This window comes from Pseudomonas sp. ME-P-057 (assembly GCF_030208975.1).
Taxonomy (GTDB): Bacteria; Pseudomonadota; Gammaproteobacteria; order Pseudomonadales; family Pseudomonadaceae; genus Aquipseudomonas; species Aquipseudomonas lutea.
Window position 1 is genome coordinate 171367 of record NZ_JARVSX010000023.1, and the last position, 57221, is coordinate 228587.

The 57221-nt window shown below is 60.6% G+C and carries 52 protein-coding genes and 1 pseudogene (2 of these 53 only partly in view); 22 read left to right on the forward strand and 31 right to left on the reverse strand.

Annotation, left to right across the window (positions count from 1 at the left end; translation table 11 throughout):
• Nucleotides 1-13, reverse strand: partial view of a phosphatase PAP2 family protein gene (locus QRN48_RS13915; protein WP_285351175.1) — the 5' portion only. Its footprint begins 731 nt before the window's first position; only the first 13 of its 744 coding nucleotides appear in the window; the start codon lies at nt 11-13; its stop codon lies beyond the left edge, outside the window.
• A gap of 236 nt (nt 14-249) precedes the next feature.
• On the opposite strand from QRN48_RS13915, the gene colR reads away from it, so the two are divergent.
• The 5 genes from colR to QRN48_RS13940 all read left to right on the forward strand — a co-directional run bounded on the left by colR (nt 250) and on the right by QRN48_RS13940 (nt 4022).
• Nucleotides 250-933, forward strand: a complete 684-nt coding sequence (gene colR / locus QRN48_RS13920; RefSeq protein ID WP_037014624.1) for a two-component system response regulator ColR — start codon at nt 250-252, stop codon at nt 931-933.
• Complete coding sequence (locus tag QRN48_RS13925) at nt 923-2245, forward strand: sensor histidine kinase (RefSeq protein ID WP_191942973.1); 1323 nt, start codon at nt 923-925, stop codon at nt 2243-2245. The genes colR and QRN48_RS13925 overlap by 11 nt, the downstream gene beginning before the upstream one ends.
• A gap of 160 nt (nt 2246-2405) precedes the next feature.
• A complete protein-coding gene (locus tag QRN48_RS13930) occupies nt 2406-3074 on the forward strand; it encodes a class I SAM-dependent methyltransferase (protein WP_191942974.1) in 669 nt (222 codons plus the stop codon).
• A gap of 4 nt (nt 3075-3078) precedes the next feature.
• A complete protein-coding gene (locus QRN48_RS13935; protein WP_037014619.1) occupies nt 3079-3798 on the forward strand; it encodes a lipopolysaccharide kinase InaA family protein in 720 nt (239 codons plus the stop codon).
• Complete coding sequence (locus QRN48_RS13940; RefSeq protein WP_037014616.1) at nt 3795-4022, forward strand: hypothetical protein; 228 nt, start codon at nt 3795-3797, stop codon at nt 4020-4022. Before QRN48_RS13935 ends, QRN48_RS13940 begins: the two co-directional genes overlap by 4 nt.
• Nucleotides 4023-4973: 951 nt before the next feature.
• Here QRN48_RS13940 and QRN48_RS13945 read toward each other — a convergent pair.
• The 11 genes and pseudogenes from QRN48_RS13945 to QRN48_RS13995 all read right to left on the reverse strand — a co-directional run.
• Nucleotides 4974-8000, reverse strand: a pseudogene (locus tag QRN48_RS13945) (multidrug efflux RND transporter permease subunit); the annotation flags it as partial.
• 14 nt (nt 8001-8014) lie between these two features.
• Nucleotides 8015-9175, reverse strand: coding sequence for an efflux RND transporter periplasmic adaptor subunit (locus QRN48_RS13950; RefSeq protein WP_285351177.1), 1161 nt, complete (start codon nt 9173-9175; stop codon nt 8015-8017).
• Nucleotides 9176-9280: 105 nt separating this feature from the next.
• On the reverse strand, nt 9281-10378 hold the full coding sequence (locus tag QRN48_RS13955) for a DUF1513 domain-containing protein (RefSeq protein WP_285351178.1): 1098 nt from the start codon (nt 10376-10378) through the stop codon (nt 9281-9283).
• A gap of 1 nt (nt 10379) precedes the next feature.
• Entirely contained in the window at nt 10380-11444 is a 1065-nt protein-coding gene (locus tag QRN48_RS13960; RefSeq protein WP_285351180.1) for an imelysin family protein, read from the reverse strand.
• 26 nt (nt 11445-11470) lie between these two features.
• Nucleotides 11471-12898, reverse strand: a complete 1428-nt coding sequence (locus QRN48_RS13965; RefSeq protein ID WP_191942978.1) for a di-heme oxidoreductase family protein — start codon at nt 12896-12898, stop codon at nt 11471-11473.
• 148 nt (nt 12899-13046) lie between these two features.
• The gene (locus tag QRN48_RS13970; RefSeq protein WP_052075294.1) at nt 13047-13586 is read right to left on the reverse strand and encodes an AP2 domain-containing protein; all 540 of its coding nucleotides are present in this window, start codon (nt 13584-13586) and stop codon (nt 13047-13049) included.
• Between the two features lie 255 nt (nt 13587-13841).
• The gene (locus QRN48_RS13975) at nt 13842-15191 is read right to left on the reverse strand and encodes an imelysin family protein (protein WP_285351183.1); all 1350 of its coding nucleotides are present in this window, start codon (nt 15189-15191) and stop codon (nt 13842-13844) included.
• 209 nt (nt 15192-15400) lie between these two features.
• On the reverse strand, nt 15401-17452 hold the full coding sequence (locus QRN48_RS13980; RefSeq protein ID WP_037014598.1) for a putative bifunctional diguanylate cyclase/phosphodiesterase: 2052 nt from the start codon (nt 17450-17452) through the stop codon (nt 15401-15403).
• A gap of 305 nt (nt 17453-17757) precedes the next feature.
• Nucleotides 17758-18354, reverse strand: a complete 597-nt coding sequence (locus QRN48_RS13985) for a superoxide dismutase (RefSeq protein ID WP_037014595.1) — start codon at nt 18352-18354, stop codon at nt 17758-17760.
• A gap of 576 nt (nt 18355-18930) precedes the next feature.
• Nucleotides 18931-19533, reverse strand: coding sequence for a LysE/ArgO family amino acid transporter (locus QRN48_RS13990; protein ID WP_285351186.1), 603 nt, complete (start codon nt 19531-19533; stop codon nt 18931-18933).
• A 52-nt stretch (nt 19534-19585) separates the two neighbouring features.
• Entirely contained in the window at nt 19586-19984 is a 399-nt protein-coding gene (locus tag QRN48_RS13995; protein WP_191942980.1) for an ACT domain-containing protein, read from the reverse strand.
• A gap of 92 nt (nt 19985-20076) precedes the next feature.
• Between QRN48_RS13995 and QRN48_RS14000 the strand changes: the two genes are divergently transcribed.
• From QRN48_RS14000 to QRN48_RS14015, 4 genes are all read left to right on the forward strand, one after another.
• Nucleotides 20077-20976 carry a LysR family transcriptional regulator ArgP gene (locus tag QRN48_RS14000; RefSeq protein WP_191942981.1) on the forward strand — a complete coding sequence of 300 codons (900 nt, stop codon included), beginning with the start codon at nt 20077-20079 and terminating at the stop codon, nt 20974-20976.
• A gap of 83 nt (nt 20977-21059) precedes the next feature.
• Nucleotides 21060-22058: an NAD-dependent epimerase/dehydratase family protein gene (locus QRN48_RS14005; RefSeq protein WP_191942982.1), complete on the forward strand. Its 999-nt coding sequence runs from the start codon at nt 21060-21062 to the stop codon at nt 22056-22058.
• A 66-nt stretch (nt 22059-22124) separates the two neighbouring features.
• Entirely contained in the window at nt 22125-22976 is an 852-nt protein-coding gene (locus QRN48_RS14010) for an ATPase (RefSeq protein ID WP_191942983.1), read from the forward strand.
• A 285-nt stretch (nt 22977-23261) separates the two neighbouring features.
• A complete protein-coding gene (locus tag QRN48_RS14015; RefSeq protein ID WP_285351189.1) occupies nt 23262-23987 on the forward strand; it encodes a hypothetical protein in 726 nt (241 codons plus the stop codon).
• A gap of 85 nt (nt 23988-24072) precedes the next feature.
• On the opposite strand, the gene QRN48_RS14020 is transcribed toward QRN48_RS14015, so the two are convergent.
• The 3 genes from QRN48_RS14020 to QRN48_RS14030 all read right to left on the reverse strand — a co-directional run bounded on the left by QRN48_RS14020 (nt 24073) and on the right by QRN48_RS14030 (nt 26687).
• Entirely contained in the window at nt 24073-25122 is a 1050-nt protein-coding gene (locus QRN48_RS14020; RefSeq protein ID WP_191942985.1) for an alkene reductase, read from the reverse strand.
• A gap of 62 nt (nt 25123-25184) precedes the next feature.
• Nucleotides 25185-26351 (reverse strand): MFS transporter, encoded by a 1167-nt coding sequence (locus QRN48_RS14025; protein WP_285351192.1) that lies wholly within the window; start codon nt 26349-26351, stop codon nt 25185-25187.
• A 33-nt stretch (nt 26352-26384) separates the two neighbouring features.
• The gene (locus QRN48_RS14030; protein WP_037014573.1) at nt 26385-26687 is read right to left on the reverse strand and encodes an ArsR/SmtB family transcription factor; all 303 of its coding nucleotides are present in this window, start codon (nt 26685-26687) and stop codon (nt 26385-26387) included.
• Nucleotides 26688-26975: 288 nt separating this feature from the next.
• Here QRN48_RS14030 and QRN48_RS14035 point away from each other — a divergent pair, with 288 nt between their 5' ends.
• The gene (locus QRN48_RS14035) at nt 26976-27575 is read left to right on the forward strand and encodes an acyl carrier protein phosphodiesterase (protein ID WP_037014569.1); all 600 of its coding nucleotides are present in this window, start codon (nt 26976-26978) and stop codon (nt 27573-27575) included.
• Here QRN48_RS14035 and QRN48_RS14040 read toward each other — a convergent pair.
• Nucleotides 27533-28324: a lysophospholipid acyltransferase family protein gene (locus QRN48_RS14040; RefSeq protein WP_191942986.1), complete on the reverse strand. Its 792-nt coding sequence runs from the start codon at nt 28322-28324 to the stop codon at nt 27533-27535. The two genes, QRN48_RS14035 and QRN48_RS14040, sit on opposite strands and share 43 nt — an antisense overlap.
• On the reverse strand, nt 28324-29079 hold the full coding sequence (olsB, locus tag QRN48_RS14045; protein ID WP_191942987.1) for an L-ornithine N(alpha)-acyltransferase: 756 nt from the start codon (nt 29077-29079) through the stop codon (nt 28324-28326). Before olsB ends, QRN48_RS14040 begins: the two co-directional genes overlap by 1 nt.
• 217 nt (nt 29080-29296) lie before the next feature.
• On the opposite strand from olsB, the gene QRN48_RS14050 reads away from it, so the two are divergent.
• The 3 genes from QRN48_RS14050 (at nt 29297) to QRN48_RS14060 (ending at nt 32027) form a co-directional block, all read left to right on the forward strand.
• Nucleotides 29297-30385, forward strand: coding sequence for a serine hydrolase domain-containing protein (locus QRN48_RS14050; protein WP_191942988.1), 1089 nt, complete (start codon nt 29297-29299; stop codon nt 30383-30385).
• Complete coding sequence (locus QRN48_RS14055) at nt 30382-30720, forward strand: amidase (RefSeq protein ID WP_191942989.1); 339 nt, start codon at nt 30382-30384, stop codon at nt 30718-30720. The genes QRN48_RS14050 and QRN48_RS14055 overlap by 4 nt, the downstream gene beginning before the upstream one ends.
• 149 nt (nt 30721-30869) lie before the next feature.
• Nucleotides 30870-32027, forward strand: coding sequence for a phospholipase D-like domain-containing protein (locus QRN48_RS14060; protein WP_191942990.1), 1158 nt, complete (start codon nt 30870-30872; stop codon nt 32025-32027).
• A 73-nt stretch (nt 32028-32100) separates the two neighbouring features.
• Here the strand turns inward: QRN48_RS14060 and QRN48_RS14065 are convergent, their stop codons facing one another.
• Entirely contained in the window at nt 32101-33624 is a 1524-nt protein-coding gene (locus QRN48_RS14065) for a fumarate hydratase (RefSeq protein ID WP_037014551.1), read from the reverse strand.
• A 410-nt stretch (nt 33625-34034) separates the two neighbouring features.
• On the opposite strand from QRN48_RS14065, the gene QRN48_RS14070 reads away from it, so the two are divergent.
• Both QRN48_RS14070 and QRN48_RS14075 read left to right on the forward strand, forming a co-directional pair.
• A complete protein-coding gene (locus tag QRN48_RS14070) occupies nt 34035-35141 on the forward strand; it encodes a GGDEF domain-containing protein (RefSeq protein ID WP_037014547.1) in 1107 nt (368 codons plus the stop codon).
• The gene (locus tag QRN48_RS14075) at nt 35134-36072 is read left to right on the forward strand and encodes an iron-sulfur-binding ferredoxin reductase (protein WP_285351196.1); all 939 of its coding nucleotides are present in this window, start codon (nt 35134-35136) and stop codon (nt 36070-36072) included. Before QRN48_RS14070 ends, QRN48_RS14075 begins: the two co-directional genes overlap by 8 nt.
• 68 nt (nt 36073-36140) lie before the next feature.
• Here the strand turns inward: QRN48_RS14075 and pyk are convergent, their stop codons facing one another.
• The gene (gene pyk, locus QRN48_RS14080; RefSeq protein ID WP_037014538.1) at nt 36141-37592 is read right to left on the reverse strand and encodes a pyruvate kinase; all 1452 of its coding nucleotides are present in this window, start codon (nt 37590-37592) and stop codon (nt 36141-36143) included.
• Between the two features lie 179 nt (nt 37593-37771).
• On the opposite strand from pyk, the gene QRN48_RS14085 reads away from it, so the two are divergent.
• Complete coding sequence (locus tag QRN48_RS14085; protein ID WP_037014535.1) at nt 37772-38146, forward strand: tetratricopeptide repeat protein; 375 nt, start codon at nt 37772-37774, stop codon at nt 38144-38146.
• 314 nt (nt 38147-38460) lie between these two features.
• Complete coding sequence (locus QRN48_RS14090; RefSeq protein ID WP_037014532.1) at nt 38461-38820, forward strand: PilZ domain-containing protein; 360 nt, start codon at nt 38461-38463, stop codon at nt 38818-38820.
• Nucleotides 38821-38831: 11 nt separating this feature from the next.
• Here QRN48_RS14090 and QRN48_RS14095 read toward each other — a convergent pair whose 3' ends face one another.
• Genes QRN48_RS14095 through QRN48_RS14120 form a run of 6 tightly spaced genes read right to left on the reverse strand, consistent with a single transcriptional unit; the run spans nt 38832 to nt 45796 of the window.
• Nucleotides 38832-40187 (reverse strand): DUF58 domain-containing protein, encoded by a 1356-nt coding sequence (locus QRN48_RS14095; protein ID WP_285351199.1) that lies wholly within the window; start codon nt 40185-40187, stop codon nt 38832-38834.
• Nucleotides 40184-41257: an AAA family ATPase gene (locus QRN48_RS14100; protein WP_285351200.1), complete on the reverse strand. Its 1074-nt coding sequence runs from the start codon at nt 41255-41257 to the stop codon at nt 40184-40186. Before QRN48_RS14100 ends, QRN48_RS14095 begins: the two co-directional genes overlap by 4 nt.
• Nucleotides 41254-42474: a DUF4350 domain-containing protein gene (locus tag QRN48_RS14105; RefSeq protein WP_285351202.1), complete on the reverse strand. Its 1221-nt coding sequence runs from the start codon at nt 42472-42474 to the stop codon at nt 41254-41256. The genes QRN48_RS14100 and QRN48_RS14105 overlap by 4 nt, the downstream gene beginning before the upstream one ends.
• A complete protein-coding gene (locus QRN48_RS14110; protein ID WP_285351203.1) occupies nt 42471-44078 on the reverse strand; it encodes a DUF4129 domain-containing protein in 1608 nt (535 codons plus the stop codon). The genes QRN48_RS14105 and QRN48_RS14110 overlap by 4 nt, the downstream gene beginning before the upstream one ends.
• Nucleotides 44065-45045, reverse strand: a complete 981-nt coding sequence (locus tag QRN48_RS14115) for a stage II sporulation protein M (protein ID WP_191942998.1) — start codon at nt 45043-45045, stop codon at nt 44065-44067. The genes QRN48_RS14110 and QRN48_RS14115 overlap by 14 nt, the downstream gene beginning before the upstream one ends.
• A gap of 13 nt (nt 45046-45058) precedes the next feature.
• Nucleotides 45059-45796: an RDD family protein gene (locus QRN48_RS14120; protein ID WP_502944600.1), complete on the reverse strand. Its 738-nt coding sequence runs from the start codon at nt 45794-45796 to the stop codon at nt 45059-45061.
• A 234-nt stretch (nt 45797-46030) separates the two neighbouring features.
• On the opposite strand from QRN48_RS14120, the gene sbcB reads away from it, so the two are divergent.
• On the forward strand, nt 46031-47461 hold the full coding sequence (gene sbcB, locus QRN48_RS14125; RefSeq protein ID WP_285351207.1) for an exodeoxyribonuclease I: 1431 nt from the start codon (nt 46031-46033) through the stop codon (nt 47459-47461).
• A 108-nt stretch (nt 47462-47569) separates the two neighbouring features.
• Here sbcB and mvaT read toward each other — a convergent pair whose 3' ends face one another.
• Nucleotides 47570-47947 carry a histone-like nucleoid-structuring protein MvaT gene (gene mvaT, locus QRN48_RS14130; RefSeq protein WP_037014513.1) on the reverse strand — a complete coding sequence of 126 codons (378 nt, stop codon included), beginning with the start codon at nt 47945-47947 and terminating at the stop codon, nt 47570-47572.
• Nucleotides 47948-48298: 351 nt separating this feature from the next.
• On the opposite strand from mvaT, the gene purU reads away from it, so the two are divergent.
• A complete protein-coding gene (purU, locus tag QRN48_RS14135; protein ID WP_191943002.1) occupies nt 48299-49150 on the forward strand; it encodes a formyltetrahydrofolate deformylase in 852 nt (283 codons plus the stop codon).
• Between the two features lie 84 nt (nt 49151-49234).
• A complete protein-coding gene (locus QRN48_RS14140; RefSeq protein ID WP_191943003.1) occupies nt 49235-49423 on the forward strand; it encodes a hypothetical protein in 189 nt (62 codons plus the stop codon).
• On the opposite strand, the gene gpgF is transcribed toward QRN48_RS14140, so the two are convergent.
• Genes gpgF through gpgS form a run of 3 tightly spaced genes read right to left on the reverse strand, consistent with a single transcriptional unit; the run spans nt 49400 to nt 52276 of the window.
• A complete protein-coding gene (gpgF, locus tag QRN48_RS14145; protein WP_191943004.1) occupies nt 49400-50395 on the reverse strand; it encodes a glucosaminyl phosphatidylglycerol flippase in 996 nt (331 codons plus the stop codon). The two genes, QRN48_RS14140 and gpgF, sit on opposite strands and share 24 nt — an antisense overlap.
• On the reverse strand, nt 50392-51171 hold the full coding sequence (gpgD, locus tag QRN48_RS14150) for an N-acetylglucosaminyl phosphatidylglycerol deacetylase (RefSeq protein ID WP_285351210.1): 780 nt from the start codon (nt 51169-51171) through the stop codon (nt 50392-50394). The genes gpgF and gpgD overlap by 4 nt, the downstream gene beginning before the upstream one ends.
• Entirely contained in the window at nt 51164-52276 is a 1113-nt protein-coding gene (gene gpgS / locus QRN48_RS14155) for an N-acetylglucosaminyl phosphatidylglycerol synthase (RefSeq protein ID WP_502944601.1), read from the reverse strand. The genes gpgD and gpgS overlap by 8 nt, the downstream gene beginning before the upstream one ends.
• 208 nt (nt 52277-52484) lie before the next feature.
• Here gpgS and QRN48_RS14160 point away from each other — a divergent pair, with 208 nt between their 5' ends.
• Nucleotides 52485-53975, forward strand: coding sequence for a helicase HerA-like domain-containing protein (locus QRN48_RS14160; protein ID WP_285351217.1), 1491 nt, complete (start codon nt 52485-52487; stop codon nt 53973-53975).
• A gap of 75 nt (nt 53976-54050) precedes the next feature.
• Here QRN48_RS14160 and QRN48_RS14165 read toward each other — a convergent pair whose 3' ends face one another.
• Both QRN48_RS14165 and QRN48_RS14170 read right to left on the reverse strand, forming a co-directional pair.
• Nucleotides 54051-55523 carry an inorganic phosphate transporter gene (locus tag QRN48_RS14165; protein ID WP_037014502.1) on the reverse strand — a complete coding sequence of 491 codons (1473 nt, stop codon included), beginning with the start codon at nt 55521-55523 and terminating at the stop codon, nt 54051-54053.
• Nucleotides 55524-55760: 237 nt separating this feature from the next.
• Nucleotides 55761-55958 carry a hypothetical protein gene (locus QRN48_RS14170; protein ID WP_037014498.1) on the reverse strand — a complete coding sequence of 66 codons (198 nt, stop codon included), beginning with the start codon at nt 55956-55958 and terminating at the stop codon, nt 55761-55763.
• A gap of 825 nt (nt 55959-56783) precedes the next feature.
• Between QRN48_RS14170 and pcaR the strand changes: the two genes are divergently transcribed.
• On the forward strand, nt 56784-57221 hold the 5' portion of the coding sequence (gene pcaR, locus QRN48_RS14175; RefSeq protein WP_037017325.1) for a pca regulon transcriptional regulator PcaR. It continues 405 nt past the right edge of the window; 438 of the gene's 843 nt are visible here — the first part of the coding sequence; it begins with the start codon at nt 56784-56786; the stop codon falls past the right edge of the window.

A 57221-nucleotide genomic window follows, 5' to 3' on the forward strand; every position in this document is an offset into this window, starting at 1 on the left:
GTGCGGATGACATGGCGAATCCCGTGTGTTGGGCGAGGGGAGAGGCTCGGGTGCATTGACCCGCAGCGGTGCGAAGTCTGAGCAGCGTGCTGTCGCGGCGTCGTGAACCCGCGGTGAAAAAAACGTTATGCACGGCGGTGCTGGCCCTTGAGCGCACATCGCCGTAAGCTGCCGCCAACTCCGACCTCGTTGAGCGGCGCCTCAAGCCGCATCCCGGGTCTCGCCACACCGCACAGGGAGACATGCGCCATGAGAATTCTGCTGGTTGAAGACAACCGCGACATCCTGGCAAACCTCGCCGATTACCTCGGCTTGAAGGGCTACACGGTTGATTGCGCGCAAGACGGTCTCTCTGGCCTGCACCTGGCGGCGACCGAGCATTACGATCTGATCGTGCTCGACATCATGCTGCCAGGCATTGACGGCTACACCCTCTGCAAACGCCTGCGTGAAGACGCACGTCGCGACACGCCGGTGATCATGCTTACCGCCCGCGATCAGCTGGATGACCGCCTCCAGGGCTTCCGGTCCGGCGCCGACGACTACCTGCTCAAACCCTTCGCGCTGTCGGAACTCGCCGCTCGGATCGAGGCGGTATTGCGCCGTGCGCAGGGCGGAGGCCGGCGTACCTTGCAGGTCGCCGACCTGATTTACGACCTCGATACGCTGGAAGTGACCCGCGAAGGCCGGCTGCTTAAACTCAACCCGGTCGGGCTGAAGTTGCTGGCGGTGCTGATGCAGAAGAGCCCGCATGTCTTGCGTCGCGAGGTCCTCGAAGAAGCCCTGTGGGGCGATGACTGCCCCGACAGCGACAGCTTGCGCAGCCATGTCCACCAGCTGCGACAGGTCATCGACAAACCATTCGCCAAACCGCTGCTGCAGACCGTTCATGGTGTCGGCTACCGCCTCGCCGAGGGGCGTGATGGAGTTTAAGCAAAGCCTTGCCCAACGGATCATCATCGCCTTCGCGTTGATGAGCGCGCTGGTTGCCGGGTGCTTCGCGATGGGCATCGTCGCAACCGTGCACCTGGTCGAAGAGAAGTTGATTTCAGCCGGGCTGGGCGGCGATCTGACGCGTTTGCTGTTGATGGACAGCGTCAATGACTGGAGCCACCGGCCCGAGCCTGATCAGCTGTTTTACTTCAGCGGCGGGCCGGGGGACTTCGAGCTGCCGAAGGATCTGCGACATCTGGAGCCAGGCTTTCACGAGGTGTTTCGCGGCCCGCTTTCGTACCACGCCATGGTCGAAATCGTGGATGGTCGCCATTATGTCTTGCTGCAGGACCAGAGCGACTTTGAAGAGCGGGAGCGCGTACTGTTCGCGGTCGTGCTGGTGGGCTTCGTGTTGGCGCTGGCACTGGCGGTGTTCCTCGGCTGGATATTGGCGCGTCGGGTGATGGCCCCCGTCGTGCGCTTGGCGCGACAGGTCCGGCATCGCGATCAACTGCTCGGTCTTGCGCCACCGCTGGCCCCGGATTACGCGGCTGACGAGGTGGGGGAGCTGGCCGTGGCATTCGACGCCACATTGGGCCGTCTGCGCGACGCCTTGACCCGCGAGCGAATGTTCACCAGCGACGTCAGCCACGAACTGCGCACACCGTTGATGGTGCTGGCGAGTTCCTGCGAGCTGTTGCTGGAGAACCCGGCGCTGGACCAGCGCGCCCGGGCTCAGGTCGAGCGCGTGGCGCGGGCGTGCGAAGAAATGCGCGACCTGGTGCAAACCTTCCTGATGCTCGCCCGTACTCAGCGCGATGATCTTGCCCTGCATCCGCAACTGACATTGCAAGGGGCTGCTCAACAATTGATCAGCCTCTGGCGCGAACCTATCGAGCGCAAAGGGCTGTTGCTGGAATATCTACCCGGCAACCCCTCGGACACTGCCTACAACGCGACCTTCCTGTACGCAGTGATGGGCAACCTGCTGCGCAACGCTCTGCACTACACCGACACCGGCTTCATCCGGCTGACGCTGCGGGAGGGCGGATTCATGGTTGAAGATTCCGGTGTAGGCATCCCCGAAGAAAAACGCGCTGCGATGTTCCAGCCGTTCGTGCGCGGCACCGAACAGCGCGGGGAAGGGCTCGGTCTCGGGTTGTCACTGGTCCAGCGGATCTGCGAAAACCAGGGCTGGACGGTTAGCCTGGACACGATGGAGCCCAATGGCTGCAGGTTCAGCGTGGACATGGGCAAACGCCCCGGCAAAGACCCGGCGCGGTTGTCACCGACAAATGTATCGTCTGTGTAAATCTGGTGAAAATCATCCGTATATGGCCGTATGCTAGCCCTAAGTCCTTGAAAAATCTCGTAACATAACTTCACTTTTTCGGACGTTTTTTTCACATTTGACTGACCTGAGAATCACGCCCCGCTGCTTAGCGTGGCGTGTCATTTCAGGAGATGCAGTCATGAGCAAGCGGATCGAGCTGGATTTTTCACGCAAGTACGACGACGAGCACGCGCAAAAATACCTGCGCAAACACAAGGACGGTCTGGCGAGACGCTTGTCTGATCGCCGGGACAAACAGCTGGCACGTCGCGCATTGGCGCTGGCGGGCGAACCGGGCCTGGTGCTGGACCTGCCATGCGGCGCGGGACGTTTCTGGCCTGTACTGGCTGAAAAGGCCAACCGGGTGATTATCGGGGCGGACAATTCGGCGGCGATGGTCAAGGTGGCGTGCGAGTCGCAGCCTGCGGAGATCGTCAAGCTGGTTCAGCCCTTACAGACCTCCGCATTTGCCATCGAGATGCCGGACAACGCAGTGGACAGCATTTTTTGCATGCGGTTGATGCACCACATCGGCAAGGCTGAAGACCGCGCCGTACTGCTGAAAGAGTTTCACCGCGTGACGCGGGACAGTGTGATCGTGTCGCTGTGGGTAGATGGCAATTTCAAAGCCTGGAAGCGCAAGCGCGCCGAGGGTTCGCGGCCTAAGCATGATTATCAGAATCGCTTTGTGCTGCCGGTGGCCACCGTTGAGGCCGAATTTGAACAGGCAGGGTTTCGGATTCAGGAGCGCCTGGATTTCCTGCCGATGTACGCCATGTGGCGTGTGTATCTATTACGTAAGAGGTAACAGAATGGCCGTGGATTTCGCAACAGAGTTAACCGTCCCCGCCAAGGACCGCTTCGCCTACTTCTGGAACACGCGCGGTGAGTGGGTCGAAGAGCCCAACGTGCGCCGCGGTGGAGAAAGTGGCGTGCAGCGTGTCGTCTCGGAGAACGGTCGACTGTTGTATGTGAAGCGCCAGACAGGCCATATCTACCGCAGTTGGCTGCACCCGTTCGGCCGCCCGACCGTGCTGCGTGAGCGCGATGCGCTGGAGGGCCTGCGTCAGCTTGATGTGAACGTGCCGCGCATGGTGTTCTGTGGTGCCGAGCGCGACGAGAACAACGAATGGCGTGCATTGCTGGTCACGGCGTCGCTCGACGGTTTCGACGAATTCGAGAACTGGCTGCGTGCCGGCGGACGCGAGCAGTACGGCGAAGCGGTCTACGAGCAGATGCTCAAAGAGCTGGCCAATAACCTTGCCCGCATGCACAAAGGCCGATGGCAGCACAGCTGCATCTACATCAAGCATGTATTCGTCCGGGTCGTGGGCGAAGGCTCCAACGCCAGGGCCGAGGTTGCGTTGCTGGACCTGGAGAAGTGCCGGCAGCGGCTGACGGCCTATGCCGCGGCACAGCACGACATGAAACAACTGCGTCGCCACTCGTCGTTTCAGCCTGCGGACTGGACCAAGCTGGTCTACTTTTACGAGACCGCGTTTGGCAGACCCATCAAAGGTTTACAGCGATGAAGTTAGAAATGGCACGAGGTTTGTTTTTGGTCGGGGCACTGGGCGTGACGTCCATTGCGATGGCTGCCTGGGAGCAACCCGGGCCACGGATTTTGAGTGCGGTGCATGGCGAAGGCCATTGCCCATTGCCTCGCGTGGCCAAGGTCAGTGATGCCGCCAGGCCTGACCATGATCTGCTGTTGTTGATGTTCGGGCTGGCCCAGGGAAGCGGCCCGCAAAGCTGACCTTGCTTGCTGCACTGACGAAAAGGCTCCGAGGATCGGGGCCTTTTTTGTTGCAGCAGGTGGTTTCGGTGTACAGAGCGCCCAATGCAGAAACCGCACCGGGCTGGAGGCGATCTGTAGGAACCGGCTTGCTGGCGAACGCGCTTGATCAAACACATCGTGGGTGCCTGACCTGACCGGTTCGCCAGCAAGCCGGCTCCTACAGGTTTTAGGGTCAGCTTCCGTCATTTGCGTTCGTATTGCCATCGCCGCTCCCACTGCCGCTGCCACCGCTATCGCCGCGGTCGCCATCGCCGCTGCCGTCGCAGCTATCGGCCACCACCGAGGTTGCCACAGGCCTGATACGGCGGTGCATCGGGCGGCTGATCACCGCAGACTCATCACATTGTCCTGACGCTGCGGTTATCTGTAGGAGCCGGCTTGCTGGCGAACGCGGTAAATCAAACACATCGTGGGTGTCTGACCTGACCGGTTCGCCAGCAAGCCGGCTCCTACAGGTTCGGGGCAACGTCCGGCATTCGCGTTTGGGTTGCCATTGCCATTGGCCCGTCGTTGCCATCGCCATCGCCGCTGCCGCGGTCGCCATCGCCATCGCCACTACCGTCGCTGGTATCGGCCACAACTGCGGTTGCCACAGGCCTGATACGGCGGTGCCTCGGGCGGCTGATCGCCGCAAATTCATCACATTGTCCTGAGGCTGCGGTTATCTGTAGGAGCCGGCTTGCTGGCGAACGCGGTTAATCAAACACATCGTGAGTGCCTGACCTGACCGGTTCGCCAGCAAGCCGGCTCCTACAGGTTTTGGGGTCCGCTTCCGGCATTTGCGTTCGTATTGCCATCGCCGCTCCCACTGCCACTGCCACTGCCACTGCCGCCGCCATCGCCGCTGCGACTTTGGTCGCGGCTGCCGCCGTCGTTGCCATCGCGGCGGTGGTTGCCATTGGCCTCAGGGGGCGGAGCATCGGGTCGCGCCAGTAGCGTGTAGAAGCATGGCAGCACGAACAGGGTGAACAACGTGCCCACCGACATGCCCGTGGCGATCACCAGCCCGATATCGAAGCGGCTGACGGCGCCCGCACCGGTGGCGAGAATCAGCGGCACCATGCCGAAGACCATTGCAGCCGTGGTCATGAGCACCGGACGCAGACGAATCGCGGCCGCTTCCTCGACCGCCTCGCGCGCTGTCAGGCCTTTCTCACGACGCAGTTGGTTGGCGAATTCGACGATCAAAATCCCATGCTTGCTGATCAAGCCGATCAGCGTGACCAGCCCCACCTGCGTGTAGATGTTGAGCGAAGAAATACCCAGGAACAGAGGGATCAGTGCGCCGCAGATCGAAAGCGGCACGGTCACCAGGATCACCAGCGGATCGCGGAAGCTTTCGAACTGCGCCGCCAACACCAAAAAGATAATGGCCAGCGCCAGCCCGAACGTGACCCACAACGCATTGCCTTCCTGCACATACTGGCGCGACGCACCGGCATAGTCGTAGGCGAAGCCCGGCGGCGCTTCCTCAATCGTGATCTGTCTCACCAGCTCGATTGCCTCCGCCTGACTCACGAGAGGAAAGCCCGAGATGATCGCCGAGTTGAGCTGCTGAAACTGATTGAGCTGCCGAGGGCGCGCCCTGTCGCTGACGGTAATCAGCGTCGACAGCGGGAGCATCTTGCCCTCGGTGTTCTTCACGTAATAGTTCGCCAGCCATGCCGGGTTGTCGCGGTAGGCCCGCTCGACCTGAGCGATGACTTTGTAGCTGCGCCCGTCGATGGTGAACCGATTGATTTCCGCCTCGCCGAGCAAGGTTGCCAGGGTGCTGCCGAGATCCTGCATCGACACGCCCATCTGCGCGGCTTTGGCGCGGTCGATGTCGACCACCACTTCCGGCTTGTCGAACGCCAGGTCAACGTCCAGAAACGCGAACTTGCCCGAATCGGCAGCGCGCTTCTTGATGCGATCAGTCACCTCCAGCAACGCCGCATAGTCGCCGGGGGTGTTGATGACGAACTGAAACGGCAACCCTTCGCCAGTGCCCGGCAGCGACGGCAGGTTGAAACCGAAAATCTGCAAGCCGGTGATCCCGTTGAGTTTAGCCTGCACTTCGGGCAGCAGCTCCATTTGCGTGCGGCTGCGCTCATCCCAGGGTTTCAGCAAAAAGCCGCCCACCCCGGTTTGTACCCCGTTGAAACCGTTGATCTGGAACGAGGAGTAATACTCCGGGAACGCTTTGAAGATGCTGATGAACTGGTCGGTATAGCGGTTCATGTAGTCGAGGTTGGTCGGCTGCGGCGATGTCGCCATCATGAAGATGATGCCCTGGTCCTCATCGGGCGCCAGCTGCGACTGGCTGAGCTTGATGAATACCGGGATCAGACACAGCACCAGCACCGCAAACACGATGACCACCGGCCGGGTGTTCAGCGTGCCATGCAAAACCCGCTGATAGCGCACCTTCAAGCGCTCGAACGCGTGGTCGAGTTTGTGCGCGAGACCGCTGGGGTTCTCGTCCCGGCGCAGGAGCAGGGCGCACATCATCGGCGAAAGCGTCAAGGCGACGATTCCGGAAATGACCACGGCGCCAGCCAGGGTCAGCGCAAACTCCTTGAACAGCGCCCCGGTCAGGCCCTCCAGGAATCCGATGGGCGCATAGACTGCCGCCAGCGTGATGGTCATGGAGACCACCGGCATGGCGATTTCGCGGGCGCCCTCGATGGCCGCATTAAACGGCGTTTTGCCTTCTTCGATGTGGCGATGGATGTTCTCCACCACCACGATGGCGTCGTCGACCACCAGACCGATGGCCAGCACCATCGCCAGCAGGGTCAGCAAATTGATCGAGTACCCCATCAGCTGCATGAAAAACAGTACGCCGATCATCGACAACGGGATGGTGATCACGGGGATCAGCACAGAGCGCAGGGCGCCCAGGAACAGGAACACCACGACGATGACAATGAGCACCGCTTCAATCAGCGTCTTGACCACTTCATTGATCGACGCCTGAATGAACAGCGTGGCGTCGTAGGCGATGGAGGCTTTCAGGCTTGGCGGCAGTTGGGCTTCCAGTTCCGGCAAAATCCGTCGCACTTCCTTGATCACGTCCAGCGGGTTGGAGCTGGGTGTGCCCTTGATGCCGATGTACACCGATGGCGTGCCGTCGAACGAGCTGACCGTGTCGTAGTTCTCGGCGCCCATCTCCACACGCGCGACATCGCCCAACAGCACACGGCTGTCGCCCACTGCCTTCAGCGGGATGGCCGCGAATGTCTCGGGCGACTTCAGGTCAGTGCTGGCATTCACGCTGGTGACGACGTATTCGCCTTTGACCTCGCCCGCCGCCGACAGAAAGTTGTACTTGCGCACGGCATCGGTCACGTCGTTGGCGGTCAGGCCGAAGCCTGCGAGCTTCACCGGATCAAGCCACAGGCGCATGGCAAACACTTGATTGCCGAGAATCTCTGCCTCGGCCATGCCTGGCAGCGTCGCCAGCTTGGGCTGAATGACCCGTGATAAATAGTCGGTGATCTGTGGATTGCTGAGTTCCGCGCTGTAAAAGCTGATGTACATCAGTGCCGAGGCGTCTGCGGCTTCCTTGCTCAGAACCGGGTCTTCAGCGTCTTGCGGCAGCTTGTTCTTGACCTCATTGGCCTTGGCCAGCAGCTCGGTGTAGAGCCGGTCGCTGTTGGAGCCGATGCGCGCATAGATGGAAATGACCGAGAAATTCTGCCGACTCACCGACGTCATGTAGTCGATGCCTTCGGCGCTGGCCAGACTTTGTTGCAACGGCTGCGTGATGTAACCCTGAATGGTTTCGGCGTTGGCGCCGGGGTAAGCCGTGGTCACAGTGATCAGCGCGTTTTCCATCTGCGGGTACTGGCGGATGGTCAGCTTGCTGAACGCCTGAAAGCCCAGCAGCACGATCAGCAGACTGATCACACTGGCGAGTACAGGACGACGGATGAACGGGTCGGTAAAGGCCATGAACGATTCCTTGATCAGTCAGCGCGCGGCTGACTGCTCTGTGCTGGCATTACGTGTGCTGGCGCCTGATCAGCCAAGATGGCAACGGCAGTACCGTTATCCAGTTTGAGCTGGCCTCCGGTGACCACTTGCTCGCCAGCCTTTACTCCCTTGCCGATAATCACCAGCCCGCCGCGCCGCTCGCCGGTTTCGACGAAGCGCCGTTCGACCTGCAGCAGGGGCTCGCCTTTGCTGTTCTGTTCGGGCTGGCCGTCGGCGTTCTTTTTCGGTACGACGACGTACACCGAGTTGCCGTAAAGCGTGTAGGTGATAGCGCTTTCCGGCAGCACCAACTGCGCGGTGTCCTGGCCGAGCAGTACCTGCAGGCTGGTGAACATGCCGGGCAGAAGTTTGCTGTCAGGGTTGGGCAGGGTCGCACGGATCAACACGTTGCGCGTGGCATCTTCCACCTTGGGGTTGATTGCGCTGATACGGGCGGTGAACTCGCTGCCCGGGTAAGCCGCAACGCTCACTTGCACCTGTTGCCCGAGCGCGAGTTTGGGCAGCATCTGTTCGGGTACGAAGAAGTCGGCATACAGGCTGGTCAAGTCCTGAAGCGTGGCGATGACCGTGCCACTGGCCAAGTAATCGCCGACGTCGACCTGACGGATGCCGATGGTGCCGCTGAAGGGTGCGAGGATGCGTTTTTTGGCCAGCGAAGCGTTGAGTTGCGCGACGGTGGCGGCGGCTTTTTTCTGAGTGGCAGCAAGCTTGTCGAAATCGCCCCGGGAGATGGCCGACTCGCCCACCAGTTTGCTGCCGCGTCCGTACTCGACCTGTGCAAGCCCAAGGTCGGCTTCGGCGGTGCCGAGCAAGGCCTTTTCGACATCGCTGTCGAGCTGCACCAGCGGCTGCCCGACCTTGACCTTCTGCCCTGACTCGAACTGCACGGCTTTGACCGTACCGGCGATTTCCAGCGACAGGTCCACACCCTGCAACGCCTTGAGCGTACCGATGGCCGGCAGACGGTTCTGCCAAGGCCGTTCAGCGACAACGGCCACCGCGACATTGACCGGCGGCTTCGGCGCCGTGAACTGCTGAATCTGCTGATAGACCGAGAACGCCTTGTACCCGCCCAAAGCCAGCACCACGATCAGCACCACACCCAACATGATCAACAGGCGGCGACGCAACATATTCCACTTCCTTGGAAAAGCGATGAATCAGGCGAGCACGGTAATCTTGTCGCGGTTTAGTTGCCAGTGGCATTGAAGGCTTTCGGAGTCGCCAAGTTTGCCGAATCACACCAGATGCAAATGGTTGTCCCACAACCCCGCCGGGAGCTCCAGCGGCTTGGCGACCAGCGCGGTCTCGCGGCAATCGTAGAAACGGCAGCGCCCCTGGCCCGAGGTCACCACAAAGCCGTCCGCCACCGCGCCCACGCCAGCGCAGTCCGGCAGCGGCGCATCCAGTTTCAGCGCGCCGCTGTCCAGATCCCAGATAAAAAAGCGGTTGCCTCTTGGCGCGGTCAGTGCCACCAGCCGCAGGTCGTTGTGAATGGCAACGCTGGCGGTGTAATGCGCCATGGCCTGTAACTGGGCTTCAGCCACAGGGAACGCCTGGAACGGTTGTCCCGGCCGCTTGATGGCGAGCAGTTCGGCGGATTCGTGGGAAGGCCCCATGAATTGCTGGCCCGCCACAATAGTCCCATCGCTGGCAATCGCCATGTGGCGCACGCTGTTCATGGGCTGCGACAGCGTCTCCTTGCTCAGCAGCGTGCCGTCGCGCTGCATCAATACCAGGCTCGGTTCCATGGCATCGAGGTTCATCTCGACACGGCTTTCAGCCTCGGTGCGGATGCCGCCGTTGGCGATCGCCAGCGTCTCACCGTCCGGCATCCATGAGACCTGATGCGGGCCTACGCCGTGGGTGGTTATCTCCCCGGTGCGTTGCAAGCGCTCGTTGACGAATCGGTATACGCCCAACAGGCCGCGCCCCGGGTCAGTCGTGTCGTTTTCAGTGGCGTACAGCCACTCGCCTTCCTTGTGAATAACCGCATGGCCGTAGAAATGTCGGTGCGCGGGCGACGTGATTGTCTGCAGCAAGCTGCCGTTGCGCAGGTCGATCAGATAGCTTTCAGTCCCGGGTCTGCGCGCGACAAACAAAGCGATAGGCAGGTGAGGGTGGTTGATGATGTCGTGACAGCGATGGGCAACCGCAGTGGCGAACACTTGCGTGCCGTCGACGCGATAGCCCACGGCGAAGTGCTGACCATTGCCGTCATCCCGGGCGGACAGCAACAGCGGGCTTTCACCTTTTTTCGAGAACAGCGTCCAGCCGCCAAACGTGACGGCGCTGAGCAGAAGGCTGCCGAGACCCAGAGCCTGACGTCGCAACATATCAGTCACCATCGTTGGCGTTGAAGCCCAGTTGAATGCCCAACGCCTTGGCCAGTTCGCCTTCGTGCAGGCGGTGGACCACGTTAAGGCTGTCGTAGAAAGCATTGAGCTGCTGGCGGCCTTCTTCCGTCGCCAGCAGGTCGCCCAGTGGCGGTTTCAGCGCGGCCAGCTGCCGATTGCTTTCGGCGTAGGCGGCGTCGATTTTGTCGGCCAATGGTTTTTGTTCCTTTGGCAGCAGACCGCGTAACCCTTTGTTGTTGACGCCGGCCCAGACCGTCTGCGCACTCGCCAGGCTTGCCTGCAGGCTGCCAAGGGAGGCCTTGCTGCGCCAGGCTTCGGCCTGAAACGGCTGCGGCACGCCCTTGGTGTTACGGCCCAGCGGCGTGCCGAGTTTTTTCTTCAGGGAGTCTAGCGCCGTCACTTGCACCCGCAGCAACTCGGCAATGGCTTCATGGGAATCGGCGTAGCGCTGATTGGGGAATTTGCTTAACTGGGCCAGCATGCCGTCGTTGCTGTTCCAGCTGCTCAGGATGTTTTCGGCCAGCGCCTTCTGATGCTCGCCGATGGCCACCAGCAACGGGCAATAGCGCGCCTTCTGTTCAGCGCTGGCCATGTCGATGCCGGCGTCGAACAGGATGTACTCGTACGCTGACAGGCCTTGCACCACCACACTCGATTTAGCCAGGGCGTCGGTGCAGATCTGCGGCTGTGCGGTCAGCAGTTGCTCGACCTGACGACCGACGAGGTTCTTCTTGTCGGGCCAGAACTGAATCTGCCAGGCGCGATTGCCTTCGGCCAGCGGACCGATCAGCAACGGCTGCAGCTCAGCCCAGGCTTTTTGCGCGTGGAGGAAGTCGGCGCGTGCGGTTTCCAGCCCGGCGTTGCCCTGGCAGTAGGCCAGCGCGCTGACCGCCAACTGGCGGTCGGCATCAACCCAGCGGCTGTAGGTCGGCAGGATGACCTGACTGGCGATGGCGGCCGACGTTACCGCTTGCGGGTCCGAGGGCGCACACGCGCCCAACGCCAGGGCGGCGAGACTGGTGAGCAACAGCTTGGGGCGGAACATGCCCGACTCCTTATCTTCAAAAAACGTTAGAGAGAATTCAAAAACGCCAGCAGCGCCGCGCGTTGATCTGCGTCGAACGCGAGCACCTGACGCTGCGCCGGCAGCGCTTCGCCGCCATGCCACAACACGGCTTCCATCAGGTTGCGGGCGCGGCCGTCGTGGAGGAACTGCGTGTGCCCGCTGACGGTTTGCGTCAAGCCAATCCCCCATAAGGGCGGAGTACGCCACTGCTGACCGCTGGCCTGAAACTCGCTCAGGTTGTCGGCCAGTCCTTCGCCCATGTCGTGCAGCAGCAGGTCGGTATAGGGACGGATAACCTGGTTCGCCAGCTCTGGCTCGGCGGCATCGGCGGAGGTGGTGAATTGCGGTGTATGGCATTGCTGGCAACCCGCCTTGAAGAACAGGTTCTTTCCCGACAACACCTGCGGATCGCCGACATCACGGCGCGCCGGAACACCGAGATTGCGGGTGTAGAAGGTGATCAGTCTCAGGATGTTGTCGCTGACCTCCGGCTCCCCGTTGGGGCCGTTGCCATTGGGCGCGGCGAGGCATGCACTCTGCGACGGCGTACAGTCGTCGACGGGCATCAGGCTGGAGGTGAGGCCCATGTCCCCGGCCAGCGCGTGGGCATTTTGTTGCTTTATGCCAGGCTGTGAGGCTTTCCAGCCAAAGCGCCCAAGGACAGTTTTCTGTTGAGCGTCGTCCCAGACCCAATTGGGTTTGCCGGTGATCCCGGTGCCCTGTTTATCGTTGGGGTTGGCGTTGGCCAGAATCGCCGCTTGAGGGATGGCTTCTAGAAGCCCCAGGCCGATCATCGGCGGGGCGATGCGCGCCGAAGCGCGGGTCTGGGGGTGCATGGCGCCGTAGCCGTTCTGGGTGATTTGCAGGGTAGGGCGACGCAAATGCACAGGGGTGCCATCGCGAAAGTGTACGGTCATCGAGTCGTAATCGACCCGCACTTTGCCCTCGGGCGTCACCCCGGGAATCGCCATGTCCTGGAGCTGCTTGCCATACACGGGCTCCGGCGTCAGGCCCAGTCGTTTGATGTGTTCTGCAAACGCCGGCTCGTCGGGGATGGACAGACGCACCAGCATCGACACGGCATTGTCGGCCCCAGCTTCAGGCGGGTGGCCGCGGCCGTCCTTGATGTGGCAATTCTGGCAGGCATTGGTGTTGAAAAGCGGCCCCAGGCCGTCCCGGGCAGTGGTGGTGGACGGGGCAATCACCCAGGGATTACGAAAAAAGCTGTTGCCGACGCTGAAGTCCAGCCGGCGTGCTGGCGACAGGTTGGCCGAGGGCAGGGAGAACGCGTTGCGATCGCTCTTGATGACCGTGGCGGCGCCACCCGAGCGGGACTCGCCCGGCTCGGCGGCGGTGAAACGCGGGGCGTCATCGCACCCGCTCATGGCGAGTGCCATCGGCAGGAGTAACGATGGACGGAACCGCGCAGTCATACAGATCCTGCAAAGGGCTGGAAATCGGGGCGAGCAAGCTTAACAGTCCCGAGTTTTATGAATAAGAGGGATTAGCATTTGTACGCCCTCTCGTAACGTGTTGTTACCAATTCATCCGCCAGCCCTGACGTGCCCCTGACGTGTCGAACTAGGCGCCTGCGATCTCCAGCGCCGGGTTTTCCACAAGCAGCTGCATCAAGCGCCGCTCGCCCTGCACAACCTTGAACGAGCGGTAATCGCCGATGCCGTCGAGCTGGCGCTCGCGTTCGCGTATGGCCAGTTCCTTGGCCCGGTCGTAGCCGTAGTGCTCCACCCTGAACGATTTGGTGACGCTGCTGCCGTTGCGCAACGTGGTTCGCGCAACCCAGTAGGCGATGCCGGTGTAGCAACGGTAATGAACACCGGGATAGCCGCTGGTGTTGGTGGCGATGATGCGTTGGCGAATATCGCGGCTGAGCTTGGGCAGATGTGCCAGCAGCAACTGATCGCGGCACGCGTCCGCGGCTTGTCGCGCCGGGTCGCGGCCACCGTAGCGGGAGAACGAAAACAGCCTGTTGAAGGTTTTGCCGTCGCGGTAGATCGTCACCTTCCAGGCACGGGGGCCCTTGACGCCAACCAGCAGATGAATACCGTAATCGTTGGCTTTGAGCTTACTGACGCGGCGCCTGTTGTTGTTTCTCTTGGGCACTTTCTGTCTCCTCCTGGATAGGGTGGGGTCAAGGAAGTGCGCATGATCGGCGGCAGGTCAGGCGTGTTCAATCCGACACGGAGCGAACAGGAAATGCCCTACAAATCTTACAGACCGGTCCTCGGACGCGGTTGGTAGAGCGAAGAATTCAGCCTTCGATTGACGAAAAAATGCCGACCCGTGGACGGGTCGGCATAGGGGTGGAAAACGGCCGGAGCGCCGCCGGAGACACGCGCCCCGACGGTCGCCAGCGAATCAGAACGCGTGGTCGGCGTTGTCCGGGTTCAAGTCGGTGATCCCGAGCTTGCCGGCGGCTTGCTCGATTGCACCGGTTTGCTTGACCAGCGCTGCAATGGCGTCACGCACCACCTGGTTGCCCGCCGTGTTACCGGCCGCGATGAGTTGATCGAAGTGTTCGCCCTTGTTGGCGTGGTCAACGATAACCTGCAGTTTGGCCTGGGTTGCATCGAGGTCGGCGCGTACGGTCTGGTCGGTTGCAGCGTCTGCCTTGGCCACCAGCGAGGACAGGCTTGGACCGGTCACTTTGCTGCCGTCGACGCGTGTGTATTCGCCCAGATAAACGTTGCGGATACCCAGCCCGTTGTAGAAGTGCGAGTTGTGGGTGTTATCGCTGAAGCAATCGTGTTCGTCCTCGCTGGAGTTGGCCTCCAGTGCCACCTTCATGCGCTCACCGGCCAGCTCGCCGAGTGACAGGCTGCCCATGCCGAACAGCATCTTGCGCAGGCCGCTTTCGGCGGGCTCTGCTTCCAGCGTGGCGCGGTAGTTATCGGCCACGCCCGGCTTCCAGTTGTTGACCATTTCATCCAGGTCGCTGACCAGCAGGTCGGTGGCGGCCTTCAAATACGCGCGGCGGCGGTCGTTGTGGCCACCGGTGCCACCCGGGCCTTCAACGTAGTCGCTGGCGGGCCGTTCACCGGCGCCCGGACCGGTACCGTGCACATCCTGGCCCCACAGAAGGAACTCAATGGCGTGATAACCGGTGGCCACGTTCGCTTCCGCACCGCCGAGCTCATTCAGGCTGGCGAGTTTTTCCGGAGTGATTTCAGTGACGTCGACTTTGTCTTCACCTACCTGCACCGACGTATTGGCGATGATGTTGGCAGTTGCCCCCGGGTTACCCAACGCATGCTGATAATCCTTGGCGACGTAGTCGATCAGGCCTTCGTCCAGGGGCCAGGCGTTAACCTGGCCTTCCCAGTCATCGATGATGGTATTGCCGAAACGAAACACTTCGCTCTGCATGTAAGGCACGCGCGCCGCCACCCAGGCCGCGCGCGCTGCCTTCAGGGTTTGGTCGTTGGGGGTGGCGAGAAATGCATCGACTGCCGAGCTGAGGTTTTTGGCAGTGGACTGGGCGTCGCTGAAGACGGCGAACACGATATTGGCGTAATTGGCGACCACCGCTTTGGTCGCGGCTTCGTTGGTCTGGGCTGGCGCTGCAGCGGATGCAGGTGCTGCCGGTGCGGTGGCGGCGGGAGCCGGGGCAGGCGCTGTGGCGGCTGGCTTGTCCTTGCCTTGATCACAACCGGCCAAAGCGATAGCGACAGCCAGCAGACTTGCGGTTGCCAGGGGCATACGAATCATGAAGGAATCCTGCGTCTAGAAGGGTGTGAGCGGTGGCGAACGCCGAAAAAAAGCTGCGCCATAATGCGAAGGATTTGCATTCTGTGTAAAGGCCGTTTGCCCGGAGAAGGCAGGGGAGATATTTCAAGCTGTTTCAGGAATGTGAGGGAATGCCGCGGGGCGGGCAGGACCTGCAATGGCCGGTCCTGGCACTGATTGGCAGAAACTCGTTACAACGCTTCGCTGTGCGTACGTTCGGCTTGCTTGAGGTAAACCAGTAGCTCCCGCGCCGGCAGGGGCTTGCTATAGAAGTAACCCTGACCTTCGTGGCAGCCCTCGGAAATGATGTAAGCCTCTTGCTCGGCCGTTTCCACACCTTCGGCGATGACCTGCATGCCAAGGCTTTTGCCGAGCTGGATGATGGCGCGCACAATCGTCGCGTCGTCATCGTCGTCGAGCAAATCCTGTACGAAGCTTTTGTCGATCTTGATTTTGTCCAGCGGCAGGCTTTTGAGGTAGCTCAAGGATGAGTAACCGGTACCGAAGTCATCGATGGCGATCAGCGCCCCGGAGCGACGCAGGCTCAGCAGGTGCTGGGCGGCGGTCGTGATGTCTTCCATCAGGCCGGTTTCGGTGACTTCAAGCTCAAGGCTGCGAGAGGGCAGGCGGTAGATCTGCAGAAGGTTATTCACCACCCGCGGCAGCTCGGCATGGTGCAGTTGCACGGTAGACAGATTGACCGCCATGCGCAGGTCGCTGAAACCCTGATCGTGCCATTCCCGCAGTTGCTTGCATGCCTGGTCCAGCACCCACTCGCCGATGGCGATGATGCTGCCGTTCTGCTCTGCCAGCGGAATGAACTGGTCGGGTGGCACGAAGCCGTGTTCCGGATGAATCCAGCGAATCAACGCCTCCACGCCCACCACCCGGTGATCGCGATAGCTGATCTGCGGCTGATAGACCAGATGAAACTGGTCGCGGGCCAATGCTTCACGCAGGTCTTTTTCCAGTTCACGCCGGCGCCGCATTTCGCTGTCAACGCTGGCGATGTAGAACTGGTAGCGATTGCGCGAGCGGGTCTTGGCCAGCGTCATGGTTTGTTCGGCTTTCTGCAGCAGCTTCTCGGTGCTGTCGCCGTCTTCCGGGAACAGCGTGATGCCGATGGTGGCGCGCAGGCGGATCTCTTGTTGGTCGAGGGCGAAAGGCGCTTCGAGATCGTCAAGAATGTTCTGCGCCAACTCCGCTGCTTCGTACGGCTGCTCGATGTCGGCCTGGACCAGCGCGAACTGATCACCGCCCAGGCGCGCCAGCGCACCCAACCGGCCGCTGTGGCTGCGCAGCCGATCGGCCAGTGCCAGCAGGAGCTGATCGCCGGCCTGATAACTGAACTGCTCGTTGATGCCTTTGAAATCGTCCAGACCGACACACAGCACCGCGACCCGATGCTGCACTTTGCCGGCATCGACGAGAATTTTGTCCAGTTGCTTTTGCAGTTGCAGCCGGTTGGGCAAACCGGTGAGGAAGTCGTATTGAGCCATCCGCAGCAAGCTCGATTCGGCCTCGTGTCGCAGGGTGGTGTTGCGCTGGATGGACGCCAATAGCTGGTTGGCGGTGTTTACCCAGACCCCCAGCTCGTTCTTCTCATGCCCCTTGAGCAAGGGCAATTGATGTTCGCTGGGACGGTCGGGGTTGATGCGCGTCAGGTGCTCGATGATGTTGGACAGCGGTTTGGTCAGCAGCCAGTGATAAACCAGATACAACACCAGCCCCAGCGTCAGCGCGCGCAAGACGCCGGAGATGAAAATGATCATGGAGTTGGTGAGAAAGCCTTCACCATAAGTGGCCGTATCCAGTGTGATGCGCAGGTCACCGTAATACTCGCTGTAGGGGCTGCGACCGACCAGCTGCGTGGTGAAACTGCGTTCCTGGCCCAGGATCAGATCGGTCAGCCAGCGGGTAGGGGTAACTTCAAGGTCGCGGGATTTTTCAGCGAGCAAGGTCTCGTTCGGATGACCGATGGACGCCATGCGCACGGCCTTGTCCTGAAACAGGCCTTCGATCACCTGCATGCCCATCTCGCGGTCCAGGCTATAGACGGCCTGGGTCGAGGGGTCGCGGAACATGTCCAGAATACGTGCCGCGTCCGTGGCAACGGCCTGGCGCGTTTTGTAGGCGTCGTAGACGATCTGCGCGCAACTGAGCACGACCCCCACGATCAGCGCCGAAAGCAGCACAACGCGAAGCAGCTTCACCGACAAGCTGTGTTTGAGTTCCAGCTTCAAATGGCCATCCTTTATCCATGCTGACAGCGGGCTGACTGCGTGCAATCAATGGCAATGCAGACATTCGGGTTGAGCGCGCGGGTTGCACAAAACCCCATCAATCGGGAAAGCGGTGACAGGTCGGCCATTAAGGCTATCCGTACTGTGTCGGTCGCGTGCGGGTAAAACTTGAGCCCGGAAGGTCCAATCAGCTCGCAACTGATATTAGTCCGCTATCGCTTCCCGACAATACATAAACGACAAACAGAAGGCGAAAAAAAACCCGGACGCGCCGGGCTTTTTTTATTCGAGCATTCAAGCATTCATCAGGCAGTGAAGCTTTTGCCTTCGAATTGCTCGGCGACGAACTTCCAGTTCACCAGGTTCCAGAACGCCTCGACGTACTTGGGACGCAGGTTACGGTAGTCGATGTAGTAAGCGTGCTCCCAGACATCGCAGGTCAGCAGCGGGGTGTCGCCGCTGGTGATCGGGTTGCCTGCGCCGATGGTGCTGGCCAGCGCCAGGGAGCCATCAGCTTTCTTGACCAGCCAGCCCCAGCCGGAGCCGAAGGTGCCGATGGAAGTCTTGCTGAACTCTTCCTTGAACTTGTCGAAGGAACCGAACGCAGCGTTGATGGCGTCAGCCAGCGCGCCGGTCGGTTGGCCGCCGGCGTTTGGCGCCAGGCAGTTCCAGTAGAAGGTGTGGTTCCAGACCTGAGCGGCGTTGTTGAAGATACCGCCTGAGGAAGTTTTGACGATCTCTTCCAGCGTCTTGCCTTCGAACTCGGTGCCAGGCACCAGGTTGTTCAGGTTCACGACATAGGTGTTGTGGTGCTTGTCGTGGTGGTATTCCAGAGTTTCCTTGGAGATGTGCGGTGCCAGGGCATCATGCGGATACGGCAGCGGAGGCAATTCGAAAGCCATGGTAATTCTCCTAATCAGGTCAGTTGCGGTTTGCGCAAGGCCGATCACGGGCGGCCAGACAGAACTCACGCCGGCGAGTTTGTACTCTTTGCGGCGCAGGGGCTGGATCATAGCACCGGCCCCGAACCTTAACCACGCAACAACTGTAGGGGATAGAGGTTCCAGAGCATTGCGCGGACAGGCCAGGATATCCATAGCTGATCTGCCCAGATATCCAGAATGACGCAAAATGTAGGCGCGCTTGCCCGCGATTGGGGTGTGTCAGCTAAATTTACGGCGACTGTCAGAACGCGTTCGCCAGCAAGCCGGCTCCTACAGATTGGAGTATGCCCAGTTGACGGGAGTGTTGAGGCCGACGCGAAATGTCGGCGCGCTTGCCCGCGATTGGGGTGTGTCAGCAACGTTTACATCGGCTGTGACACACCATTCGCCAGCAAGCCGGCTCCTGCAGATTGGAGTAGATGCCGAAATCTCCAGAATGACGACCATCTGTAGGAGCCGGCTTGCTGGCGAACGCGTGTGGAGATGCTACAGAGCAGGTAGCGCGTCCCGTACAGAGGCGGCACGCATGAGTTTTCACGCTGTTCTGATCAACTGCACTGCCACGCCGAACATCATCACCGCCACCATCAGGTCCAGCAGGCGCCATGTCGTCGGACGCGCGAGCCAGGGTGCCAGCCAGGCCGCTCCGATCGCCAGCGTCGAGAACCACAATACCGAAGCGCTGGCCGCACCGGCGACATAGGCGCCGGGCACCGTTTGCTGCGCGCCGAGCGAGCCGACCAGCAACACGGTATCGAGGTAGACGTGCGGGTTCAGCAGGGTCACCGCCAGCGCCGTCAGCAAGACGGCGCGACGTGAGCGCTGGCCGTCGGCGTCCCCTTGCGCAAGGCTCTGCGGCGACACTGCACGGCGCAGCGCCTTGGCGCCGTACCACAGCAGAAAGATCACTCCGCCCCAGCGCGCGATAGCCAGCAGGGTAGGGCTATGGGCAAGCACATTGGCCAGCCCGAACACGCCCGCCGCGACCAGCACCACATCGCAGACGATGCACAGCAGGGCTACGGATAAATGGTGTTCCCGACGCAGGCTCTGCGCGAGCACATAAGCGTTTTGTGTTCCGATGGCCATGATCAGGCCCAGGGAAATCAACAGGCCGTTGAGGTAGCTCTGCCACATGATAAGGGACTCCGGTCGGTGCTCAGGTAAGAGGCTCGTTCAGCGATGGTGGTCATGCGCCGGCGGCCAGGGCTTTCAAGGTAGCCATGGCTTTCAGCGCATCGTCTTTTCCGACAAAAAGGTGATCGTGATAGAAGCCAGCCACCACATTGCAGCTGATACCTGCTTCACCCAGGGCGCGGGCGAACGCGGCGGTCAGCCCCACGGCCGCTAACGAGGAATGAACCGTCAAGGTGATCCAGGCCATGATGTATTCGGCGTCCAGGCCTGAGGCCTGCGCCTGACTGCGCTCCAGAATCACGGTCAGCCCTTCGCGTTCGCGGATGCTGCCCAGCACCTCAGCCCCGGCCACCCTGCTGATATCCGGGACGGTGCAGAACACGTATTCGCCGTCGTTCAGCTCCGGTGCCATGCTGCGCAGCAATGCGCCAAGTGATGTCTCGCCAGTCATTAACGTTCGCCTTGAGATTCAGTGCTGGTGATTGTCAGTCCCGAACAGGTATAAGAAAAACCAATAAAGCTCATTACCCATTAGAGAAACTGATGTTCGACTACAAGTTGCTGTCAGCGTTGGCAGCGGTGATCGAGCAAGCCGGCTTTGAGCGTGCAGCCCAAGTGCTCGGTCTTTCGCAATCCGCCGTGTCGCAGCGCATCAAGCTGCTGGAAGCGCGGGTCGGTCAGCCGGTGCTGATCCGCGCAACGCCGCCCAGCCCGACGGAAATCGGTCGGCGCCTGCTCAATCATGTCCAGCAGGTGCGCCTGCTGGAGCGCGACTTGCAAGCCGCGGTTCCGGCGCTGGACGAGGGCGGCATGCCGGAGCGGTTGCGCATCGCTTTGAATGCCGACAGCCTCGCCACCTGGTGGGCGCTTGCCGTCGGGGACTTTTGTGCCCGGCATCGCTTGCTCACCGATCTGGTGGTTGAGGATCAGGACGTCGGGCTCAAACGGATGCGTGCCGGCGAAGTGGCCGCGTGTCTGTGCGGCAGTGAGCGGCCAGTGGCCGGGGCGCGGAGTTTACCGCTCGGCGCCATGCGCTACCGTGCGCTGGCCAGCCCGGAATTTATCGAGCGGCATTTTGCGGCCGGCGTCACAGCACAGGCAGTGGCGCATTCGCCGGCGCTGGTGTTCGGCCCGGATGACTTCCTGCAGCATCGCTATCTGGCGTCGCTGGGTGTCGACGGCGGTTTTGAGCACCATCTGTGCCCGTCCTCCGAAGGTTTTACGCGCATGGTTGAAGCCGGCATGGGCTGGGGGCTGGTGCCTGAATTGCAAGTTGGCGCCCAGCTGGCCAGTGGCCGATTGGTCGAATTGCTGACCGATCACTGCATCGACGTGCCCTTGTACTGGCATCATTGGCGCAATGGCGGGCAACTGCTCACCGAGCTGACTGACCATCTGGCGAAGACTGCAGGCCAATGGCTGGTGCCGTTGGACGGCCAGTGAGCGTCAGTAGGCGATGCGCCTTCGGGCACATTCGCACGATTTGAATCGCAACTTTATGCAAAAGACATCAAACGGAGCACGCAATGAAAATTCTGATCACCGGCGCAGGCGGCTTCATCGGCGGACGCTTCGCGCGTTTTGCCCTGGAGCAGGGCTTGAGCGTCCGGGTCAGCGGCCGCCGTGCAGAGGGTGTCGAGCACCTGGTCAGGCTCGGCGCCGAGTTCATACAGGGTGATCTTTCCGATCCGGAGCTGGTTCAGGCGCTGTGCGACGACGTCGAGGCCGTGGTGCATTGCGCCGGTGCGGTAGGCACATGGGGACGGCGTCAGGATTTTCATCAGGGCAATGTTCAGGTCACCGAGAACGTCGTCGAAGCGTGCCTGAAACAGCGGGTTCGGCGGCTTGTGCATTTGTCGTCGCCGTCGATCTATTTCGATGGCCAGTCGCACCTCGGTATCCGTGAGGAACAGGTGCCCAAGCGCTTCGGCAATCACTACGCCGCGACCAAATACCTGGCCGAGCAGAAAGTGTTTGGCGCCGAAGAATTTGGCCTGGAGGTGATCGCGCTGCGTCCGCGCTTCGTCACAGGCGCCGGCGATACCAGCATCTTCCCGAGGCTGCTGGAGATGCAGCGCAAAAAACGCCTGTCGATCATCGGCAACGGCCTGAACAAGGTCGATTTCACCAGCATCCAGAACCTCAATGAAGCATTGCTCAGCAGCCTGCTGGCGGCGGGTTCGGCGTTGGGGAAAGCCTACAACATCAGCAACGGCGCACCGGTGCCGCTCTGGGACGTGGTCAATTACGCCATGCGCCAACTGCAGCTGCCGCCGGTCACGCGCTATCGGTCCTACGGACTGGCCTACAGCGCAGCCGCCATGAATGAGGCGGCATGTTTCGCCTGGCCGGGACAACCTGAACCCACGCTGTCGCGTTTAGGCGTGCAGGTGATGAACCGGGATTTCACGCTTGATATCAGCCGCGCCAGGCATTATCTGGATTACCAGCCTGAAGTCAGCGTGTGGACAGCCCTCGACGAGTTCTGCGGCTGGTGGAAAGCCCGGCACGGCGGGCCGGTGTAAAAGCCGTCAACATCCGTGGTTATACTGCGAGCCATCCAGATTCAGCGGTTTTTCAAAGGTAAACGCATGCGCAAAGATCCGTATGACGACGTCGATAACGTCCCCAGCCTCAGCGCCAAAGATGACGACGATGACTTCCTGCCACCGCCGGGCGCGCGCGAGCGCACCACGGTTTATTCGCGTGATACGCCGGTGGTCAAAGTAAAAGCGCCGGGGACCGGTGCGCTGTGGGCGCTGATCGCGGTGCTGTTTATCGCGTTCTGCGGCCTGGGCTGGTGGAGCTTCCAGCAGGTTTCATTGATGGAGCAGCAACTGGTGGCGACGCAGGAAAGTTTCGCGCGGATCAGTGAGGAAGCCGCGGGGCGCTTGCAGGATATCTCCGGCAAGGTGGTGGCGACCGAATCCATGGCCAGCAGCAGTGAAGCGCTCAAGGCGCAGATCAAGGATTTGCAGGATCAGTTGGCCGATCAGAGCAAGCAGCAGCAAGGTGTTGCGGGTCTGCAGGGCGGGCTGGACAAGCGGCTTGAGCAGATCAGCAGCCAGAGTGCTCAGCAACAAGCGATCAATCAGCAACTGCAGGATCAGTTGAAGGCCCTGACGACCGAGTTGGCCGCGCTGAAAGCTGCGGTGCCGGATGGCAAGTCTGCGCAAGCGGAGCAGGAGCGTCTGGATGCTCAGGTGAAATCGTTGAGCGCGGACGTGGCGACCCTCAAAAAAGCCAACGGGAGTGCGGCGATCGAGCAGCTCGAGCAGGATGTGGTGGTGTTGAAAAGCCAGCTGGATAACCGTCCGGCAGCAGCGAGTTCCGGTGCGAGTCTTGCTGAGTTCGACGCGTTTCGTGGGCAGATGACGCGGACGATCAATACGTTGCAGAGTCAGATTCAGACGTTGTCGCAGCAGATTAATGCCCGACCGTGAAGCCGCCCCTGATGACGGCGCTGTAGGGGTGTCGTCGGGGTATGTGACGCCGAGTAAAGTTCAGTGGTGAACTTTGACGTTGCGCTGTAGGCTATTTCCGATTTTGATAGTTCGTCAGCTTCATGAATTGCGTTTATTTGGTTTTGAGTTAGTGTTCTAACCAGTGGCTGGCAATTGTATTTAATTTGCCACTCACTCGCTGAGGAGCATTAATGTCGAAGCTCCTTACAACAACTATACAACTTCCGATGATTTAATTCGTTACACCAGTCAAGGATGACTAATATGAAAACTTTCGACACTAAACACGGCCAAAGCTCTTCGATTACTAAAAGCATCGTCAGCGGTGCGGGCCTGGCCCGAAATGCTGCCAAGCTGCCCAAGATCAGAGCCGGCACCAAACCTCCGGTGAAGAAGAAGCCGCCGGTCGAAAAGCCGCCCGTTAAAAAGCCACCAGTCGACAAGCCACCCATTAAAAAGCCTCCGGTTACCAAGCCACCGGTGAAGAAGCCGCCGGTAATCCGACTGCCCGATGTAAAACCCGTAAAACCAGTGCAGTCATCTGTTAGACAGCGTCCTACCAAGCCCGTGATCAAGGGGCCGGTCAAACCACCCGCGTCGTTTGTGCTCCCGCCCAAGCCGTTGATCCCACCTCGTCTGGCTGAAGTGCTGTCGGTGGTTGATACGATTACCGGTGTTGTCTCCTTGCTGTATCCGGTGGGGACGTATCTGCTGGCGAGCGGAGACAAACAACTGCCGGACGGCCGCATAGCGGATGCCGGCGGCGAGTACGTGACGGATGCCGATGGCAACGTCCAGTATCTGGACGGCACCATTATTTATGGAGACGGGACGGTCAAGTTTCCGGACGGCACCTATCAATATACTGACGGAAGCGTAATGTACCCCGACGGCATGGTTGGTTATCCGGACGGGACCTGGAGGTTTCCGGATGGCACCGTTACGGATTCGGAAGGCAATATACTGGCGACTGATTATCCAGAGCAGTAAGTTGGAAAGCGTGTTTTAAAACAGCCCCGGCTCTTTCGAGTCGGGGCTTTTTATTGTCGCTTTACTACGTAAAGCGCGATGCAGCCTACAGCGTCGGGTAATCCAGATAGCCTTCAGCGCCCTTGCCGTAGAAGGTTTCAGGATGAGGTTCGTTGAGCGGTGCGTCTTTGGCCAGGCGCGCAGGCAAGTCTGGGTTGGCAATGAAAGGCACGCCGAATGCAACGGCGTCGGCCTTGCCGCTGGCGAGCCATTCGTTGGCGCTGGCTTTGGTGAATTTCTCATTGGCGATGAACACGCCGCCGAAGGCTTCTTTCAAGCGTGGACCAAGGCTGTCGTCGAGTTCACGTTCGCGAGCGCAGATGAAGGCGATGCCGCGCTTGCCCAGTTCACTGGCCACGTAAGTGAAGGTTTCGGCCAGGTTGTCGTCGCCCATGTCGTGGGAATCGGCACGCGGTGCCAGGTGCACGCCAACGCGGCCGGCGCCCCAGACCTCAATCGCAGCGTCGGTCACTTCCAGCAGCAGACGAGCGCGGTTTTCCAACGAACCGCCATAGGCGTCCGTACGGGTATTGGTGCTGCTTTGCAGGAACTGGTCGAGCAGATAGCCGTTGGCGCCATGGATCTCTACGCCGTCAAAACCGGCGGCTTTGGCGTTCTCGGCACCGATGCGATAAGCGTCGACGACTTCCTCGATCTCGGCCAACTCCAGTGCACGCGGCGTCACGTAGTCAGACAGCGGACGCACCAGGCTCACATGGCCTTTTGGCTGAATGGCGCTCGGGGCCACTGGCGTTTCGCCGTTCAAGTAGCTCGGATGAGAAACACGGCCGACGTGCCACAGTTGCAGGACGATTTTGCCACCGGCAGCGTGTACCGCTTTGGTGACGTTCGACCAGCCGCGCACTTGATCATTGGACCAGATGCCCGGGGTGTCAGGGTAGCCAACGCCCATCGGCGTCACCGAAGTGGCTTCGCTGATGATCAGGCCTGCCGAGGCGCGCTGGACGTAATACTCGGCCATCATCGCGTTGGGCACTCGGCCTTCGTCGGCGCGGCAGCGGGTCAGCGGCGCCATGATGATGCGGTTGGGCAATTCCAGGTCGCCCATTTTGATGGGGTCAAAAATCGTGGTCATCGGAATAAAGTCCTCAGTGGAATCGGTAATGGGTGGATCCGCAGTTGTAAATATCGGGTGCATCAGCTCGTCGCAGGCGCCAACTCGGCATCGCTGCGCTGACGAAAATTGATCAGGGTCACCAGCAGCGCCAGCACGGCCAACGCACCGGCGGCCAGCGGGACAGTGGTAAGGCCGAAGCCGTGGGCAATGACGCTGCCGCCGACCCATGCGCCGAGCGCGTTGCCCACGTTGAAGGCGCCGATGTTCAGGGTCGACACCAGATTGGGCGCAGCCTTGCCGAAGGTCACGACGTTGATCTGTAAGGCAGGGACAGCGGCGAACGCAGCGGTCGCCCAAAGGAAGAGGGTGACTTCGGCAGGGATCAGCGCCGTGCTGGTCCAGCTCAGCACCGTCGAAATCACGGCCATGGCAATGAACACGCCGATGAGCGTCGCGGCAAGCCGGCGGTCAGCGAGTTTGCCGCCGATAATGTTACCCAGCGTCAGGCCGAGACCGATCAGCATCAGCGTCCAGGTCACCCCCAGAGGCGAGACCCCGGTGACCTCACCCAGCAGTGGCGCAACGTAGGTGAAGAGGGCGAACACCGACGCCGCGAACAGCGCCGTCATGCTCAGCGACAGCCAGATTCCCACGCCTTTGAGTGCTGCGAGTTCGGCGCGCATGTCGAGCTTCTCTTCGTCCCGCTTGCTTGGCAGAAAGCGGATCAGGCCGATGAAGGCAATGACGCCGATCACTGTTACCGCGAAGAACGTCGAGCGCCAGCCGGCTTGCTGGCCCAGCGCGGTGCCCAGTGGCACGCCCAGCACGTTGGCCAGGGTCAGGCCGGTGAACATCAATGCAACCGCTGAAGCACGACGGTTGGCCGGCACCAGACCCGCCGCCACCACCGAGCCGATGCCGAAGAATGCCCCGTGGCATAGCGCTGTGACCACGCGGGCGAACATCAGGATGTTGTAGTCCCCGGACAATGCGCAGAGCAGGTTGCCGATGATGAAGATTCCCATCAGCGTCACCAGTGCGGCCTTACGCGGCAGTCTTGAAGTGGCCATGGCCATGAAGGGGGCGCCAATGGCGACGCCCAGAGCGTAGCCGGTGACCAGCCAGCCGGCACCGGGAATGCTCACGCCCAGGTCGCGGGCGACGTCCGGGAGCAGACCCATGATGACGAACTCGGTCGTCCCGATGGCAAAGGCGCTCAAGGCCAGAATTAGAAGTGAAAGGGGCACGTGCGTCTCCTGAATCGGTAGGTGGCGATGGGCTCAGAGCCGCTCGGCCAGTTGCTGCAAGAAGGCCTGAATGACGGCGTCGTTGCGTTTGAAGAAATGCCACTGGCCATGCTTCTGGCTGGTGATCAGCCCGGCGCGCTGCAGGGTCGCCAGGTGCGCTGAAATCGTTGATTGCGACAGTCCGGCGCGCTGGTCGATCTGCCCGGCACAGACGCCGCCGTCGACCGTGTGATGCTGGTCGGGGAAGGTCGCCGCGGGATCTTTCAACCAGTCCAGGATTTGACGCCGCACCGGGTGCGCGAGGGCTTTGATGATTTCGTCGATGTCGATTGGCATGTCGTTCTCAGGGCAGTAGCGCTGTATCGCGAAAGAGCGAACTTTATATCTATAAATCGCGATATACAAATATGAAGTCGTGCTTAGCCGCTCGCAGATGGTTATATCGGGCTAATGAATGGGAGGTTGATCGCTCCGAAAGGTGACCGCGCGGGCGGTCGGGTGTGCGCAAAGTCACTTTACAGCCGCGCTGAATATGGCGAATGTACGGAGGCTTCACGAACCACTTCGCTCCACGAATTCAAGGCCGGCGGTGTTTCCCGCCAGACGGCAATAAGGCAAGGCCCCATGAATTACCTCGCACACCTGCACCTCGGCGGCCCGGCGCCAGCGCAATTGCTGGGCAGCTTGTACGGCGACTTCGTCAAGGGGCTGCTGCCCGGTCGTTTTCCCATCGATATCGAACAGGGGATCCGGCTGCACCGGCGTATCGATGCGTTCACCGATTCGCATCCGCTGATCAAGCAGGCGCTGGGAAGATTTCCCGAAGCGCGCCGACGCTATGCCGGCATTGCACTGGACGTATTTTTCGATCACTGCCTGGCGCGGGATTGGCATCGGTACTCCGATGAGCCGCTGGATGACTTCACGGCCAGGGTTTACCGCGTGCTGGCTGACGAACCTGTACTGCCGGAGCGGCTGGCGTTGGTTGCACCGCGCATGGCTGCCCAGGACTGGCTCGGTTCGTACCGTGATTTTTCGGTGGTGGGCGCGGCCCTCGCGGGGATATCGCGACGCCTTTCACGCCCCGAAGGCCTGGCCGGCGTCTACGAAGAGCTGCAAGCGTTGTATCAACCGCTAAGCGATGACTTCAGCGCGTTTTATCCTGAAGTCCGCGCGTTTGCTCAAGCCGCTTTGGCGGCAGAGCGCAGCGGCATGGCAGGCTGAGCCGCTTCACCAAACAGCGCGACCTTCACTGCGTCCTGCGCTTCAAACGCCAGCGCTGCACGTTCCTTGCCGCGAGACGCGATGGGCGATAGCAGGTGAATGTGGACCTCACTCACGTCATTGGCGAACAGCCGCCGCAAGTGCGACAGCAGATCGTCGTCGCCGATGAAGGGCGCAATGGGGTCCGGGCGGCCGTCGCGCAGGTACTGGATGGCCACGGGTTGCAGCGCCACACCGGTTTCAATCGCGCTCGAGAGTAACCGGCCATGAAAGGTGCGCAGGCTGCGGCCATCAGTGGTCGTGCCTTCCGGGAAGATCACCAGCGAATGCCTGGCGACGAGATGCTGACCCATTTGCTTCTGAATCAGCTTGCTGTCGCCCGAACCCCTGCGAATGAACAGGGTGCCGGCCTTCAGGGCCAGCCAGCCAGCCACCGGCCAGGTGCGCACTTCGGCTTTGGACAGGAACGACAGCGGTGCCAGCATCCCCAGCAGTGGAATGTCCGTCCAGGACACATGATTGCTCACCCACAGCATGGGCTCGCGCGGCAGGGTGCCGCTCACCTTCACCCGGAACGGCAGAGCCGCACTCAGGCGCTTCATGAACCAGGCAGTCCAGCGCTGGCGACGCACCATTGAGTTGCCGATGCGCGAGCGCTCCATCAACGTAAACGTGCCGGCGATGGCCAGACCCAGGCCGATCACCCAGAGCACCCGGGCCACACGCGCATGGCTGCGCAACCTGCTCATTAAACCGCTGCCTTGAAATGGCGGGCGTAGCGCGGGCACAACTCGTCGCGCTTGAGCAGAATGAACACGTCGGCAACCTGAAAGTCTTCGTCCCAGCACGGTTCGCCGCAGATCTTCGCGCCCAGGCGCATGTAGGCCTTGAGCAGGGGCGGCATTTCACAGATCACGTTGTTGGGCAGGTCCATCTTCGGCAGCGGATTCTTTGGCTCGGCGCGCAGGTGTTCAGTGCACAGATAGCGTTCGCGCAGGCGTTGCATGATCGCGTGAGCCTGCACGCCGCCATCCTGCATCGGGATGCTCGCGCAGCCCATCAGGTAGCTGTAGCCGCCTTCGTTGAGGATTTCCGCCAGCTCGCTCCACAACACGGCGATGGTGCCGCCGTTGCGGTAGGCCGGGTCGACGCAGGTCCGGCCGAGTTCGAGGATCGGGCCCTGCAAATGGCCGAGGCCATGCAGGCTGAATTCTTCTTCGCTGTAGAAGCGGCCCAGCCTATTGGCCGCCTTGTGGTCCAGCAAGCGGGTGGTGGCGACCAGGCGGCCGCTGCTCAGGTCACGCACGCCGATGTGCATGCAGTGGACGTCGTAATCATCCATGTCCAGGCCCAGTTCGGCACCCTTGAGCCTGGCGTTGAACTCGCCGCTGAACACACTGAAGCGCAACGCCTGTGCTTCCTGCAGGGCCTTCCCACCGATCAGGCGTTCAGCCTGCAGGCGACGTTCGGTTCGGGTGTCTCGAATGCTGGCGATCTGAGTCATGCGGCGTCTCCGTAATCCAGCCTTCGTCCAGGCTGGTCGACTGATTGTTCGAGCATTGCTGTACGGATTCAGGCTAGGGAGGGGCCGTGTCACCCCCATTAAACTTTGGTGATGGTTGCGTGACAAAGGGTTGCGTTCAGTGGGCGTTCAGCTTTCGTTCAAGGCGCTGTCATTATTCCCTGTTACGTTTGCTTGCATCTGCGCCCGAGAGCCTTCCATGACCCGCCTGCTGTTTACCCTCGCGCTGTTGATCATCAGCTGTTCTGCCGCCGCCGAAACCTGGCCTTCCGCGCAGTGGTCCGAGCGACCGACTACTCGAAATGAAGCCGTTTCCGCCCTTGAGAGCTACGCCTTCCCGGCCCGCGACGAAGCCACCCGCAAAGGCGTGCGCACGGACGCGCTGCTGATCATTCACAACGGCGAAGTGGTGTATGAACGCTATGGCGGCGTGACCCGGGCAGACACCCCGCACCTGACCTGGTCGATCAGCAAAAGCATTCTGGCGAGCGTGCTCGGGGTTGCCTTTGGCGAAGGCCGTTTCAAGCTTGAAGACCCGGTGGCGACGTTTTATCCGCCGTTCAACGTTCATCCCGACATCAAGCTCCAGGACCTTTTGCACTGGGCTTCCGGGCTGGACTGGCAGGAAGACTATGAGTACGCGCCACTCAACTCATCCGTGGTGGCGATGCTCTACACCCGCGGACGCGGCGACATGGCGCGGTACACCGCCGAGCACGGCGTCGCCAGTGCGCCGGGCACTTCCTACCGCTACTCCAGCGGCGACAGCACCGTCCTCGCGGCCGCGCTGAAGTCCATGGTCGGGGAAACCGCCTACGCCGATTACCCGTGGACCGCACTCTTCGAACTGCTCGGAATCACCAGCGCGACGTGGGAGCGCGACGCCACCGGCACCTTTGTCGGGTCGTCCTACGCGTACATGACGGCCCGCGACCTGGCGCGCATCGGCCTGTTGATGGAGCGCGGCGGGCGCTGGCAGGACCGCCAATTGCTGCCCAAGGCCTGGGTCGATTTCAACCTCGCGCCGTTCAAATCCCTGACCCCGACGGACGAAGCACCGGGCGGACACTGGTGGCTGAACACCACGGCGGACGGCAAAGCAGGTCCGTGGCCCGATGCACCGGCCGACACCTTTGTCGCGCTTGGGCATTGGGGGCAGGCGCTCTACGTCATCCCGAGCGCGGGGCTGGTGATCGTTCGATACGCCGACGATCGCGACGGCAGCTATGACCACAACCAACTGCTGAAACTGGCGCTGAAGGCTGTAGTCGGGGAGGGTGACAAATGAACGCTCGCAAATCATTTATCCGACGCCGCCCGTTCAGCAGTCTCGTCTTATTGTTGCTGGTCATCATCGCCGGCCTGATCTGGAACTGGCGCGTGCAGCTGCAGGTATTCCCCAGCATCATCAGCGCATACACCGCCAAGGAGTACTGCTCATGCCGCTTCGTCATGAATGCGCCGGCGGAGTATTGCCACAGCTACGTCAAGCAGTGGCTGCCCAGCACGATTGACGAAGACAGCCTGAGCAAGCGCATCACCGCCACAGGGCTGGGCCGCGAGAGCACTGCGCAGTGGGAGGGCCCGCGACAGGGCTGCCGGTTGTTGCCGCCAGTGCCATAGAACGTTGAAGTTTGCCAGCGGTCAGACAGGCGGATAGGGTTGCCCATCGCACCCTCTGGAGTTCGCATGCCCATTCGTCTTCCTTCTTTGCCTGCCTGCGCTTCAAGTGCCACCGATGCCTGCGAATTGATCGCCATGGCGACTCGCTCATGAGGGGGGCGATCTTCCCGTGGCGCGAAGAAAACCAGTTCGACCTGCTGATTGACGGCCCGGCTTTTTTCCCGCGAATGATCGCCGCCATCGACGGCGCGCAGCAGCAAATCGAACTCGAGCTGTATCTGGTGGAAGCCGGGGCGTGTGCCGAAGCGGTGGTGCAGGCGCTGGTGAGTGCGGCGCAGCGCGGCGTGATTGTGCGCTGCCTGTTCGATGGCTTCGGCTCGGCGGCGTTCACGATCGGCCTGCGCAAACGGCTGACCGAGGCCGGAGTGATTTTGCGGATCTATAACCCTGTCCATTGGCGGCGAGGCCTGCGCAACCTTTATCGAGATCACCGCAAGCTGCTGCTGGTCGATAAAGAGCTGGCGGTGGTGGGCGGCACGGGTGTGACTGACGAATTCTGGCGCCCGGACGTGAACAGCAGTGAATGGCATGAGGTCATGGTCGAAATCCGCGGCCCCATGGTGGTGGACTGGCAAATGCTGTTCGACCGGCAGTTTCACGCCAACCCCCGGCGACGGGCATGGCGGCCAGCGGAGAAGTTTGGCTTGCCGCGCCTGCCCAGAGCGCCGGTTGGCGGAGAGGGACTGGGGCGCGTGGCGTATGCCGACTCCCGCCAGAACAAGGACATTGTGCAGTCGCTGGTACGCGCCCTGAATACCGCTGAAACGCGCATCTGGCTGGCGACGCCTTATTTCCTGCCCACCTGGAAAGTCCGCCGTGCGCTGCGTCGTGCGTCCTCGCGTGGCGTAGACGTGCGCCTGTTACTGACCGGACCGCGCACCGATCACCCATCGGTTCGCTACGCCGGCCACCGTTACTACCCGCGCTTGCTCAAGGCGCAGGTGAGGATATTCGAATACCAGCCGTGCTTCCTGCACCTGAAGATGGTGCTGATCGACGATTGGGTGAGTGTGGGTTCGTGCAACTTCGACCACTGGAATCTGCGCTTCAATCTGGAAGCCAACCTTGAGGCGATCGACCCGGCGCTTACCCTTGCGGTGGCCGACAGTTTCACCCGTGATTTTGCCGTGAGCAGCGAAGTCAGCCTGAAGGACTGGAAATCCCGGCCCTTGTGGCGGCGGGTGCAACAGCGTGTGTGGGGGTGGCTGGACCGGTTGGTGGTCAATGTGCTGGATCGGCGCGGTTAGCCCACAATCAACCGTGGCCCACAAAAAAGCCCGACACGCAGGTCGGGCTTTTTCGTTTTAACGCTCGAAACGCTTACTGCACTTCCACCGCCAGGCTCTCACTGATCTTCTTCTGCCAGATGGCAGGACCGGTGATGTGAACCGACTCGCCCTTGCTGTCGACCGCGACAGTGACCGGCATGTCCTTGACCTCGAACTCGTAGATCGCTTCCATGCCCAGTTCCGGGAAAGCCAGTACCTGGGATTTCTTGATGGCCTGCGCCACAAGATAAGCGGCGCCACCGACGGCCATCAGGTAAACGGCTTTGTTGTCCCTGATCGCTTCGATGGCGGTCGGGCCGCGCTCGGACTTGCCGATCATGCCCAACAGGCCGGTCTGCTCAAGGATCTGACGAGTGAATTTGTCCATACGCGTGGCCGTTGTAGGACCGGCAGGCCCCACCACTTCGTCACCGACCGGATCGACCGGGCCAACGTAGTAGATGAACCGGCCTTTCAAGTCCACCGGCAGGCTTTCACCCTTGTTGAGCATTTCAACCATGCGCTTGTGCGCGGCGTCGCGGCCGGTGAGCATCTTGCCGTTGAGCAGGACGGTTTCGCCCGGCTTCCAGCTCTGCACGTCTTCCGGTGTCAGGGTGTCGAGGTTGACGCGGCGGGCCGACGGGCCGGCTTCCCAGACGATCTCAGGGTAGGCATCCAGCGGCGGCGCTTCGAGGGAAGCAGGGCCGGAGCCATCGAGCACGAAATGAGCGTGACGGGTGGCGGCACAGTTGGGGATCATGCAGACCGGCAGCGAGGCGGCGTGGGTCGGGTAATCCATGATCTTGACGTCGAGCACGGTGGTCAGACCGCCGAGGCCCTGGGCACCGATGCCCAACTGGTTGACCTTCTCGAACAGCTCCAGACGCATTTCTTCCAGCTTGTTCGACGGGCCGCGTGCCTTCAGCTCGTGGATGTCGATGGATTCCATCAAGACTTCCTTGGCCATGACTGCCGCTTTCTCGGCGGTGCCGCCGATGCCGATCCCCAGCATGCCCGGCGGGCACCAGCCAGCACCCATCGTCGGCACGGTTTTCAGCACCCAGTCGACGATCGAGTCGGAGGGGTTGAGCATCGCCATTTTCGATTTGTTTTCCGAGCCGCCACCTTTGGCCGCCACGTCCACTTCCACGGTATTGCCGGGGACAATGGAGTAGTGGATCACGGCAGGGGTGTTGTCCTTGGTGTTCTTGCGGGCACCGGCCGGATCGGCGAGGATCGAGGCGCGCAGGACGTTTTCCGGCAAATTGTAGGCGCGACGCACGCCTTCGTTGATCATGTCGTCCAGGCCCATGGTGGCGCCATCCCAGCGCACGTCCATGCCGACGCGGACAAAAACGGTGACGATGCCGGTGTCCTGGCAGATCGGGCGGTGGCCGGTGGCGCACATGCGCGAATTGATCAGAATCTGGGCCATGGAGTCGCGTGCAGCGGGGGATTCTTCACGCAGGTAGGCCTCGTGCATGGCCTGGATGAAATCCACGGGGTGGTAGTAGGAAATGAACTGCAAGGCGTCAGCGACACTCTGGATCAGGTCATCTTGCTTGATCACGGTCATTGGGCGCGCTCCTCTGATTTGGCGGGAACATTCGATTTGCGGGTGGCGACAGTACCGCTAATATCAGACGCCTGCATCATGATCAGGTGTCGGATAGCCGGGCGACACATCGGCAGTCGGCTTGAAAAAGGCGCGGCAGTATAACCCGAGGCCGGATCAGGTACATCTGCTGGCGATGAATCAACAGTCCTCATCGCTCGACACGCTGACTGATACATGGATGAAACAGATCGTTACGGCTGTCTGGAAGACAGGAATTTGAATAGTCATTTTTTGGCGCAAGCACTACAGTGGCAAGCTGCCTGCATTACCGCGCATGGCGCAGAATTGCCTTGATCTGGTGGCTTAAAGTAGTACAGGTCATCTTGCCGGTACGGGACGGATCCTTAATACCCATGATGAGTCAACGAGTGACTGCCCAAACCATCCAGCGTTTATTGCTGAAACGCTTCGCACTTGCTACCGGCACCTACGTGCTGGGGCTGATGCTCGTATGGATGGCCTATTTTACCGGCTATTACCATGCGTCTTTCTTCGGCATCTGGTGCACCAGTGTGCTGGTGCTCTTCTGCCAGGCTGCCTTGAGCCTGGTGTTCTTTGGCGGATACAACCGGCGTTTCAAAGACCCCAGCCTGACCGAATTCCAGGTGCTAGTGGGGCTGGGCTGGCAGACGTTTCTGATCAGCCACGTCGAGTCCGCGCGCGGCACCTTTCTGGTGGTGTACGTGTTGGTGCTGATGTTCGGGCTGTTTCATTTGCGGCCCAGTGTCTTCGCCCGGTGCGCTTTTTTTGCGCTGCTGGGATTCGCCGGCGTCAATCTCTGGGACGCCAGCCACGGACGACTCGCTGATCCGGGCCTTGCCGTGATTCAAACCTGTGCGCTGTTTATCGTTTTCTCCTGGCTGTGCCTGTTTGCGCGGTTCGTGCAGAACTCGCGAAACCGTATGCATCAGCGCCGGATTACCCTGCAGGCGCACCAGGAAACCCTTCGCGGGATGATGCTGCAGCTCGAGGAACTGGCCTCCACCGACGAACTGACCAATCTCTATAACCGCCGTCACTTCTTGCGCATTGCCACCCGCGAGCTGGAGCACATGGACGGCAATTACACCGCCGGGCTGGCCTTGATCGATCTTGACCATTTCAAGCGGGTCAACGACATTCACGGCCACGCGGCCGGTGACCGGGTGCTGCAGATGTTCGGCAAAATCGCGGCGCAATGCCTGCGTTCCGACGATATTCTCGCGCGCTATGGTGGTGAGGAGTTCGTGCTGCTGATCCCGCGCTGCACGCGTGCGCAATTGGTCGATTGCTGCGAGCGCATCAGGCTGGCGTTCACCCGCGTCACGCTGCCCGAATTTCCCGAGCTGGACCTGAGCCTTTCGATCGGCATGTCCGTGATCGAGCGCGGCGACCTTATGGATCGGGCATTGCAGCGCGCCGACCAGTCGCTGTATCGCGCCAAGCATCAGGGCCGCAACCGTTGTCACGGCGCCTGGGATTACGCCGATGCCTGATGTCCGTGCAGGCGGCCGACGATGGTCGGTCGCGCCTGCCAGCAATCTGCTCGACGCCCTTAACGAGGCTGGGTTTTCGGTGCCCTACAGCTGTCGCGCCGGCAGTTGCCACGCGTGCATGGTGCGCTGCATTTCGGGCGAACCGCTGGACGCCGCGCCCGAGGCACTGAGCGCTGAAAAACGTGCCCAGGGCTGGCGACTGGCGTGTCAGTGCCGAGTCTTCGACGACCTGGCCGTCGAAGTTTTCGACCCCTTGAACGATGGCTTGCCAGCGCAGGTCACGGCGGCGGACTGGCTAAGCCCATCGGTTTTGCGCCTGCGCCTCTCCCCTGAGCGGACGCTGCGCTATCGCGCTGGCCAGCATCTGGTGCTGTGGACCGCGAGCGGCGTCGCGCGACCCTACTCGTTGGCGAGCGTGCCGGGGGATGATCCGTTTTTGGAGTTTCATATCGAATGCCATCGTCCGGGTGCTTTCGTCGACGTCGCCCGTACGTTGCAGCCTGGCGATTCGGTTCGCCTCGGTGAGCTGCGCGGCGGCGCATTGCATTACGATCCCGACTGGCAGGACCGGCCGTTGTTGCTGCTGGCGGCGGGCACCGGGTTGGGCCCGCTGTGGGGCTTGTTGCGAGAGGCTTTGCGGCAGGATCATCGGGGTGACATCCGCTTGCTGCACCTGGCGCGAGACACGCAGGAGCATTACTTGCACCTGGCGCTGAACGAGTTGGCGCACCGGCACCCGAATCTCTCCGTGGACTCGGTCGAGACGGCGCAGCTTGCGACGCTGCTTGGCGAGTTACGGGTGACATCCCGTCAGACGGTCGCGCTGGTGTGCGGATCGCCCGCGAGCGTCGAGGCATTTTCCAAAAGGCTGTTCATCACCGGCTTGCCGCGCGGGCAGTTGCTGGCGGATGTGTTCGTGGAGAAAGGCTGAGCTGACCCGCGTTAACGAAAAAGCCCGCGCTCTCACGAGGCGGGGCTTTTTCAGTCCTGAGGTGCTGCTTAAACCATTGGATCGCCAACGTGCAGAATCTTCATGCCGTTGGTGCCGCCGATGGTGTGGTAGCTATCGCCTTTGGTCAGAATGACCCAGTCGCCTTGCTCAACCAGGCCACGCTTGACCAACTCATCCACAGCCGACTGGCTGACTTGACCGGCCGGCAGGGCCGCCGGGTCGAACGGGATGGTGTAAACGCCGCGAAACATCGCCGCGCGCGCCTGAGTGGCGCGATGCGGGGAGAAGGCGTAGATCGGCACCGAAGAACGGATGCGCGACATGATCAGCGGCGTATAGCCACTTTCGGTCAACGCGATGATCGCTTTCACGCCAGGGAAGTGGTTGGCGGTGTACATGGCGGCCAGCGCAATGCTTTCGTCACAACGGGTGAACGAGTGACCGATGCGGTGGCTGGAGGTCTTGCCGGTCGGATGACGCTCGGCGCCGACGCAGATCCGCGCCATCGCTTCAACGGCTTCTACCGGGTAGGAGCCGGCGGCGCTTTCTGCCGACAGCATGACCGCGTCGGTGTAGTCGAGCACGGCGTTGGCCACGTCCGATACTTCAGCGCGAGTCGGCATGGGGCTGGAGATCATCGACTCCATCATCTGCGTCGCAACAATGACCGCCTTGTTATGACGACGGGCGTGCAGGATGATTTTTTTCTGGATGCCCACCAGCTCGGCGTCGCCGATTTCCACGCCCAGGTCGCCGCGGGCAACCATGACCGCATCACTGGCGCGAATCAGCGCGTCGAGGGTTTCGTCGTCTGCCACGGCTTCGGCGCGTTCGATCTTCGCCACCAGCCAAGCGGTACCACCGGATTCGTCACGCAGTTTGCGCGCGTATTCCATGTCGGCAGCGTCGCGCGGGAACGAAACGGCCAGATAGTCCAGGTCCATCTCGGCGGCGAGCTTGATGTCCTGCTTGTCTTTCTCGGTCAGCGCTGGCGCCGTGAGGCCGCCGCCGCGACGGTTGATACCTTTGTGATCCGACAGCGGACCGCCGATGGTCACGGTGCAATGCAGTGCATCGGCAGTCTGGGTGTCAACGCGCATGACCACGCGCCCGTCGTCCAGCAGCAGCTCGTCGCCGACGCCGCAATCCTTGACCAGATCGGGGTAATCGATACCAACGATGTCCTGAGTGCCTTCGGTCAGAGGATGGCTGGTGGAGAAGGTGAATTTGTCACCCACCTTCAGCTCGATCTTCTTGTTGACGAATTTGGCGATGCGGATCTTCGGGCCTTGCAGGTCGCCCAGCAACGCGACGAATCGGCCGTTCTTGGCGGCGATGTCGCGGATCAGCTTCGCGCGAGCCTTGTGCTCGTCGGGCGTGCCGTGGGAGAAGTTCAGGCGGGCGACGTCCAGGCCGGCGAGAATCAGCTTCTCGATGACTTCCGGCGAATTACTGGCAGGGCCCAGTGTGGCTACGATTTTGGTGCGGCGAACGGTCATGCACAAACTCCTTAAATGAAGCGCAGCGAGAGGCTACTACTGTATTGCTCTGTAGTCATTGTTCGTTTGCACTACCCGGGCGCCGAATCGCTGGTCACAGGGCGGTGTGCGGGGGCGCAAATCGGCCTTGAAGAAATTGGTCGATACGCCGATACAAGGGCTGAACACAGGAGACTCTCATGCGAATCGTGATGATATTAGTGGCGCTGTTGGCCTTGGGTGGCTGCACCCGTTGGGCGATGAACAGCCATTTGAACAATGCCAACCGCGCCTACGCCCAAGGCGACTGTGACGCAGTGATGTACAACTTGTCCAAAGTCGACCGGGAAAGCCGTTCCCGTCGCTATGTGCAGCCTGAGGTCTCGATGTTGCGCGGCCAGTGCCTGGAACGCCAGAAGTTCTACATGGACGCGGTCCAGACCTACCAGTTCATCATCACTCAATACCCCGAAAGCGAGTACGCGTTCCGGGCCAAGGCCCGCCTCGATACGCTTCATCAGCTGGGCCACGACAACCTGGCGCCGCCCGCGACGCCACGGCCTGCGTCACGCTAGTTACACCCGAGTGGATGTACGGTTACGTTTTCGGGTGGATATCCGAGAAACCTGAGCTAGGCTGCGATGGGTAGGGAGCTAAGTATTAAGCATCGGTGGCGAATGCCGTCGTTGCTCAATGCATGGCGATGTTTGCGTTTATCGGTAAATCGGATGGGCAGCAGTGACTTTTGCCCATGCCGGCTGAGTCAGAGAACGTCATCGTTTTTTCAATGATGGATTCTGGCATTACACGGGTCTGGCAGTTCCGTGCGAGCGAATCCCAAAGCACTAGCGCGGCCATGCTCAATGGTCATCTCAGGGCGAGTGTCCGAATGCTGAACGAAAGACGAATAGAGCGTCATCAACTGCCTTACTACCTGCAAGTGTTCAACCGGTACACCGACAGACCGATGGGCTGTCTGGGAAACGTGTCGGAGCAGGGTCTGATGCTGATCAGTGATCTGCCCATTCTGGTCGGGGCCGATTTTCAGTTGCGCCTCAAGGTACCGGACGGCAAGAACGGTTTGTACAACATCGATATTGATGCGAGCTGCCTCTGGTGCCAGGAAGATGAAACCCCACGGGTGTTCGATTCCGGTTTTCGCTTGCAGACAGCGCCGGCTGAATACTTCGTGCTGATCCAGGCGTTGCAGCGTTATTTCAGCTTCTACTCGCTGGAAGCCTCCGCTTGAGGACTGGCGCTTTATAACGCGCCAGCTTTTTTCCAGCTCATGTAACGGCTCACCAACTCGGGCCCCAGTTCACTGGGGCGCACGTCGAGAACCGGGATCCGGTTGGCGAGCAACCGATCATGCAGCTCCCCTCGGGCGCTGACCGTCTCAATCGCCCCGCAATAATCCATAGCCTGTTGCCACGTCTGCACCGGTGTCCGGCGCAGATCGTCGAGCACGCCCTCGCGCAGGCTGGCGACCAGCACGCGATGGTGACGGCTCAGTTGCTTGACTGCTTGTAACAGCTGCTCGTCATCTTCGTCCCGCAGGTTGGTGATCATTACCACCAGAGCGCGGCGTTTCTGACGCGCGAGCAGCCTGTTCACCGCCGCAGCGTAGTCGGCAGGACGCTGGGTCGCGTTCACGTCGTAAAGCTGGTTCAACAGCACATTCAGTCGGCTCGCGCCTCTGACCGGCGCAAGATAGCGGTCCTTATCCCCTGCGAACGTTGAAACACCCACTGCATCGCCCTGCCTCAACGCCACGTAGGCCAACAGCAGGCAGGCGTTCAGTGCGTGGTCGAAATGCGACAGGTCTGCGTCCTGGCTGCGCATGCGTCGACCGCAATCGAGCATGAAGAGGATCTGCTGATCGCGTTCGTCCTGATATTCCCGGGCGATGGGCGCGCGATGCCGCGCCGTGGCTTTCCAGTCAATCTGGCGCAGGCTGTCGCCTTCGCGAAACTCACGAAGTTGATGGAATTCCAGCCCCAGCCCCCGTCGTGGATGCTGACGAACACCCATCTGCCTGAGCCAGTTTTCGACGCCTGGCAGCTGCCCGTTGTGCAGCCGCGAGAAATCGGGGTACACCCGAACGGTGCTGACATCTGGCAGATAGCGCCTGGAGAACCACAGGCGTAACGGGCTGCGGATATGGATTTCGGTTTGCTCGAGCGAGAAATCACCTCGACTGGCGAAGCGCAGTCGATAGGTCAGCTGAGCTGTGCGCTGCGGACGCAAAACGACGTGCTGCGGCAGATTCACGGTTTCGTAGCGTGCGTGCGGCTCCGAAGGCCCGTGATCAAAGAGCGACAACGAAAGGGCGCGCGGTGAATCGTGTTCCAGTTCAACGCGCACTTCGCTCCAGCGTCCCATCGCCAGGCTGCTGCTCATATGGCGCTTGATCCGAGGGGACGGGAGGCGCCACAGCCAGAGCGCATCCAGCACAGCCACGACAGTCAGCAGCGAAAGCAGAACCCAGAAAAGACCATCCAGCTTTGCAACCGGGCCTCGCCCAAGGGCCTGCAACACGCCGAGCAACAGGGATACGCCGAGCAGAACGGCCAGCCACCCAAGCAGGGGTTTTGACGGCGTGAGCAGTGACTTCATCGGCGCGGCGCTGCCACCTGATCCAGCAGTTGCTTGAGCAATTGATCCACGGTCGTCCCTTCCATGTCCAGTTCAGGTGCGAGCCGCACCCGATGACGCAGCACCGCCAGCGCGCAGCTCTTGATGTCGTCGGGCAGGACAAACTCTCCACCGCGCAGCAGCGTTCGCGCACGGGCTCCCCTGACCAGAGCGATGGACGCCCGCGGGCCTGCCCCCAGCGCGAGGCCGGGCCAGGTGCGCGTCGCCCGTGCCAGCCGCACGGCGTAATCAAGCACCTGATCATCTGCCGGCAGCTCGCTGGCGATTCGTTGCAGTGCCTGCACATCCCGGGCTTGCAGCAGCGTGCGTAATGGCTGCACATCAAGCATGTCGGAACGCGTTGAGCGGGTTACCTGGCGCACCATTTCCAGTTCCTGCTCCGCCTGAGGGTAGTCCATGCGCACCTTGAGCATGAAACGGTCTAGTTCGGCTTCGGGCAGCGGATAAGTGCCTTCCTGCTCGATCGGGTTCTGCGTCGCGAGCACCATAAACGGTTGCGGGACGGCAAGGGCGCGGCCTTCCAGCGTGACCTGGCGTTCCTGCATCGCTTCAAGCAGCGCCGCCTGGGTCTTCGCCGGCGCGCGGTTGATCTCGTCGGCAAGCAGCAGGTGGGTAAAAAGCGGCCCCTTGCGCAGCTTGAATTGCTCGCTTTGCATGTCATAAACGGCGTGGCCGGTGACATCGCTGGGCATCAGGTCGGGTGTGAACTGAATGCGCGCAAAGTCGCCGCCAAAGCACCGGGCCAGTGCCCGCACCAGCAGTGTCTTGCCCAGACCGGGTACGCCTTCGAGCAACACATGGCCACCGCCGATCAGGGCAGTCAGCACGTCATCGATGACGGCATCCTGCCCGATGAGCGCTTTTTGAAGTTCGTGTCGCACCGCCTGCGCCAGATGAATTGCCCGTTGACGCTGCTGCGCCGGATTACTGGTGGGAGCGGCTTGAGGTTCAGCGTCTCTTGTATCCCGGGTCGGCTCGCCAGGATGAAGCTCATGGGTGACGTGGCTCGGCTCGGTCGGTTGATCGCTCATAAGGCATTCCTGAGGGTTTGCAGGTAGGCAACCTGACGGGTGAATTCGCTGCTGGAAAGGCGCTGCTCGGGCCGGGGTCGTAGGGCCTTGCCGACGCTGCTGGTGGACTGACCTGTCATGCGCGCCAGTGTTTGCCATTGTTCGGTCACCGCCAGCGTTTCAAAGCCTGGGTGACGTTGCCGGGCGCGAGTGAAGATGTCCCGTTGCAGGGCACGCAGCGCAGCGTGGTGACCTTCGCGGCGAAGGATGAAATCGGCACTGGCACGCAGGTGTTCGCTGAGCTGCCGTCGCCCGCGATCATGGGGTGGCACCATCGGGCCGTGGCGCGTGCCGGCACGCCAGACGACCGCCACCAGACACAGCGCCAAGACAAACAATGCCTGGGGGAAGTACTTCCCGAGCAAGCCGAACAGGTTGTCGTGATCGGTGCGCAGCAACATCGTGACGGTGCTGTCCTGGCTTAGATACCAGAGCAGCCAGGCGTTGTCGTATCCACCGATGGCGTCGGTCTTCCAAAGCTCGGCGTCGGTCACCACGGTGATCAGCCCGTTGCCGTAAACCATCTGCAGCAGATGCGTGGCGTCGGCGCTGTTGGCCCACGACCGCGCATGGTCCTCAGGGTCATCAAGATGGAATGCCGGATCGAAGCTCATGTACGCCGGGTCGTTTTCGTTCTGGACGTACAGTCGGGTCAGCTCAGGCCAGGGCATTTCCGGAGCCTGAAGTTCCGGGACGCTCAGCGGGATGACAGGTTTGATTTGGGCGCGCTGCCGCTCGCGGTCCTGTTCTTGAAGGTCTCGGGACAGGAATTGGCGAAGCTGCAGCGCATCCAGCAGGAGATCACCGCTGTTGCCACGGTCTTCATCCCATATCTGCTCGGCAACAAACAGCAGCCGGCCGCCGGAACGTGCCCACGCCAGTACGCGGTTGACCTCGGAAGGTGTCATGTTTTCCCGTGAGTCCAGGAGCATCAGTGTCTGCGGCTGCTTGCCAAGCTCCGGGAGGGTCGTCAGCGTCTGGGCATTCTTTACTTCCATGCCTTGCTTGCGCAGAAACGTCTGCGCGGCGAGGTAAGGATTGGCTCGTGCTTCGGGAGACGGACCCTGATCGACGGTTTCCTGATAGCGCTCCAGACGCTTGAATAGGGGGACACTGGCAATGGCCACGCTCACCAACATCAGCATAACGACCAGCCCGATGATCCATCGCCGACTCATGCCGTGACCCCGGGCGTGAACAGCTTCCGCCAGCCTTCGCAGAGCGAGTGCCGCGCCTGCTCAGGCGGAGTTTGATGCCCATAGGCAAGATTCTGCCAATGCCGCGTCAGCTCGCTGCTGAATTCATTGAGGCTCGGCTGGTTGAGTTCGGCGATGCGCGCCAGTATCTGGCCTTCGGTGTCGGCAGTTTTAAGAGGCAGGCGGTAGTCGGTCACCAGGCGGCTCAGCAGCGCCCGGTACAGCAGGCCCAAAGCCTCGCGAGGCGACGTAAGCCAGAGTTTCTCGGCTGCGGCTGCGACGTCTGCCGGCAGGGTCTCAGCGCGAAGTTGCAGGCCGAACAGTTGCTGAGGGGCGTTCGTGGAGCGGGCACGTCTGGTCGGAGTTCTTCCGACGAACGTCGCCAGCCATGCCCGATATCGCCAGATTACCCACGCGGACGTCAGGACGAGCAGCGACCACAACAACACCTCGAATGCCGCCGACAGGGTTTTACCTACGTTCAGCAGGCTCACCACAAGCTGCGCGATCCAGTCAGGCGTCGCCCTGGAACCAGCACGGTGCCCGGTCTGCGCGAGGCGCCAGCCGGACTCCACTTTCGGGTTCTTGAAGGGGGGTTGCTCCAGCACTGAGTGGACAGCGCCCCGTGATGCCTCGCTGGTCAAGGGCTGGGCAAGCAGGCGCGGCGAATCCGGCGGTGCTGCGTCGAGGTCGGTCTGTGGGTTATCCAGTGGGGGCAGCGGGCAGCTGTAGCCCGACTCGGCGGGAACCGCTTCGGCCTCTGATAAGTCCGCCATTGCCGGAACGGGCAGCAAGGCCACAGTGAGAAAACTGCTCAAAAGGATCGTCAGCGCGCTGCCAAGGACACGCTGCCGGAGTTTGCGAAACCCCAGTTCAATGTCCCATGCCTCCAGCGTGGTTCGCCGATTAAGGTAAAGCGCAAACCCGCACGAGACATAAACCGGCCCCCAGACGACCAGTACCAGAGCATAAAACCCGTTGGTCAGATGCTCCAGCCAGTTCCACTCACCTTCAACGTCCAGCAGGCTGCGCCAGGACCAGTCCGCTTCGATCTGCGGCGGGATCATCGCGTAGAACAGCACCATCAGTCCGAGCCAGAAGGTCAGTTCGATCGCGCTGCCCGCCGCAGTTAACCATCGCGCGATCATGACGTTGTTTTGGCCGAGCACGGCCAGGCGATGCGCACGCGGCAGGCCGTCGAGGCCTTCGAGTTGTTGCACCGGCTGAAAGAAGGCGCGGCTGAGGCTGAAACGGCGCCAGGTCAGGCTTGCAATCAATTGCGGCTTGAGCACCGAGGGGAAGTGTTTCAGTGCCTGCTTCAAAGAAGGTGCCGAACCAAACAGTGCCTGCGACAGGATCAGCAGCGGCAGACGCTCGTACGCAGGTTTCAGCCACCAGAATACGAGGATTGCCAGCGAGGGGTAGTCCCATAGCAGCACCGTCAGCAGCGTGAAGAGAGGCAACGTGACAATGGCCCAACTGAGCATCAACAAGGTGCGGTGCTTCTGAGCCAGCAGTACTCCGAGGTCCAGGGCTTCCCAGGGTGTGCGCGGGCGAATGGCCACGCTGGCGTCAATCAGGCGCATGGGGCGTGCGTCCGGCAAGAGTCAGATAGGTGCAGACCAGCAACCACAGCGCGGCACCCACCAGATATTTAGCCCCCGCTGACGGCCAGGTCATCGACGACCAGTACGCTTCGATAAACGCCGCGATCAATAGGAACATCATTACGCCGCCGATCAGTCGCACGCTGATGACTGCAGCGCCGCGAAGGGCTTCACTTCGGCGCAGGCGGCCGGGAGAGACCAGCGCCCAGCCCAGTTTCAGCCCGGCAGCGCCCGCCAGCATGATGCCTGTCAGTTCAAAGGCGCTGTGCCCCGCCACGAACGGCCAAAACGTATTGCCAAGGCCTGCCTGCGTCAGATGGCCTGCAACCGCTCCGATCATTACGCCGTTGAAGAACAGAAAAAACAGGCTGCCGATACCGAAGAACACACCGCTGGCGAATGTCTGGAAAGCGATGCCGACGTTGTGCATGACGTAGTACCCGAACATCAACCCGTCGGTACTCGACGTGCGCTCGACGACCTGGCCGATGCGCCGTGCAGCGGGTTCGTACATGGCATGCATTTCAGCGACATCGGCGGGGCTGACCAGGCTGTATATCAGGTCCGCAGAACCGTAGACCAGAAGCCCCATGAGCATAAGGCTGCCGAAGAACAACAGCCCGGCGAGCGCCACCCAGCGCCATTCGGCACGCACCGCACGCGGGAACTCCGCGAGGACAAAGCCAAGCAATTGCACGGCGAAGTGGCTTCTATGGCGATACAGCTGCTGGTGGCCGCGCGTCGCAAGCTGCTGGAGCTCCTCAACCAGATAGCTTGTGTATCCGCGGTCGAGCGCCAGCGCCAGGTGCTGGCAGATCTGCCGATACTCCCGGCTGAACCCGACGGCAGATTCGCTTTTGCGGCGGCTGCGCTCCAGGTCGTCAAGCCGTGCCGCAAAGCGTTGCCAGCTCTCCTGATGGCGCTGCTCGAACAGATTCTGCTTCATGCCGATTCCCGCGTCATGGGGCACCGACCAGGCTGCGAGCAATGCCATTCAACTGCCGGACCGGGTGATGTGGATCTGCAGTGGAAGACAGCTGCAACGGCTGTGTGAGGATCGCGGCAAGTTCCTGAGCTCTGGCGGGGGACAGCGAGCCTTGCCGCTCTGCAAATGCGCTGATGACACGTTGTTCTTGCAAGGTGAGAGGCAAGGGCGGGAGATACGCAGTGGCCTCAATCAATGCCGGCCGCTGCGCAGGCAGGTCCCGGTAGATCACCAAAGTGCCTGCGGCAAGATCGCCAAGGCGTTTGAAGTGCGAGTGCTGCAGGCACGCAAACCCACCCACACAGTAGCCGAACGGCAGCATGTCGACAAAACGCAGCAGGTTGCGCAATACCGACGCAGCCCAGCCGACCGGTGTGCCGTCATCGTGAACGACGCGCAGCCCCATGATCTGTTTGCCTGGCGTGCGCCCCTGGTTCAGTACTTCGAAGAGCACCATATAGCCCCATGTTCCGAGAAACAGCGCGAGCATGAACAGCCCGGTCCCGAAGTCCCCCAGCGTACCCAGCAGAAAGAACAGCGTGCCGAGCACGACACCACGGATCATCAGGTCGATGGCAAATGCGAGCGAGCGGGAGATGACGCCGGCCGGGCGCAGTACGAGATCGATGCCTTCAGGCGTTTCGATGCGTACGCGGGTATCCAGCGCTGGCGGCGGGGCAGTCATGCTGGGCTCTGCACGCGTGGGGGACATAAATAAAGGTACGCCGGTGAAAGAGGTTTGATGCTAGCCACGCGGAGGTGGCTAAGCAACCGGATGATTCTGGCAGATGCGTGGGAAGTGTCCTGTTACAACTTGCTTGCTCTTGAGCGCCGTCACTTTCCCACAAACTGTGTCGCGATATCCTCTGCGATCCAAAGGCGGCGGTGAGGGCTGATGCATAAGGGCATCTGTTAGACTCGACCGGTCTTTGTTCAGGATCAGCCCGTGACTTCCAGCATCTTCTGGTACGACTACGAAACCACCGGGATCAATCCCCGTAATGATCGGCCGCTGCAAGTGGCGGGCATTCGCACCGATGATCAGCTCAACGAGATCGGCGAGCCGATCAATCTTTATTGCCAGCCCAGTGACGACATCCTGCCTCACCCGGCGGCCTGTCTGGTCACGGGGATCACACCGCAGCGGCTCGCGGAAAAGGGCCTGTGTGAAGCGGATTTCATGACTCGGCTCCACGCTGAAATGTCACGGCCCGGCACCTGCGGCGCAGGCTACAACACCCTGCGCTTTGACGATGAGATGACCCGCTACAGTCTTTACCGCAACTTCTTCGATCCCTATGCCCGTGAGTGGCAAGGCGGTAACAGTCGCTGGGATTTGATCGATGTGGTGCGCACGGCCTATGCGCTGCGTCCGGAGGGCATTGTCTGGCCGGAAGAAGACGGACGGGTCACGCTGAAACTGGAGCGGTTGACCGCGGCCAACGGGATCGACCATGGCCATGCCCATGATGCGTTGTCCGACGTCCGTGCAACGATTGCGCTGGCGCGTCTGGTCCGTGACAAACAACCGAAGCTCTACAGTTACCTGTTTGAGTTGCGCAACAAGCACAAGGTGCAGGATCAGATTCGACTGATGCAGCCGCTCGTACATATATCCGGTCGGTTTTCTGCCGCGCGTAGTTATGTGAGCGTGGTACTTCCGCTGGCCTGGCATCCGGTCAACCGAAACGCGTTGATCGTATGTGACCTCTTTCATGACCACAGCCCTTTGCTGGACGAAGACGGCGAGAGTTTGCGCCAGCGTTTATATACCCGCCGCGAGGATCTGCTCGACGGCCAATTACCGATTCCGCTCAAACTTTTGCATGTGAATAAGTGCCCCGTCATCGCCCCGCTGAGCGTGCTGCGTGAAGAAGATCGGCAGCGCCTGCAGATCGATATGGATGTTTATAAAACCCGAGTGGCGGCGTTAAACGACGGGCAAGCGATCTGGCAAGACAAGTTGAAAAGCGTTTATTCGAGTGAGAACTTCGCGGCCAGCGAGGACCCAGAGCAACAGTTATACGACGGCTTCATCAATGATCGCGACCGGCGTCTCTGCGAACAGGTGAGAACGGCAGAGCCGCAGCAACTGGCCACCGATGTCTGGCCGTTCGACGATGCGCGGTTGCCCGAATTACTCTTCCGCTATCGCGCCCGCAACTTTGCCGAAACGTTGAGCGCTGTCGAACAGCAACGCTGGCAAGCGTTTTGCCGATTGCGCCTGAGTGATCCCGAAGCCGGCGCGCCCAATACACTCAAGGCGTTCAGTCGTGCACTGGTCGAGCGCTCACTGAAAGCGACTCCGGAGCAACTCAAAGTCCTCGCCCAGTGGCAGGAATACTCCCTGGATTTGAAACAGCGCTTGGGACTCTGAACCACCGGGCACTGTGACTAAAGGACAGTCATAAAAAACGCCAGCATGGGCTGGCGTTCTTCAATAGGATCGTACATCTCTACGCGATGGGGGACGCCCTACCTGGAATTAATCCAGCAGAGTTGCCCAGCCTTCAACTTCGTCGCCGCCCCACTTGGCTTTCCACTCTTTCAACGTCTTGTGGTTGCCACCTTTGGTTTCGATGATTTCACCGTTGTGCGGGTTCTTGTATTGCTTGACCTTGCGAGCGCGCTTGGTGCCGACCGGTTTTGCAGCAGCGCCACGTGGTGCCTTCATTTTGGATTCTGGGTCCAGCAGCGCGATGATGTCACGCAGGGACTTTTGATATTCACCCATCAACGTGCGCAGTTTGCCTTCGAACTCAAGTTCTTTCTGCAGTTTGTCGTCTTGTTGCAGGTTCTGCAGGCGGGCTTGCAGTTCTTTGATGGCTTCTTCTGTTGCGCGGTATTCGTTGATCAGTGACATGGGGATGACCTATGTTGTGATGTGAGGGGCATGAGCAATGGCCGCATAATAATCAGAGTGTTTACGCAAGTAAACATTTAAGAAAAGTTTTATCTGTAGCATTTTGAAATAGCCTCAGACACGACCCCGTTTTAGATACACATGTCACGTTATAGATCGCAATGACCCTACCGTTTGCAAGTGCAGTTTCTGGCGCCGTGTATCCGCCGTCATTGCCCCGCCGGAGCAGTTGTGCATTATCGGCGGTGGGGTGCGCTTTTTTGCCGCCGCAAATGAGCGGCATCGGAATACTGCACAGTTCTCGGGTAATCGCTAGAATGGCGGCCTTTGCGAAGTTCTGGAGTTTTTCACATGCGCACTTTTCGTCTGGTGATTGCTTGCCCGGACCGTGTTGGTATCGTTGCCAAGGTCAGTAACTTTCTGGCGTCATACAATGGCTGGATCACCGAAGCGAGCCATCACTCCGACAGTCTCAGCGGCTGGTTTTTCATGCGCCATGAAATCCGCGCCGATTCGTTGCCCTTCGATCTGGAAGGTTTTCGCCAGGCCTTTGCGCCCATCGCCAATGAATTTTCGATGGACTGGCGCATTACCGACTCCGCACAAAAGAAGCGCGTTGTGCTCATGGCGAGCAGGGAGTCCCATTGTCTGGCCGACTTGCTGCACCGTTGGCACAGCGACGAACTGTATTGCGAAATCGCCTGCGTGATTTCTAACCACCAAGACCTGCGCAGCATGGTCGAGTGGCACAACATTCCTTATTACCACGTGCCGGTTGACCCTCAAGACAAACAGCCGGCGTTCGCCGAAGTCTCGCGCCTGGTCAAGCACCATGAAGCTGACGTAGTTGTACTTGCGCGCTACATGCAGATCCTGCCACCGCAGTTGTGCCGCGAATACGCGCATCAGGTCATTAATATTCACCACAGCTTCCTGCCTTCGTTTGTTGGCGCCAAGCCTTACCATCAGGCGTCACTGCGCGGCGTGAAACTCATTGGCGCCACGTGCCACTATGTCACCGAAGAACTGGACGCCGGTCCTATCATCGAGCAGGACGTGGTGCGTGTCAGCCATCGTGACAGTATCGAAAACATGGTGCGTTTCGGTCGGGACGTGGAAAAGATGGTCCTGGCTCGCGGCCTGCGCGCGCACCTGGAAGACCGTGTGCTGGTGCATGACAACAAGACAGTGGTGTTCGATTAAACCGCATTGCTGCGCCGGACTTGCGCCGGCGCTTCGGGTGGCGGGCAGGTCGGCAGGTTCTACTGAAAGGCAGGGGTATCCAGGATGAGCAACCCATTCGACAAGGCCACCTCCAAAGCCCCGCCGACCGTAGGGGAGGGCTGCCTGAGTCGTTACGACGTCGATGCGATGACGGCGCAGGACGGCACCGAATTCGAGGGGGCCGAAGCGTTGTGGAAGCAGCTGATGCCGGCAGAGCCAGACGAACAGTCAGGCGGCCTTGATCCGCAGTAACTTGTGCAGCAACGGCCGCCCCACCATCAGCAGGAACACCGGCCCGCCCGCCACCAGATAAAAGTAATAAGTAACGATCCGCCAGATCAGGATCGCGGCAGCGGCCGTCGATTTGCCAACCATCGGCGCCAGCAGGGCGGCGGAGGTCAGTTCAGCGGCGCCGGCCCCACCCGGCGAAAGGCTGAACTGCCCGGCACTCAGCGACAGCATCTGCACCAGAAACGTCCACGCCCAATCGATATTGACGCTCAACCCCCGCAGCGCCAGGTAAAGCACGCTGTAACGCAAACTCCAGTGAACGCAGGTCAATGCAAATACCTGAAACAGGATGCGGTGGGGCATCTTCCAGGTTTCAGCCAGTGCGTCCCGAAAATGCAGCAGCTTGCGCGCCCATCGTATGCGCGTACTGTTTTTGCGCTTCAAGCGTTTAAGCACCCGACCGTTGAACAGAATGATTCGTCGGTGATACCGCGCGAAACCGGCGCAAGCGCAGAGTCCGGCACCGATCAATAGCGCGCTCGCTATCAGCATCCATTCGAGGTTTTCGCTAAGTTTATGGAACACGGCATAAATCAGAATGCCGATCAGCGCCATCAGGAAGAACACCAGGTCCATCAGCTGATCAGTGGCGAAGGCCGCCGTGCTTTTCGCAGGCCCAATGCCGCTGCGCGAGAGCAACGCGACCAGCGTCAGTGGCGCTCCGCTGCCCCCTGGCGTGGCGCAATACGCGAACTCGGTCGCCATCACCACCGCCAGGCTTTTGCGCAAGCCGAGCCCGCTTGCGCTGTCGCCGAGCAGCAGGCGCAGGCGCATGGTGTTCATGCACCAGCCCACCAAGACCATGGCGAACATGCCGATGAGCAGCAGGATCGGAAAGTTGCGCAGGCGGTGGAACATGTCCGCCCCGCCCATGAAAAACGGAATGAGCAGGGCGAGAATCAGTGCTGCTGCGAGCCAGCCTAATCGCCTCACGCCACGGACCTGGAGACATTCAAGCCTTGCAGCCACGCAAATTTGGTCATCGGCTTGCGGCCTTTATCCAGCAGGCGCTCAAGGACTTGCAGCCAGTAACGGCGAGAGAATTCATGGCGCATGTCGACGGGGTGAAGCCCCAGACGGAGCGTTGCGGCGTTTTGCAAATGAGCCTCGCGATGGTCGCTGATGATTTTTGATACGCCTCGGCGCCAGGCACTGCGAGCGCTCCAGACGATACCCGGCGCATCGATCCGGGAAAAGTCCGGCAAACGATACAAGTGTTGGGCATCACTTGTGTAGTCCAAAGGCAGTTTTCGCAGTGCATTGCGTGTGCCGTCGCTCATCAGCCACGCGGGGGCGACAAATCCGTGCAGTGGCCATTCGTTGCGTGCGAACACTTCGATGCCGGCTTCGAGTCGCTGCAACGCTTGTTGCTCGGTCAGGGTATAGAACTCGCCTTCCCACGTGTAAATACGCCGCATGAAGAAGCCTTGAGGGGTTCGCGGAGGAGGGCTGTCATCGCAGTGGTAATAGCCGTGTAGCGCCAACTCATCGCCTTGGGCCAGACGCTGGTGCATCAGTTGCTGAAAGTCAGGATTGGCGTCGATTCGGTCCTGCTTGTGGAAATCAGGCACCACCAGCCAAGTGATAGGGATATTGCCCATCGCATCGACGGCTTCCACAAAGGGGCGGTAATCCGGCCAGGTCTGGGGTGCCACGTCATGAAGGACCAGCATCACGCTGCGCTGTGCATTTATAGAGTGTTCAACCATGAGCGTAGACCGGCTGATGGGCGTCAAGCACTGCCCGATAATGGCCAAGCAGGCCGTTGACTACGTTATCCCACGCGTAATGCGCCTTGACATGACGCCGCGCATCCGCACCTCTTGCTGCGACATCCGTGCTGAACAATTGACGAACCGCGGCGGCCATTGCAATCGGGTGGTTTGGTTCGCAGAGCAATCCGCAACGCTCGGGAATGATCTCGCGGAATGCCCCTGCCTCTACCGCTACCACCGGGATACCGCTGGCCATGGCTTCGATCACCACCAGGCCGAAGGTTTCCTGGTCGCCGGCGTGCACCAATGCGTCAGCGCTGGCCAAAAGGCGTGCGACCTCAACGGCCGGTCGGACCTCGCCCATCACGGTCACGTTGTCCGGCACGCCAGCGGGCATGTGCGAGCCCACCAGCAGGAGGTGATAGCCAGCGCCCAGAGCCTTCATGCAATCGAGCAAAACTGGCAGGTTCTTTTCTTTGGATCCGCGACCGGCGAACATCAGCAGCCGGGTTTCTTCGCTGAGGCCGAGTTCGGTTTTCAGCCCGGGGTCGCGGCGAGAGGGGTGAAAGGTCTGCAGGTCGACCCCCAGTGGCTGCACATGCACGTCTTTGACGCCGAGGCGGATCAGCTTGTCCGCCATCGCAGCGCTTGGCGCCAGCACTCGGTCGAAGTTGCCGTAGAGTTTGCTGACGTAGTTCTCGACATTCGCGCCTAGCCACGCGCCGATCCGGTTGCTCACCAACAGCGGCAAATCCGAATGATAGAAACCGATGACGGGCACATCCAGCTGACGGCGGGCGTTCAGCGCCGCCCAGGCCGTCAGGTAAGGATCGCCGACCTCGATCAGGTCGGGCCTTAACGATTGCAACGCATCCCGCCACGGCCCGACGCGTATCGGAAAACGGTAACCGTTGCCAAACGGCACGGGCGGCGCGGGGACGCGGTACACACCGTCCTCATGGCTGCTTTGCGGGCCGGGAATGAGCAGGCTGTGTCGCACGTCCGGGTAGGCCGCCAGGCGACGATGTTTAGCGTCAAGATAGGTGCGCACGCCACCGCTGGCAGGGGCGTAGAACATGGTCATGTCAGCGATATGCACAGTGAACCTCCGTCCGTGTCTGGTGCTTCTGGTTGACCATCTACCGATACAGATGTTCGGTTGCAGGTCGTCGGTGGACGCGTTCGCCGAGTGTCACGCCGCTTGCGCTAAAGTGATGAGGCGGCTCGGGCTTATGTGAAGCGCTGCCACGACGGTCGGTGTCAGCATGACGCTGTCGGAAATATCAATGGGACACTTGGGTGAACAGATGCCTGACTCACAACAGATCGTTATTGGCGCTGACTTGAAGGGTCAGGCAGTGGGGCAGGCGATGCGTCTGGCCAATCGCCACGGCTTGGTGGCCGGCGCGACCGGCACCGGCAAAACCGTGACCTTGCAGCGGTTGGCCGAAGCGTTCAGCGATGCCGGCGTCGCGGTGTTTGCTGCCGATATAAAAGGGGACCTTTGCGGACTTGGCGCGGCCGGCGAACCTCAAGGCAAAATCGCCGAAAGGATTGCAGGGATGCCCTGGCTCCATCATAAGCCCCAGGCCTATCCGGTCACTCTGTGGGATGTGCACGGTCAATCTGGTCATCCGCTGCGCACCACGCTGTCGGAAATGGGACCGTTGCTGCTGGGAAGTTTGCTGGAGTTGACGGACAGCCAACAGTCCGCGCTTTACGCGGCCTTCAAGGTCGCTGATCGGGAAGGGTTGCTATTGCTCGATCTGAAAGACCTCAAAGCGTTGCTCAATCATCTGCGCGACAACCCCGAGGTCCTCGGCGAAGACAGCGCTTTGATGACAACAGGTTCAAGTCAGGCGTTGTTGCGTCGACTGGCGATCCTTGAACAGCAAGGCGCCGAGGCATTATTTGGCGAGCCCGCGCTGCAACTGGAAGACATCCTGCAACCTGCAAGCGACGGCCGCGGGCGCATTCATCTGCTCGATGCCAGCCGGCTGGTGCACGAGGCGCCGAAGGTCTATGCCACTTTCCTGCTGTGGTTACTGGCAGAGCTCTTTGAGCAACTGCCTGAGCGAGGCGATGCTGACAAGCCGTTATTGGCGCTGTTCTTCGATGAAGCGCATCTGCTGTTTGCTGACACGCCGAAAGCGTTGCAAGACCGGTTGGAGCAGGTGGTCCGGTTGATCCGGTCCAAAGGCGTCGGGGTTTATTTCGTCACGCAGTCGCCGGGTGACCTGCCGGACGCCATTCTGGCGCAGCTCGGCTTGCGGGTTCAGCATGGCCTGCGCGCTTTTACCAGCAAGGAGCAAAGGTCGCTGAAAGCGGTGGCAGAGGGTTTTCGGCCCAACCCGGAGTTCGACGCGTTATCGGTGCTGACTGAGCTGGGCACTGGCGAGGCGCTGGTGGGCACGCTGCAGGACAAAGGCACGCCTGAGAGGGTCCAGCGCGTGCTGGTCGCGCCGCCTCAATCGCGCATCGGGCCGCTTACCGGTGCCGAGCGAGCCGAACTGATCCGCCGCTCGCCGCTTGCCGGCCGTTATGACAAGCCCATAGATCGTGAGTCAGCCTATGAAATGCTTTTAGCGCGCAAGGGCGGGGCGTCGGACGCGACGCAAAAACCCTCGTCCGAAGAAAAGTCAGAGGGCGGTTTTGCCGAAATGGCAGGGGGCTTCCTGAGCGGGCTGGCGGGGCAGGCCATGAAAACTGCAGTGCGCCAGGCCGCCAATCAGATCGGTCGTGAATTGGTGCGCGGGCTGATGGGGTCGCTGCTGGGCAGTAGCAAAAAACGACGTTAGGCAGGCCGCTGAAAGCCATTGTTCGACGCACAAAAAAGCCCATTCAGTGAATGGGCTTTTTTGTCGTCAGCAGGGTCAGGCCAGCGCTTTGGACGCCAACCAGAACAATCCTGCGGAGAGTGCAACCGTGGCGGGCAGGGTCAGCACCCATGCCAGCAGGATATTTCGCACGGTACCGCCTTGCAGCCCGCTCTTGTTCGCGACCATGGTCCCCGCCACGCCGGACGACAGAATGTGGGTAGTTGAAACCGGCAGGCTGAACACGTTGGCAAGCGCAATGGCGCTGGCCGTGGTGATCTGCGCGGACATGCCCTGTGCATAGGTCATGCCTTGCTTGCCGATCTTCTCGCCGATGGTCAGTACCACACGTTTCCAGCCAACCATGGTGCCGATACCCAGCGCGAGTGCGACGGCGAAGATGACCCAGAACGGGGCGTATTCCGTGGTAGCGGTCAGGTCCTTGCGCAGCTTCTCGAGATCCGATTTTTCGCGGGCATCCAGTGCCGGCAGCTTGCCGACCTTGCGTGCCGTGTCGTCCAGGCACAGCAGATAGCGGCGCACTTCGATGCGGTGCTCTGGTGCCAGGCTATGGTAGTCGTTGACGCCTTTGAGGTTGTTCAACAAGGCATCGATGGTTGGCTCGGTCTGCTCGGGGTTGCAGCTGAAGCGCTCGGGCAAATCACCCGTCGTGGATTTGCCCAGAGCCAGGTACTCGCCCAGTGTCGCGTTGTTGCGCTGATAGAACTGACTCAGGTGCAAAGTGGCGTCGCGGGTGCGCTCGATCTGATACGTCGTGGTGCTCAGGTCCAGAACGAACTGCGCCGGTACGATACCAATGAGCACCAGCATGATCAGACCAATGCCTTTCTGGCCATCGTTGGAGCCGTGTACAAAACTCACCGCCATCGCCGAGATCACCAGAACCAGACGATTCCAGAACGGTGGGTGCTTTTTATCATCGAGCTTGCGGCGTTGCTCAGGCGTCTTGTGCATCTTCGACAGGGGGCGCCACGCCTTCAAGCCCAGCAGGACCAGGCCTGCAACGATGAAGCCCGCCAGGGGCGAAAACACCAGCGAGGCACCGATGTCGATCGCCTTCTGCCAGTTCACGCCTTCACCCAGCGGGATGTGGTTGATCAGCGCGTTGGCCAGTCCCACACCCAGAATGGAGCCAATCAATGTATGGGAGCTGGAAGCCGGAATACCGAAATACCAGGTGCCGAGGTTCCAGGTAATTGCAGCGGCCAATAGCGAAAAGACCATAGCCAGCCCGTGACCGGTATTGACGTTGATCAACAACTCGACCGGCAGCAGGTGGACGATGGCATAGGCCACACCGACACCACCCAGAAGCACCCCGAGGAAATTGAACACACCTGAAAAGAACACCGCTAGATGGGGCGGCATGGCTTTGGTGTAAATGACTGTCGCCACCGCGTTGGCAGTGTCATGAAAGCCGTTGATGAACTCGAAGGTGAGGACAAACGCCAGGGCAAGCAACAAGCTCACAATTACCCAAGCATCCAGTCCGCTGAATAGATCGATCATGGAAGGTTTTCTGACCCGGTCTTAAGGGGGCGGGATTATGACAGAAAAAAAACTAATCGATAGGCACGCCGCTCATTGGTAGCAGCCTGCAACGAATTTTCTGTTCAAACAGCCCGTTGACTTCCGGTCCGGAAGCCGAGCGACGTGCGCCCCTGTAGCATAGCCGAGTCTATCGGGGCGAGCCTGCCAGGCCGCGTGGCTTGCCGCTGGACGCACCCGTGGCCCCTGGGCTCAGGCTCAAGGCTCTTCCTTGAGCTCCTCTTCCATTTTTTGCAGTTCCTGTTTGAAGGCTTGATCAAGCAGACTTGCCCGCTTGCGCCATGGCTTGCGCTCCGGCTCGGGTTGCGCTGCATAGGTGGTCACTTCGCCGCCGTACACTTCCTTGTAGCGTTGTTCCTGGCGCTCTAATTCGGCGCGCAGTTCATCTTTGGTCACGTTAATACCTGATCGGGTCGAGTTTAATTCCGTCGCTAACGCCGAAAGGGAAAGTGCCAATCCTGCCGAGGAACTTACCGGCTCGGAACTCATCATCGGGCAGGGGTTCCTGCGCGTGACGATTACACTTTCAACCAAGGGCGGCTACGTGCACCGGAACGACAAAACTGTCGTAGCAACATTTATTCATTATTGAACGCCTGCAGGATGGCCAAGTGACCTGGATGCAGGTCTGCCGGCGCTGGGCATTGCGTCCGAGTCGGGCAATGCCTGCGTGAGTTTGGATCCATGCCTGGTGAGGCGAGGGAGTTAAACACGCCATAGCGTTATAGGGCTCAATGACGGCCACTATCGCCAAGATGTGCAACCGAGTCAACAGCAGAGACTGCCATAGTCGGGCAACTGAGGATTTATACGTTGCCTATGTACGAAGATTCCGAAGTTACAGGTTCATCCGATGTTGAAACTTGACGATTCGTTTGTTGGATTCAGCAAGACAGTTTTCTGACGGCGTAAATAAACGGCGGATGACTACACCAATAGCGGATGTGTATTTATTCGCTTACACACTAAGTTGTCGCAGCAGAGACAAAAACGGCCTTGCGGTTAAGCAAGGCCGTGCCTGGGACTTCTCAGTGGGTACCTGACCAGTAGTTCCAAGAAGCCACATATGGCACGTGAAAGGTATAAGCAACCAGGCGACTGGTCAATTGCGATTATCGCCCAGTCGTTCGATAATCGCCCAAATCAGGCTTGCCGAGCGTGTTCAAACAGGCGAGAGTGGCTTCCTATAAGGCTTTCGCGGCCACGACGAACGGTGCCAGCATGAACGATCAATTGCGTAACTCCTTTACGTCACTCGCGCCGCCGATTGTTGCGTCTCCGGCTAAAAGGATTCAGGCGCTGACCGGCGATCCCGATTTCATGACCTCGCTGGCACGCGGGCTGGCCGTCATTCAGGCATTCCAGGAGCGCAAGCGCCACCTGACCATTGCCCAGATCAGCCACCGCACGGAAATCCCCAGGGCTGCGGTTCGTCGTTGCCTTCACACCCTGATCAAACTGGGCTACGCCACTACAGATGGCCGCACCTACTCGCTGCTGCCCAAGGTTCTGACGCTGGGCCACGCCTATCTGTCCTCCACGCCTCTCGCGGTTTCGTCGCAGCCTTATCTGGACCGCATGAGCGATCAGTTGCACGAGGCCTGCAACATGGCCACGCTGGAGGGCGACGACATTCTTTATATTGCGCGCTCGGCCACG

Coding starts and splice junctions, on each gene's coding strand:
- colR (WP_037014624.1), top strand. CDS start 250: ATGAGAATTCTGCTGGTTGAAGACAACCGCGACATCCTGGCAAACCTC.
- QRN48_RS13925 (WP_191942973.1), top strand. CDS start 923: ATGGAGTTTAAGCAAAGCCTTGCCCAACGGATCATCATCGCCTTCGCG.
- QRN48_RS13930 (WP_191942974.1), top strand. CDS start 2,406: ATGAGCAAGCGGATCGAGCTGGATTTTTCACGCAAGTACGACGACGAG.
- QRN48_RS13935 (WP_037014619.1), top strand. CDS start 3,079: ATGGCCGTGGATTTCGCAACAGAGTTAACCGTCCCCGCCAAGGACCGC.
- QRN48_RS13940 (WP_037014616.1), top strand. CDS start 3,795: ATGAAGTTAGAAATGGCACGAGGTTTGTTTTTGGTCGGGGCACTGGGC.
- QRN48_RS13950 (WP_285351177.1), bottom strand. CDS start 9,175: ATGTTGCGTCGCCGCCTGTTGATCATGTTGGGTGTGGTGCTGATCGTG.
- QRN48_RS13955 (WP_285351178.1), bottom strand. CDS start 10,378: ATGTTGCGACGTCAGGCTCTGGGTCTCGGCAGCCTTCTGCTCAGCGCC.
- QRN48_RS13960 (WP_285351180.1), bottom strand. CDS start 11,444: ATGTTCCGCCCCAAGCTGTTGCTCACCAGTCTCGCCGCCCTGGCGTTG.
- QRN48_RS13965 (WP_191942978.1), bottom strand. CDS start 12,898: ATGACTGCGCGGTTCCGTCCATCGTTACTCCTGCCGATGGCACTCGCC.
- QRN48_RS13975 (WP_285351183.1), bottom strand. CDS start 15,191: ATGATTCGTATGCCCCTGGCAACCGCAAGTCTGCTGGCTGTCGCTATC.
- QRN48_RS13985 (WP_037014595.1), bottom strand. CDS start 18,354: ATGGCTTTCGAATTGCCTCCGCTGCCGTATCCGCATGATGCCCTGGCA.
- QRN48_RS13990 (WP_285351186.1), bottom strand. CDS start 19,533: ATGTGGCAGAGCTACCTCAACGGCCTGTTGATTTCCCTGGGCCTGATC.
- QRN48_RS13995 (WP_191942980.1), bottom strand. CDS start 19,984: ATGACTGGCGAGACATCACTTGGCGCATTGCTGCGCAGCATGGCACCG.
- QRN48_RS14000 (WP_191942981.1), top strand. CDS start 20,077: ATGTTCGACTACAAGTTGCTGTCAGCGTTGGCAGCGGTGATCGAGCAA.
- QRN48_RS14005 (WP_191942982.1), top strand. CDS start 21,060: ATGAAAATTCTGATCACCGGCGCAGGCGGCTTCATCGGCGGACGCTTC.
- QRN48_RS14010 (WP_191942983.1), top strand. CDS start 22,125: ATGCGCAAAGATCCGTATGACGACGTCGATAACGTCCCCAGCCTCAGC.
- QRN48_RS14015 (WP_285351189.1), top strand. CDS start 23,262: ATGAAAACTTTCGACACTAAACACGGCCAAAGCTCTTCGATTACTAAA.
- QRN48_RS14020 (WP_191942985.1), bottom strand. CDS start 25,122: ATGACCACGATTTTTGACCCCATCAAAATGGGCGACCTGGAATTGCCC.
- QRN48_RS14030 (WP_037014573.1), bottom strand. CDS start 26,687: ATGCCAATCGACATCGACGAAATCATCAAAGCCCTCGCGCACCCGGTG.
- QRN48_RS14035 (WP_037014569.1), top strand. CDS start 26,976: ATGAATTACCTCGCACACCTGCACCTCGGCGGCCCGGCGCCAGCGCAA.
- QRN48_RS14040 (WP_191942986.1), bottom strand. CDS start 28,324: ATGAGCAGGTTGCGCAGCCATGCGCGTGTGGCCCGGGTGCTCTGGGTG.
- olsB (WP_191942987.1), bottom strand. CDS start 29,079: ATGACTCAGATCGCCAGCATTCGAGACACCCGAACCGAACGTCGCCTG.
- QRN48_RS14050 (WP_191942988.1), top strand. CDS start 29,297: ATGACCCGCCTGCTGTTTACCCTCGCGCTGTTGATCATCAGCTGTTCT.
- QRN48_RS14055 (WP_191942989.1), top strand. CDS start 30,382: ATGAACGCTCGCAAATCATTTATCCGACGCCGCCCGTTCAGCAGTCTC.
- QRN48_RS14060 (WP_191942990.1), top strand. CDS start 30,870: ATGAGGGGGGCGATCTTCCCGTGGCGCGAAGAAAACCAGTTCGACCTG.
- QRN48_RS14065 (WP_037014551.1), bottom strand. CDS start 33,624: ATGACCGTGATCAAGCAAGATGACCTGATCCAGAGTGTCGCTGACGCC.
- QRN48_RS14075 (WP_285351196.1), top strand. CDS start 35,134: ATGCCTGATGTCCGTGCAGGCGGCCGACGATGGTCGGTCGCGCCTGCC.
- pyk (WP_037014538.1), bottom strand. CDS start 37,592: ATGACCGTTCGCCGCACCAAAATCGTAGCCACACTGGGCCCTGCCAGT.
- QRN48_RS14085 (WP_037014535.1), top strand. CDS start 37,772: ATGCGAATCGTGATGATATTAGTGGCGCTGTTGGCCTTGGGTGGCTGC.
- QRN48_RS14090 (WP_037014532.1), top strand. CDS start 38,461: ATGCTGAACGAAAGACGAATAGAGCGTCATCAACTGCCTTACTACCTG.
- QRN48_RS14095 (WP_285351199.1), bottom strand. CDS start 40,187: ATGAAGTCACTGCTCACGCCGTCAAAACCCCTGCTTGGGTGGCTGGCC.
- QRN48_RS14100 (WP_285351200.1), bottom strand. CDS start 41,257: ATGAGCGATCAACCGACCGAGCCGAGCCACGTCACCCATGAGCTTCAT.
- QRN48_RS14105 (WP_285351202.1), bottom strand. CDS start 42,474: ATGAGTCGGCGATGGATCATCGGGCTGGTCGTTATGCTGATGTTGGTG.
- QRN48_RS14110 (WP_285351203.1), bottom strand. CDS start 44,078: ATGCGCCTGATTGACGCCAGCGTGGCCATTCGCCCGCGCACACCCTGG.
- QRN48_RS14115 (WP_191942998.1), bottom strand. CDS start 45,045: ATGAAGCAGAATCTGTTCGAGCAGCGCCATCAGGAGAGCTGGCAACGC.
- QRN48_RS14120 (WP_502944600.1), bottom strand. CDS start 45,796: ATGTCCCCCACGCGTGCAGAGCCCAGCATGACTGCCCCGCCGCCAGCG.
- mvaT (WP_037014513.1), bottom strand. CDS start 47,947: ATGTCACTGATCAACGAATACCGCGCAACAGAAGAAGCCATCAAAGAA.
- purU (WP_191943002.1), top strand. CDS start 48,299: ATGCGCACTTTTCGTCTGGTGATTGCTTGCCCGGACCGTGTTGGTATC.
- QRN48_RS14140 (WP_191943003.1), top strand. CDS start 49,235: ATGAGCAACCCATTCGACAAGGCCACCTCCAAAGCCCCGCCGACCGTA.
- gpgD (WP_285351210.1), bottom strand. CDS start 51,171: ATGGTTGAACACTCTATAAATGCACAGCGCAGCGTGATGCTGGTCCTT.
- QRN48_RS14160 (WP_285351217.1), top strand. CDS start 52,485: ATGCCTGACTCACAACAGATCGTTATTGGCGCTGACTTGAAGGGTCAG.
- QRN48_RS14165 (WP_037014502.1), bottom strand. CDS start 55,523: ATGATCGATCTATTCAGCGGACTGGATGCTTGGGTAATTGTGAGCTTG.